This window comes from Cryobacterium sp. PAMC25264, assembly GCF_019443325.1.
Taxonomy (GTDB): domain Bacteria; phylum Actinomycetota; class Actinomycetes; order Actinomycetales; family Microbacteriaceae; genus Cryobacterium.
Window position 1 is genome coordinate 2,628,262 of the sequence record NZ_CP080383.1, and the last position, 57,440, is coordinate 2,685,701.

Sequence of the window (57,440 nt, forward strand, 5' to 3'; positions counted from 1 at the left end):
AGCGCGGCCAGCAGCGCTCCGATGGCCAGCTGACCGTCGGCGACGCGGAAGCCCCCGACCAGCAGCACCACGGCGACGGTGACGTTGCCGATCAGGATCAGCCCGGGGTCGAACACCCCGAACAGCTGGATGACCCGGGCGTTGACCAGCCGGTACGCCTCGACGAGCTTGCCGAAGACCCGTTCGTTGCGCGGTTCGGTGCGGAACGCCTTGACGGCGCGGATGCCGGTCATGGTCTCGACGAACTGCACGATCAGGCTCGCCGAGGCGGTGCGCGACCGGCGGAACAGGTGCTGCGAGCGCACCTGGAACCAGCGGGTGAGCGCGAGCAACGGCACCAGGGCGACGAGCAGCACGAGCCCGCTCACACCGTCGAGGGTGACCAGCGCGATGGCGGTGAACACCATGTAGAGCAAGCCCTGCACGAGCTGGTTGATGCCGGAGTCGAGCAGTTCGCGGATCGCATCCAGGTCGCTGGTCTGCCGGGAGATGATGCGCCCGGAAGTGTACGACTCGTGGAACTCGAGGCTCAGCCGCTGGGTCTGCAGGAAGACACGCTTGCGCAGGTCGATGAGCACGGCCTGGCTGATGCGCGCGGAAAGCACGGTGTACCAGGCGATCAGCAGGGCGCCGGTCACACCGGTGACCAGGTAGACCGCGCCGGTGGCCGCCAGCGGCATCCAGTCCTGGTTGAGCAGGGCTGGCAGGCCCTTGTCGATGCCATAGGCGATCAGGGCGGGGCCGGCGACCTGCGCGGCCGTGGAGACGACCACGACGAGCATCGCCACGACCACCGACCAGCGCACCGGGAACAGCAGCGAGCCGAGCAGTCGCAGCGACCGGCGGCGGATCTGGCCGCTTTCCGCTTTGGTGTAGTCGAGGCGTTCTTCGCCTTCGACGCCGGTGACGCTCACAGCGATTCTCCCGTTCGGTTGGACTCTCGTCGTTCTTCGTCTTCCAGGCTGGAGATGACGAACTTGTAGTGCGGGCTCGAGACCAGCAGTTCGGAGTGCCGGCCGACCGCGGTGACCCGACCGTTCTCCAGCAGCGCCACCCGGTCGGCGAGCATCACCGTGGACGGGCGGTGCGCCACGATCAGCGCGGTGGTCTTGACGAGCACCCGGCGCAGCGCGGCTTCGACGAGCGACTCGGTGTTCACGTCGAGCGCCGAGAGCGGGTCGTCGAGCACGAGCACGGCGGGCGCTGCGGCGACCGCCCGGGCCAGCGCCACGCGCTGCCGCTGACCGCCGGACAGGCTCATGCCCTCCTCGCCGACGAGCGTGTCGACGCCGTCGGGTAGGTCGTGCACAAAACCGGCCTGGGCGATGTCCAGCGCCTCGGCGAGCACAGCGTCGGCCTCTGGGCTCCGCTCGTCGAACTCCGGGCGGCCCAGCAGCACGTTGTCGCGCACGGATGCCGAGAACAGCGTCGCATCCTCGAACGCCATGGCGATGTGGCGACGCAGCTCCTCACGCCGCAGCGCCCGCACGTCGACCCCGTCGAGGGTCACCGAGCCATCCGTCACGTCGTACAGCCGGGTGGTGAGCGCCGTCAGGGTGGACTTGCCGGAGCCGGTGAGCCCGACCAGCGCCATGGTCTCACCGGGTTCGAGCACCAGGTCGACCCCGTCGAGCAGGTCGGGGAAGCGCTCAGGGGAGTCGGCGTAGCGGAAGTGCACGTTCTCGAACGCGAGCCGGCCGCGCGGAGCGGTGATGGTGACCGGGCGGGGCGGGTCGGTGATGGTGTTCGGGGTGTCGAGGATGTCGAAGAACCGGTCGGTGGCGGTGCGGGTGTCGAAGGTCATCGACAGCAGGAACCCGATCGACTCCACGGGGAAGCGCAGCACGGTGGCCGTGGCGAAGAAGGCCACCAACTCGCCGACGCTGAGCTGGCCCTGGCTGGTGAGCCAGACGCCGGAGACCAGGCAGAGCGCGAACGCCACGTCGGGTACGAGCAGCAGCCACAGCCAGATGCCGGCGATGGCGCGGGCCTTCTCGATCTCGGTGCCGCGCAGTTCTTCGGCCTGGTTGGCGAAGCTCTTGAGCGCGAAGCTGCCGCGGCCGAAGGCCTTGAGCACCCGGATGCCGTGCACCGACTCCTCCACGGCGGTCGCGAGGTCGCCGGACTGGTCCTGGCTGCGCCTGGCGATCACCGAGTACTTCTCCTCGAAGACGTACCCGTAGATCCAGATCGGGATCGAGCAGACGAGGAAGATCAGGCCGAGGATCCAGTTCATCGACACGAGGATCACGACGCCGGCGAGGATGGTGAGGAAGTTCACCACCAGCAGCACCAGGCCGAACGAGATCCAGCGGCGGATCATGTTGAGGTCGCTGATCGCGCGTGAGAGCAGCTGCCCGCTCGGCCAGCGGTCGTGGAAGGTCACGGGCAGGTCCTGCAGCCGAGCGTAGAGAGCGTTGCGCATCCGGGATTCGATGTGGGTGCCTGGCACCAGCACGAACCAGCGGCGCAGCGCGATCATGACGGCCTCGAGCACGCCGAGGGCCAGCACCGTGAGCACGGCGGGCCAGATCGGGGCGGTGTCGCCCTGGCTGAGGGCGCCGTCGACGAGCTGCTGCAGCACCTGCGGGATGGCCAGGGCCACCAGTGAGGCGAGCAGCGCGGACAGCATGCCCAGCCCGATTCGCGGCAGTGCGGACTTGGCGAACGGGTACAGCCGCAGCAGCGTGCGGAGGGTGTTGGGACGGGCGGCCGTGGGCGCGAGGTGGGGCGGATGCTGTTCTGCTGTGGAGGTGGTCATGAGTCGTTCCTGCTAAACCCGCGTGATTCTGGCGTCGAACGGGTGGATGAGGCGTGCTGAGTCGGTGCGGGAGCCGCGGCGAAGCCGACGGTGCCGTGCTGGCGCGGGGGGTGCCGCGTCCGAGAGGAGAAACGGGCGGTGATGCCCGCGATAGCTCAGTGCCCGCGGAAACGGGCAGCGGTGGTGTGGCCGGGCCCCTAGACGGAGGCGAGTCGGAGCGCCGGGACGAAGGCAGCGCCGGTCGCAATCGTTGCGAGCGTGGTGCGGGCTGTCTTGGTCATGTCGGCCTCCTGAGCGCGTCTGTTCATCGTCTTGTGCCCCCCTGTTCAGGCAGCCTTTCAGGATAGGGCCCCGGGCGCGACGGGCGCAAGAGCAAATTTCGGCCGGCGCCTGGTTCGGCTGCGGATGCGGGCGCGAGGCCGGGCGCGTCCGTGGCGGGCGGGGTCAGCGCACCCGTACGCTCAGGCAGGTGACGCAGCCCTCGAGCTTCTCGAATTCGGTGATGTCGACCGTCACGGTGCGGTACCCGAGCCCGGTGAGCAGTGCGGCAGTCTGTGGGGCCGCGGCCGACATCAGCAGGGTGTTCTCGTCGAGGATCACGACGGCGGTGCCCTCGGCCTCTGGCACGGGCAGGAACCTCTCGAACAGGCTCGGGTCGTCCACGAGGGGCGGGTAGCCGATGATGGTGCCGTCCGGCAGTGCGGTGATCGCGGTCTTGAGGTGCAGGGCCCGGGTCACGGGAACCGGCACGACGGTGTACCCGAGCGGTTTCACGATGGCGGCCAGCTGCGCGGCGCCGTCGGCGTTGGTGCGGAGACTCTGGCCCACGTACACGGTGCGGCCCACCTTGAGCACGTCGCCGCCATCGAGGGTGCCGGGCGACTCTAGCCGATGCACGGTGAGGCCGAGGTCGCGCACGGCAGCCTCGGCGGCGGCGGTCTCGCCGCGCCGGCTGGGCGCCCCGGGGCTCGCGACCACGGCGGTGCCGCCGAAGAGGATCACGGCGTCCTCGATGAACACCGAGTCGGGCTGGTCGGGCGCCGGTGCCACCTCGAGGGTGGCCCAACCCTCAGCCTGTAGGGCTGCGACATAGCCCTCCCACTGGGAGCGGGCCAGCTCGAGGTCGATGGGCACGCGGTCGATATGGGTGATCTGCCCCTCCGCGAGGATGTCGACGGGCCGGCGCACGAGGGCGCGCTTTCCGGTGCGGATGGTTGCCGTGCCGTCAGGGATTCCAGAGTCTCCGGAGGTTGTCATGCGCACAGCCTAAAACACCCCCGCGACGCGCGTCTCGCTTCGCCCGCCCGTGCCGGCATCACCGGGTTGCCGCGACGGCCCCCTCCACCGCCGGGAAAGGGACTTCCCGCGCACGTCGGCGAGCGCCGCATCCGTCACGTGGCAGGTGGGCACGCGAGTTGCCAGTTGACGCCCCCACACGCCCGCCCAAGCGGCCTCAGCTGGCAACTCACCGAGGCGCCCGCCGCTGACATGCCAGTTGAGGCCCTCTCCCGGCCGCTCAATGGGCGCGAAGTGGCAAGTCAGCGAGCGCTGTACAGGTGCCGCCAGTGCGCGGCCCGGACTAGCGGGGCGCGGGGAGGGTCTCGGGGGCGTCGTCCCAGTCCTGCACGGTGATGGACTCGGTGAAGTGCTGGGCACGCTCCTTGCCGCCCTCGTCGCCGGAGAACAGGCCGGGCGCCTCGATGACGGGGCGGGCGGGCTTGCGGCTGCGGGACGACGGGCGCACGGGTGGGGCCTCGGGCTCGTGGCGCACCTCGACACGGCTCATCGGGAGGGCGTCGGGGTTCTCGGCGTTGACCCAGTCGATCAGGTTCTCCCGCACGAAGCAGCGCAGATCGAACAAGGTGGGAGCATCCTGCGCCGTCACGAGCACACGCACCCGCACGTAGCCGCCCACGGCATCTGTCACCTGGAGCACGACGGCGCGTTCGTCCCAGAGGTCGGTCTGCGCGACGATGCGGTTGAGCTCCTCGCGCATCGCGGCGGGGTTGACGCGCCAGTCCAGGTCGAACTCGATGGCGCCGAGCAGTTCGCTGTTGTGTCGGGTCCAGTTCTGGAACGGGGTGGTGGTGAAGTAGGTGGACGGCAGCACCATGCGGCGGTCGTCCCAGATGTGCACGACGATGTAGGTGAGGGTGATCTCCTCGATCTTGCCCCACTCCCCCTCGACGATCACGACGTCATCCACGCGCAGCGCGTTGTTGAACGCGAGCTGCATGCCGGCGAAGATGTTCGCCAGGGTGGACTGGGCGGCGAGACCCGCCACCACGCTGAGCAGGCCGGCGGAGGCGAACAGGCTGGCGCCGACGGTGGCGGCGCCGGGGATGCTCAGCAGCACGGTGCCGATCGCGCAGATGATGATGATCACGATGCCGATTCGGCGCATCATCCGCAGCTGGGTGCGCACCCGGCGGGCGACCCGGTTGTCGCGCACGTCGATGCGGTACCGGTTGGCGGCCATCTCCTCGGCGAAGTACAGCAACGCGCAGAGCAGCCAGGTGGCGCTGCCGATGAACAGGGCCCGGAAGACGAATCCCACCGTGGTATCCCAGCCAGCGGGCACATCGAGGTAGCCCGCCACGGCGAGCCAGAGGAGGCCAATCAGCACGGTCATGCGGAACGGCACCCGGATGAGCTGCACGAGCACACGCGCCCACGCCTTGCGCTTACCGACCAGGCGGAACGCGAACGCGGCGACCGCGGTGATCCCGAGGGCGAGAACGATTGCCGCGAGCGCGGCAACGGGGAAGGCGGGCAGGGACAGCCCGAAAACATCGATCACAAGTGGCCTTTCCGTGTCAGGTCAGTGAGAGGTCTGCAACGGCGGTGTCACGTGGACCTCTCATCATGACAGCACTCGCTGAGAAGAGCCACAGAGTGGGGCACGGATGCGGCGGTGCCGCCCAGCCGGCGCGGTTACGCTACCCCAACCGCCCCGGCGGAGCGCCCCGGTCTCACGCCGGCGGCACGACACCACTCTCAAGGAGACCGAATGCCCCTCGTTCGCATCGATCTCGTCGAAGGACGAGACGCCACCCAGATCCAGGCCATCGGAGACGCCCTGCAGGACACCTTGGTTCAGGTATACGAGCTGCCCGAACGGGATCGGTTCCAGATCGTCACGGAGCACCCCACCGGACGGATGGTCGCCCTCGATGTGGGCCTCAGCTTCGAGCGCTCCGAACAGCTGGTCATCATCCAGATCTTCACCCAGGCCGGCCGCTCCGACGAGGCGAAGCAAGCCTTCTTCGCTGCCCTCACTGCCAACCTCGCGGCGGTCGGCGTAGCCCAAGCCGACGTCGTCATCGGGTTCGTAGAGAACAGCCCGGCCGACTGGTCGTTCGGGTTCGGTCGCGCGCAGTACCTCACCGGAGAGCTGAAGCGCCCCGGCAGCTGAAGCGCCCCGGCAGCTGAAGCGCCCCGGCAGCTGAAGCGCCCCGGCAGCTGAGTCCGCCCGGAACCGGCGAGTGCCGCCGGTTCCGAACACCGGCCTAGTGGAAGAAGTGACGCTCCCCGGTGAAGTACATCGACACTCCGGCGGCCGTCGCCGCGGCGATGACCTCCTCGTCGCGCACCGAACCACCGGGCTGCACGACGGCGGTGACGCCGGCCTCCAACAGCACCTCGAGGCCGTCGGCGAACGGGAAAAACGCGTCGGACGCGGCCACGGCGCCCTCCGCCCGCCCGCCGGCACGGCTCACGGCGAGGTGGCAGGAGTCGACCCGGTTGACCTGGCCCATCCCCACACCCACGGATGCGCCCGCGTGCGCGAGCAGGATCGCGTTGGACTTCACGGCCCGGCAGGCCTTCCAGGCGAACTCGAGGTCGGCGCGGGTGGCCGCATCCACCTCGGGGCCGGACACGAGACGCCACTCGGCGGTATCGAGGGTGTCGAAGGTGTCGGTCTCCTGCACCAGCAGGCCGCCGGAGATCTGGCGCAGCTCCAGCGACGAACGACGGTAGTCGGCCGGCAGCTCCAGCAGGCGGATGTTCTTCTTGGCACTGAGCAGCTCGAACGCGGCCGGCTCGAAGCCGGGTGCCACGAGCACCTCGGTGAAGATCTGGCTGACCGTCTCGGCCATGCCCAGCGTGACGACGCGGTTGGCGGCGATGACCCCGCCGAACGCCGATACGGGGTCGCAGTCGTGTGCGCGATGGTGTGCGGAGGCGATGGCGTCGGGCGCCTTGGGGTTCGCCACGGCGATGCCGCACGGGTTGGCGTGCTTGATGATGGCCACGGCCGGTTCGACGAAGTCGAAGGCGGCGCGCACGGCGGCATCCGCGTCGACGTAGTTGTTGTACGACATCTCCTTGCCGTGCAGCTGCGTGGCCTGGGCGATGCCCTGGCCGCCGTCGCCGAGGTAGAGGGCCGCGGCCTGGTGCGAGTTCTCGCCGTAGCGCAGCACGGTGCCGCGGGTGGCCTCGATCGCGAGGGTCTCGGGGAACAGCGCGTCGGCCTCGGGGTCCTCGGCGGCGACGATCGCGTCGAACGCGTCGAGGATCTCTTCGCCGAGCGCCTCCGTGTCGTCCTGCCACTGGTCATACACGTTCTCGGTGAACCAGGCGGACACGCTCAGGTCGTAGTTTGCGGTGTGCTCGAACGCGAGCGAGGCGAGCTTCTGGCGCAGGCGCAGGGTGCTGCCGCCGGCCGCGACGGCCGCGATGATCTCCGGGTAGTTCTCCGGGTCGACCACGATGGCCACGTTGGGGTGGTTCTTGGCGGATGCGCGCACGAGGGCCGGTCCACCGATGTCGATCTGCTCGATCACGTCGGCGGGCTCCGCGCCGGACTCGACGGTTTCCACGAACGGGTACAGGTTCACGACCACGAGTTGGAACGGCGCGATGGAGAGGTCGGCGAGCTGGTTCTCGTGCGCCTCGAGGCGGAGGTCGGCGAGGATGCCGGCGTGCACGCTCGGGTGCAGGGTCTTCACCCGGCCGTCGAGCGATTCCGGGAACCCGGTGACGGCGGCGACATCCGTGACGTCGTGGCCGGCTTCGCGGATGGTGGCGGCGGTGGATCCGGTGGAGACCATCTCGACGCCGGCGGCGGCGAGGGAATCGGCCAGTTCGACCAGGCCGGTCTTGTCTGAAACCGAGATCAGCGCGCGCTGCACGGGGATGACGTCCCGGTCGCGGTAGAGGCTCCGGGCGTTGGTGTGACCGCTCATATGGGGGAATGCTCCTTGAGATCGACGTGTCCGTTGGCGATGTCGAGCACGGCCTGCACGAGCAGGCGGCGTTCGACGAGTTTGATGCGGTCGTGCAGCGCGTCCTGGGTGTCGTCCGGGAGCACCGGCACCCGTTCCTGGCTCACGATCGGTCCGTCGTCCACTCCGTTGTCCACGACGATGATGCTGGCGCCCGTCTGCGTCACGCCGGCGGCGAGCGCGTCGCGCACCCCGTGAGCGCCGGGGAACTCGGGCAGGTAGGCAGGATGCGTGTTGATCAGGTGCGGCGACAGCGCCGACACCACCCGCGGCGGCAGCAGGCGCATGAAGCCGCTGAGCACCGTGAGGTCGGGCTGCCACTGCTGGATCTGCTCGAGCAGGGCGTCGCCCCAGGCATCCCGGTCGGGGTACGACGAGAACGGCACCGAGAAGGTGGAAATGCCGAATTCCTCACCGAGGTCGAGCCCGTCCGCGTCCCGGTCGGCGCCGATGGCGACCACCCGGGCGGGGAACTCGGCGTCGCCGGACGCCTCCAGAAGCGCGCGCAGGTTCGAGCCTCCGCCGGAGATCAATACGACCAGTGACAGCACCATCCGAGCCTACCGTTTCGTTGAGACTTCCTCGGTGCGCGTATCCGTGCTCCGGGCCCGACGGCCACCGACGAGCATACCGAGTGCGGCGGCGATGCCCACCTCCACCACGGTGAGGGCTCCGACGAGCAGCGGGTTCGGTCCCACATCGACGAGCCGACCCGGGCCCATCGCGCCGGCCGACCACCAGGCGAGCAGGCCGAGCAGGATGCCCGCGACCAGGCCCATCAGGCCGCCGGTGAGCAGCATCCGTGTGGTGCCGTGCGGGGAGTTTGCGCGTTTGTCCAGGCCTTGGCGCACGAGTACGGCCACGATGAAGCCGATCAACACGGGTACGAGCAGGCCGAGGAAGCCGAAGTCCAGGGTGCCCTGCGGCAGCACGCCGAACAGCGGCAGCCCGGGTACGGCCGCGACGGAGGTGCCGAGCGGGGTGATGCTGCTGCCGGTACCCAGCGCGATGCCGGGGCCGGCGAACCAGCTGGCGGCCCAGATCACGATGTTGGGGATGAAGGCGAGCTGGCCGATGGTGAGGCTGATGCCGCCCACCACGTCGGCCTGGAGGGTCTCGTAGAGGCCGATCACGGTGGCGAAGTTGGCCAGCACCGACACGAACACGGCCAGGCCCGCCACCACCAGGATGCCGGCGACGGCGGCCGTTCCGCCGCGGAGCGCGGCGGCCAACTGGCTGCGCACCTCGGCGGGGATGCGGTGCAGCTGGTCGGTGACCGGGCGGGCCAGCCAACCGGGCCACACGGTGCCGGCGGCCCGGCCCGGCGCCCACGCGCCGATCAGCACGCCCAGCGCGAAGACCAGGGTGGGCAGCAGGATGCCCTGCACGGGCGCCGGGGTCACCACGGCGGTGCCGGCGGAGAAGGTGAGCAGCGCGGCGAGCAGCGCATACGTGAGCACCGCCGTGCCGGCCGCGGTGAGGCGGTAGTCGGTGCTGGCGGCGCGGCGGCCGGTGCGCACGCCGAGCAGCACCGCGAGTACGGCGAAGCCGAGCAGCGCGATGGTGAGGCTGAACGGGGCCTCGGCCCCGGCAAGCCCTAAGGCGGTGGTGACCTCGACGGGCAGTTGTACCGCCAGGTCCACGCCGTTGCCGAGCAGCCAGACGTCCACGGCGGCTCGCCAGAACACGAACCAGTCGATGCCCAGGCCGTAGTGGGTGCCCCAGAGCACGGTGAGCGGCACCAGGGCGATGCCCACGCCGATGGCGACGACAATGAGCGCCTCGAGCGCGGCGAGCAGGGCAGTCGTTATACGGTTCATATCCGAGAGGGAGCCTACCCTGGGCCGGCCGCAGGTTCGTCGTACCCCGCCGCGCAGTCAGGAACCGCGAACGGTTGTGAGGCAAAAGTGACTTTATGAGGATGAAAATTGGGTCTCAGATCCTCTTAATCTTCCGAAGTCCTCATAAACCCGCGTCGCTCAGACGCCGCCGTCGACCGACCGGGTGAGGGGAACATCTTCGTCGGGCACCAGCACCGGAGTGGCCGCGTTGAGTGCCTCACCCCGGAAGAACGGTTTGGCGCCGGCGAAGAACGACCAGATGACCATGAGCACCACCCCGGCCAAGAGCGACCCGACCCCCACCACGAACACCCCGCCGATGCCGAACAGCACGGTGTAGCCGTAGTCGGGATCGAGCATGTCGATGACGGAGAACACGAACGCTCCGGTGAGCAGCAGCGACCCGACCAGCGGGAAGACGAAACGCATCCAGGCGTTGCGCCAGCTGGTGAACAGGTCGTGCCGGAAGTACCAGACGCAGGCGTACCCGGTGATGGCGTAGTAGAACGCGATCGCCAGGCCCAGCGAGAGGATGGTGTCGTTGAGGATGTTGGAGCTGACCAGGGTCATTCCCACGTAGAAGGCCACAGCCACGACGCCCATGACGAGGGTGGAGAACGACGGCGTCTGGAACCTCGGGTGCACCTGCGCGAACCGGCGCGGCAGCGCCTTGTACACGGCCATGGCGAGGGTGCCGCGGGCGGTGGGCAGGATGGTGGTCTGGGTGGAGGAGACGGCCGAGATCATCACGGCCGCCACGAGTAGCCAGGCCCAGGGGCCGAAGACAGCGTCCTTGAGGGCGAAGAACACGTCGTCGGCGTTGCCCTCGTTGCCGAGGCCCAGGCCCGTGGTGCCGAGTCCGGCGTAGGCCATCGCGGCGACCGTGACGCCCACGTAGGTGACCAGCAGGATGACCGTGGTGAGCACCGCGGCCCGGCCCGGGATGCGCTTGGGGTCGCGGGTCTCCTCGTTCAGGGCCAGGCAGGTGTCCCAGCCCCAGTAGATGAACAGGGCCAGCAGCACGCCCTCGACGAGCCCGTTGAACGAGGTAAGCGCGAACGGGTTGAACCAGTCCGCCTGCGGCACCGTGGACCCGGACGGGGCACTGCCGTCGAACACCGACCACAGCGTGAACACGGTGAACAGCACCAGCGCCAGGTACTGGAAACCCAGCAGGACGTTCTGTAGCCGCTCGCCGATCTCGATTCCCCGGTAGCTGACCCACACCATCAGGATGATGAAGACCACCCCGGTGAGGGTGACGACGAGTTCGTTCTCGGCCAGGTCGGGGGCCACGAGCAGCCAGAAGTAGATGCCACCGATCTGGGCCAGGTTGCCCAGCACCACGATGCCGGCCACCGCGACGCCCCAGCCGCCCATCCAACCCACCCAGGGGCCGAACGCCTTGGTCGCCCACGTGAAGGTCGTGCCGCAGTCCGGGATGTCCCGGTTCAGTTCCCGGTACGCGAACGCCACCAGCAGCATCGGGATGAACGCGATCACGAATACGACCGGAGCCTGGGCGCCCACGGCTAGCACCACGAAGCCGAGCGTCGCCGCCAGGGAGTACACCGGGGCCGTGGACGCCAACCCGATCACGGTGGAACCGAACAGGCCCAGGGTGCCGGTGGCCAGACCCTTGCCCTCGGAGCGGCCCGGTTCGGGTCGCACCGGAACCGTGGCGTCATTGCGGGACATGGTCCTCCGATCGCGGGCATCGACATCCGCCCCGTCGTGTACCGACCGGCGCTGTCGATTGCAGCATGATACTCGCCGCACCGCACACGAGAAAGGGCCCGCCGAATCGGCGGGCCCTTTCTGGAACGGCTTACAGCGCGGCGAGAACCTCGCGCAGCAGGGTCGCAGTCTCGCTCGGCGTCTTGCCGACCTTGACCCCGGCGGCCTCGAGGGCCTCCTTCTTGCCCTGTGCGGTTCCGGCTCCGTCGGAGACGATGGCGCCGGCGTGGCCCATGGTCTTGCCCTCGGGGGCGGTGAAGCCGGCCACGTAGCCCACGACGGGCTTGGTGACGTGCGCCTTGATGTACTCGGCGGCTTTCTCCTCGGCGTCGCCGCCGATCTCACCGATCATGACGATCGCGAGGGTCTCGGGGTCGGCCTCGAACGCGGCGAGCGCGTCGATGTGGGTGGTGCCGATGATGGGGTCGCCGCCGATGCCGATGGCGGTGGAGAAGCCCAGGTCGCGCAGTTCGTACATCATCTGGTAGGTCAGGGTGCCCGACTTGGAGACCAGGCCGACCGGCCCCTTGCCGGTGATGTTCGCCGGCGTGATGCCCACGAGCGCCTCACCGGGCGTGATGATGCCGGGGCAGTTCGGCCCGATGATGCGGGTCTTGTTGCCTTTCTCCTGGGCGTAGGCCCAGAATTCGGCGGAGTCCTGCACGGGCACACCCTCGGTGATGATGACGAGCAGGCCGATTTCGGCGTCGATCGCTTCGATGACGGCGTCCTTGGTGAAGGCCGGCGGCACGAACGCGATGGAGACATCCGCGCCGGTCTTCTCCATGGCCTCGGCAACCGTGCCGAAGACGGGCAGCTCGACGTCGCCGTGGGTCACGGTGGTGCCGGCCTTGCGGGCGTTGACGCCGCCGACGATCTGGGTGCCGGCCTTGAGCATCAGAGCGGTGTGCTTGGTGCCCTCGCCGCCGGTAATGCCCTGGACGATGACCTTGGAGTCCTTGTTGAGGAAGATAGACATTCTCTTGGGTTCCCTTACTTCGCGGCGTAGGCGAGTTCGGCGGCCTTGGCGGCGCCCTCGTCCATGGTGGCGGCCAGCGTGACCAGCGGGTGGTTGGCCTCGTTGAGGATGCGGCGGCCTTCCTCGACGTTGTTGCCGTCGAGGCGCACGACCAGGGGCTTGTTCGCGGCGTCGCCGAGGGTGGCGAGCGCTCCGACGATGCCGTGGGCCACGGCGTCGCACGCGGTGATTCCGCCGAAGACGTTGACGAAGACGCTCTTGACCTGCGGGTCGCCAAGGATGACGTCGAGGCCGGCGGCCATGACTGCAGCGGATGCTCCGCCGCCGATGTCGAGGAAGTTGGCCGGCTTGACGCCGCCGAAGTTCTCACCGGCGTAGGCGACCACATCGAGGGTCGACATGACCAGCCCGGCGCCGTTTCCGATGATGCCGACCTCGCCGTCGAGCTTGACGTAGTTGAGGTCGTTCTGCTTGGCCTTGGCCTCGAGCGGGTCGGCCGCGGCCTTGTCCTCCAGGGCGGCGTGGCCCGGGTGGCGGAAGTCGGCGTTCTCGTCGATGGTGACCTTGCCGTCGAGGGCGATAATGTCGCCCTCTTCGGTGAGAACCAGCGGGTTGACCTCGACGAGGGTGGCGTCCTCGCCGGCGAAGACGCTGTACAGCTGCACGAAGACGGGGGCCACCTTGTCGACAAGCTCGGCCGGGAACTTCGCCTGCACGGCGATCTCGCGAGCCTTCTCCAGGTCGATGCCGGCGTTCGGGTCGATGGCCACGTAGGCCAGGGCGTCGGGCTTCTCCACCGCGAGGACCTCGATCTCGACGCCGCCCTCGTAGCTGGCCAGCGAGAGGTAGGAGCGGTTGGACCGGTCCAGCAGCACGGAGAAGTAGAACTCCTGCTTGATGCGGGCTCCCCCGGCGACCATCACGCGGTGCACGGTGTGGCCCTTGATGTCCAGGCCCAGGATGGCGCGCCCGGCGGCTTCGGCCTCATCGGGGGTCTTGGCGACCTTGACGCCGCCGGCCTTGCCGCGGCCTCCGACCTTGACCTGCGCCTTGACGACGACGACACCGCCCAGCTTCTCGGCCGCGGCGCGCACCTCCTCGGGCGTGTCTGCGATGATCCCGGGCAGAACCGGGACTCCATACTGCTCAAACAGGTCTCTGGCCTGGTATTCGTAAAGATCCACGCTGCTCTTCCAATCCGCGTCATAGCGTTCCGTGCATGGGGTAGGTGTGGCCTGATGCCCCGGCGCGAAAACTAGCTCGACGTCGAGAGATACTGACCATCTCAAACTCTACCTTCTCAGATCGGGCACCATGCCCGCTGGCGCCGGCGCCGCGTCGCTGGAGCACCCCGCGCCGCTGGTCGCACCCCACACGCCACTAGAGCCCACACGCTGGTCGAGCCCGTCGAGACCCCTTCCGCTGGTCGAGCCCGTCGAGACCCCGCAACGTGCCCACAGTCTCAACCACACGCCGGTCGAGCCTGTCGAGGCCGGGTGACGATGCCTACGCCCCGACCCCGACTCACGAGATCTCGACAAGCTCGATCGGCGGGATGGTCGCGACCCACACACTGGTCGAGCCTGTCGAGCTGTGGGGGCGCTTCGGGCCCGGGTGGTCGGCGGAAGCGCACTTCCTTAGGAGACCCCGCACCCCGGCGGCCTCGTCGCACCCCGGCGTTCTCGCTCGCTGCACCTCGTACGGCTGGATGCGCCCCCCTATTGCGGGCGTGCCGGCCCAGAAGGGGCGTACCGAAGGTCCGGTACCGCTGGTCACGGCGCCCTCACAGTGCTTGGCTGGCCTTATGAGCGAATCAGACCCGGCGCGCCAGCCCACCGGTCCCGCACCCACCTCCCCCGCCGCCGAACCCGACCACGCCAGCGAGCCGCACTCCCCGGGCATGCTTCCCGGCTCAACTGGCTACGCGCCGGCGTACTCGGCGCCAACGACGGCATCGTCTCGGTCGCGGCCCTGGTCGTAGGCGTCGCCGCGGCCACCTCCGACTCCGCGGCAATCCTCATCGCCGGGGTGGCGAGCCTGCTCGCCGGGGCGATCTCCATGGCGCTCGGCGAATACGTGTCGGTGAGCAGCCAGCGTGACACCGAGCGGGCCCTGATCGACAAGGAACGAAGCGAGCTGGCCACCATGCCCGAGCAGGAGCTGGCCGAGCTCGCCGGCCTGTACCGGGCAAAGGGGCTCTCCGCCGAGACCGCCCGTCTTGTGGCCGACGAGCTGACCGCGCACGACGCGCTCGGCGCGCACCTCGAGGTGGAGCTGCACATCGGCGCCGACGAGCTCACCAACCCCTGGCATGCGGCCTTCGCGTCGGCGGTGGCGTTCACGGTAGGGGCGATCCTGCCGCTGTTGGCGGTGCTGCTGCCGCCGCCGGAGTGGCGCGTGCCGGCGACGTTCCTCTCGGTGGCCGTCGCGCTGATCATCACCGGCTGGCTGAGCGCGTTCCTCGGCGACAGCCCGCGGATGCGCGCGATCGCGCGAGTGCTCATCGGTGGGCTCCTCGCCCTCGGTGTGACCTATCTGATCGGCGGACTGCTCGGCACCGCGATCTAGCGGCAACGGCCCGGCGAGCGCGATCCGGACCTCTCGTCGAGGTCAGGGCGACCCGGTCTGGACGTAGTCTGGACCCATGTCTTCTCGCCCCGCCGGCCCTTCGCTCGTTCCCCTGGCCGCCGCAGCGGACGCGGCCCTGGTGCTGGTCTTCGTACTGATCGGCCGGGCCAGCCACGGCGAAGGGCTTTGGGGAGTGCTGCTCACCTGGTGGCCGTTCCTGGCCGGGCTCGCGGTGGGCTGGCTCGTCGCGCGCGCCTGGCGGCACCCGCTGCGCCTGGTCTGGACCGGTGTGATCGTGTGGCTGGTCACCGTGATCGTGGGCATGCTCCTGCGCGTAGCCAGCGGCCAGGGTGTGCAGCTCAGCTTCGTCATCGTCACGGTCGTCGTGCTCGGCGTGTTCCTGCTGGGCTGGCGCGCGATCGCGCTGCTCGTACAGCGTCGGCGCTCCGCGCGCATCGGCCGAGGCGCGCGGGCGACTCGACGCTCACGGCATCCGCGCATCGGCTGAGCCGGGCGCGCGACCGACGCACACGGCATCCGCTCATCGGCTGACATCGTTACGCGACCCGATCGGCGCCGCATCTACCGAGCCGGGCGGTGCCGCGCGCTACTCGCCGCATCCGCAGGGCCGCCAGAGCGTGCGCCGCGCCGCCTGGACCCGTGCCCTGTGCCCCACCGCCTGGCTGGGGCACAATGCCCGTGAACGGTCCGCGCCCACCCGGGCGCCCGCCCACGCCGAGGAGCCCGATGCGCACCCTGTCGATCGACCCCAAGACCCTGGCCGAAGAGGCCTACCTCTACCTCTACCCGCTGGTGCTGATGGATGTGACCCGGCAGCAGAGCATCAACACCGCGCCGGGACGGGTCTTCGGCAGAGGGCCGGCCAACACGTTCGTGCACACCCGCACCTTTCCCACCGCCGAGTTCCGGGACGTGGTGCGGCCCAACTTCGACACTCTGTACTCGATCGCCTGGCTCGACCTCGGGGCGGGGCCGGTCGTGGTGCACGTACCGGACACCGCGGACCGGTACTACATGCTGCCGCTGATCGACATGTGGACCGAGGTGTTCGCCAACCCGGGCGAGCGCACCACCGGAACCGCGGCGGCTGACCTGTTCGTGGCCCCGCCGGGCTGGTCGGGCGCGGTGCCCGCCGGGCAGATCCTGCTCCAGGCGCCCACCCCGTTTGTGTGGATCGTCGGCCGGTTCCAGACCAACGGCGTCGACGACTACCCCGCGGTCCGCGCCCTGCAAGACCAGCTCTCGCTCACCCTGCCGGATGCGTACGAGCCGTTCCCGCTGGATCCCACGGTGGACTCGACCACCCCGCCGCTGCGCACGGTAGCGCAGATGAGCGGCATGGAGTTCTTCCGTCGGGCGGCCTCCCTGCTGCGCGCCGTGCCGCTGCATTCCACCGATTTCTCCGTGCTCGCGCGGCTGGCCCACCTCGGGCTGGTGCCGGGCACCCCGTTCGACGGCGACCGGCTCACCGATGACACCGTCGCGGAACTCGAAGCCGGGGTGGCCGAGGCCCGGGCGACCCTGCTCGCCACACTCCCCCAGATGGGCCGGCGGGTGAACGGATGGCTGCTCAACGTGGAGACCATGGGCAATTACGGCAACGACTACCTCAAACGCGCCGTGGTGGCGCTGGTGGGGTTGGGCGCGAACCCGCCGGAGGATGCGGTGTACCCGATCCTGGTGGCGGATGCGGACGGTCGCCCGCTCAGCGGCGAGAACCGGTACCGGCTGCACTTCGAACAGGCCGAACTGCCGCCGGTGGAGGCGTTCTGGTCGTTGACCATGTACGACTCCGACGGTTTCCAGACCGCGAACGAAATCGACCGGTATGCGATCGGCGACCGGAACGACCTCGGGTTCAACGGCGACGGGTCGCTCGACCTGTACCTGCAGCACGACCGCCCGGCACCGGAGCTGGTGGCCAACTGGCTGCCCGCGCCGCTGGGCCCGCTGGGCGTCACGATGCGGTTGTACGGGCCGCGCCGGGAGGTGCTCGACGGCGGCTGGGTGCCGCCGGCGGTCACCCGCGAGCACGCCCCCTGACGAACGCAGGCCTTCTCGCGCGGGCGTTACTTGAGATTCTCGAATGGGTGACCCTCTCGTCGGTCGAGGGCTCCCCGTTACGTCACCATCTCGTCGGTCGAGTTTGTCGAGACCCCGCGAGACGACAGGACACTCCGACCAACGTTGCAGGAACGGCCCGCCCGGTTTCGACAAGCTCAACCACCGATCGGGAACGCACCGTAAGACGGCCCACCGGGTTTCGACAAGCTCAACCAACGATCGGGAACGCACCGAAAGACGGCCCACCCGGCTTCGACAGGCTCAACCACCGATCGGGAACGCACCGAAAGACGGCCCACCCGGTTTCGACACGCTCAACCGACGATCGGGGAACGCACCGCAGGACCGCCCGACCGGTTTCGAGAGGCTCGGCCGGTGACCGGGGTAGGTCAGCGGGCCCGGTCGTCGGCTTCGTCGTCGTCGTCGCCGTCGAGGGCTACGAGGCGGTTGTCGGCGTCGTCGCCCCACTCGTCTTCGTCGAGTTCGTTCTCGGCCGTGTCATCCTCGTCGGAGAGCACGTTGTCGGGGATATCCAGGTCGTCGACGGTGCGATTGTCGTCGAGGGCCTCGGGGTCGTGCGGCCAGAGGCCGTCTGAGTCATGGGGCATTGCGAGCCTCCTTCGAACACACGGGTGTACAGCGGGAAACGAAACGGATGCCGGCCACGCCGGACTGCGCGACGTGCCAGTGCGTGACACCGTACCTGCGCCGTCGGTCACCGGCAAGGGTGCGGGCATCCGATTCGGCGAATTCTCTGACCCGGGTGACGCCTCCACGGATGGGGCCAGTGCGGCGCGTCCAACCGGGCGACTTTAGAGGGAAAAAGTGAGTTGAGGAGGATGCGACGGCGCGGAGCGTCCTGTTAATCGGCCGATGTCCTGATAAACGGCCGTCGCTCAGACGGACGGGGCGGGCGGAGCCGAGTGCCGCGCCGCGCGAGCCAGCGCGGCACGGCTGACGAGCACGACCACCAGGGCCACCGCTCCGCCCAACGCGGTCTCGACGACCCGGTCGACGAGCAGCTCCGACACCGGGGCCGGGCTGGCCAGGTGCGACACCGAGAGGGCCAGCGGGGTGATGAAGAGCAGGGCGGCACCGTAGTGGCGTCCGATCAGGATTTCTGCCCCGAACTGGCCGATTCCGATGGTGAGGATGAGCACCCACACCGGCGGCCCGGGCAGCAGAATCAACGCGGTGAGCAGCACGCCGGCGACGGTGCCGAAGACGCGGTGGAACGCCCGCGCGGTGGAGTGCCGGGCGCCGGGTGGCGGCAGTACCGCCACCACGCTCACAACGGCCCAGTACGGATGCCCGATGCCCACGAGGATCGCCAGTCCACCGGCGACGAGCACGCCCACGAGCATCTGCCCGATCGAGCGCCAGACCAGCTTGTCGCGGTACGCCGCCGGGTTCATCCGGGGGTGCCGCGGCAGCTCCTTGAAGAGGGCCGCCGATCGGTCCGCCGCCGCCCGGCGCACGGCCCAGCCCGACATCGTCACGATCCACGCGAACGCGGCGCCGACCGCGCCGACGGCCAGGCTCGGCAGCACGTCGGCGGGGTCGGTGGGCACCTGCGCGCACACCGTGTAGGCGAAGACGAAGAACAGCGGGGTGCCCGGGAACAGGCCGGCCGTGCTGATCAGCAGCACTCCGAGCACGATCACGACCATCAGCCCGAGCGTGAGTAGGGCCAGCGGCGCCCCGAGTGCGGCCATCCCCACCCGAAGGCGATGCTGCCCAGCATCCCGGCGGCCGCGATGCTCACCGACCGGGCGCGCAGCTTGTACGGCTCGCCGCGGCCGAACAGTGCCGTCATGCCGCCGAATGTGGCGTACACCGCCCAGTCGATGCGGCCCAGGAGCACCAGCACGATCAGCGGAACCACCATCGCGAGCGTCGCCCGCACGGCGACCTCGATGTCGAGGGCGCGGAGCGACCGCGCCCACTGCCGAAGCGTTTCCGGCCGGGAGGACGCATCCGACGAATCGTTGTCGTTCGGTGACGTCACTCGATCTTCTCGATCGGCGCGATCTTGATCAGCAGTTTCTTCGCCCCGGCGCTGTCGAACTGCACGTGCGCGATGCGCTTGGTGCCCTCGCCGGTGACCTGGTTGACCTTGCCGTCGCCGAAGTCCACGTGACGGATGCGGTCGCCCGCGTTGAGCGTGAGGTCGCCGTTGTCGCGCACCTGCGCGGTGACCCGGTTGGGCCACTCGGTCTTCGGTTTGGGCGCCGGCGGCAACTGGCCGGGCGTGCCGGAGCGACTGCCGAAGCCGCCGCCGTCCCGCCGGGCGTTGAGCGCGCGCGGCTGGGTGCCGCCGCGGGAGTTGGCCATGCCGGGCGACTGCTTCCAGTCGATCAGCGCCGCCGGGATCTCCTGCAGGTACCGGCTGGGCATGGCCACGTTGACCTCGCCGAACTGCGCGCGGGTCATCGCCAGCGACAGGTACAGCCGCTGCCGGGCACGGGTGATCCCCACATAGAACAGGCGGCGTTCTTCGGCAGGTCCGCCGGGCTCGCCGGCCGACATCTGGTGCGGCAGCAGGCCCTCCTCCACGCCGGTGAGGAACACGGCCTCGTATTCGAGGCCCTTGGCGGTGTGCAGCGTCATCAGCGATACGGTGCCCGACGCGTCGTCGAGGTCATCCGCTGCGGCGACGAGCGACACCTGGGTGAGGAAGTCCACCAGGCCGGCGTCCGGGTTCTCCCGGTTGAAGTCCTTGGTCTGGGCGACGAGCTCCTCGATGTTCTCCGCCCGCACTTCGTCTTGCGCGTCGCGGCTGGCCCGCAGCACGGCGAGCAGGCCGCTGCCGTCGAGCAGGAACGTGAGCAGGTCGCTGACGTTCGCGGCGCCGGCCGGGTTCTGCGGGTCCATCATCAACGCGGCCGAGTCGAGCAGGGTGGCCAGCTGCAGGATGGCGCCCGTCACCTTGGGGCCGAGGCCCAGGCCGCCGGAGTCGCGCATGGCCTGGCGGAAGGAGATGCCATTGGTCTCGGCAAAGCTGGCCAGCTGGGTCTCGGTGGCCGGACCGATGCCACGCTTGGGGGTGTTCAGGATGCGGCGGAGTGCGAGTTCGTCTTGCGGGTTGGCGACCGCGATGAGATACGCCAGCGCATCTTTGATCTCAGCGCGCTCGTAGAACTTGGTGCCGCCGACAACCCGGTACGGCACAGCGGCCCGAACCAGGATCTCCTCCAGCGCACGGGTCTGCGCGTTGGTGCGGTAGAACACGGCCATGTCGCGGTAGGCCATACCGGCGCGGTGCAGCACCTCGATCTCGTCGGCCACGAACTGGGCCTCGTCGTGCCCGTTGTAAGCGGTGTAGCCCACGATTTTCTCGCCGTCGCCGCCGGCGCTCCAGAGCCGCTTCTCGCGGCGGTCGAAGTTGTTGCCGATCACGGCATTCGCAGCCGAAAGAATGTTCTGGGTTGAACGATAGTTCTGCTCGAGCAGGATCACCTTGGTGCCCGGGAAGTCCCGCTCGAACTCGGTGATGTTGCGGCTGGACGCCCCACGGAAGGCGTAGATGGACTGGTCGGAGTCGCCCACCACGGTGAGCGAGGCGCCGGGGATCGCACCCGAAGCATCCTGCAGGTTCTTGACGTGCAGGCCCTGGTCTTCCATGTCGTCGGCCAGCTCCGGCTCGACGGGGCGGGTGAGCTCGCGCACGAGCGCGTACTGGGCGTGGTTGGTGTCCTGGTATTCGTCGACCAGGATGTGCCGGAACCGGCGCCGGTACAGCGCCGCGACCTTGGGGAAGGCCCGGAACAGGAACACCGTCTCGCCGATCAGATCGTCGAAGTCGAGGGCGCTGGCCGCGCGCAGCCGTCTGGTGTACTGGCGGAAGATCTCGACGAACATGACCTCCTGCGGGTCGCTCATATTCGCGTTGCGGGCGTACGAGTCGACATCCGCCAGCTCGTTCTTGAGCTTGGAGATCTTGGAGGCGACGTTGCCGGGCGTGAAGCCGAGGGTGTCGGCGTCAAGCTGCTTGATGATGCGCTTGATGGTGACCTTCGAGTCGGCCGAGTCGTAGATGCTGAAGTTGGTCGACAGGCCCGCGCTCTCGGCCTCGCGGCGCAGGATGCGCACACAGGAGGAGTGGAAGGTGCTGATCCACATGCCGTCGGAGGCCTGACCCAAGAGTCCCCTCACGCGTTCGCGCATCTCGGCGGCGGCCTTGTTGGTGAACGTGATCGCGAGGATCTGGCTGGGCCAGGCCTCGCGGCTCTCGATCAGCCCGGCAACCCGCCGGGTGAGCACACTGGTCTTGCCCGAGCCGGCGCCCGCGACGATGAGCAGGGCGGGTCCTCGGTATTGCACGGCCTCGAGCTGCTGCGGGTTGAGGCCGTCGAACAGCGGGTTCTGCTGCTCGTCGCTACCGTGCGCCCCGTCCTGCGGGCCCGCCCGTCCGTCGAGGATGATCGGGGTCGCCGAGGGCCGCGTGGCCGGGGTGTTGGGCAGGTCTGAAGACAAAGTCATGGCCGCTCAATTCTAGGCGCAGCGGCCGACACCGGTGCCGGGGGCGGGTCAGTACTGCGAGAGCGGATGCGGCATCCGGGTGTGCAGGCCGTCCCGCACGAACACGGCCAGGTCGGGGTGGTCGGCGAAGACGCCGTCGATGCCGGTGTCCATGATCGTGCGGAACTCGGCCTGCCAGTTGCCCACGTCGGCCTTGCGGGTGCCCACCCGGTTGCCGGGGGCGAGGAAACGGTTTTCCGGACGCAGCGTCCAGGTGTAGATCTGCAGGCCGGCGGCGTGAGCGGAGTCGACGAGGTCGGAGGCGCCGTCCACGACACCGTGCTCATCCGTGTTGAGGATCAGGGACTTGGGCACGCTGATGCCGTCGACCTGGTGGCCGAGCTGGTAGAGCGCGAGGTCGCTGAGATAGTCGGCGTAGCTCGTAGCCCGGTCACCGAACCGGGCCACCAGGTCGGCGGGGGCTCCGGTCGCTTCGAGCAGGAACACTCGGCGGCCGAAAACACCCCTGGCCTGCACCTGGGCCAGCACGGTGCGTTCGAAACTCTCGATGGTGAGGCGACCCTCGCCGGTGTTCCAGCCGGCCTCGTTCACCTCGGCGGCGAAGAGTTCGTCCAGCGGCAGGCCGATGGACTCGAAGTAGCTGGCGTGCTTGAGTTCGGCGACGATGCCGAGCTCCCGGTCGAGCGGGGCCTCGGCCAGGTCGACGAGGCGGAACAGGTCGCGCAGCCGCAGGATCGGGAAGAGCCCGTCAAAACTGGCGCTCAGGCCACGCAGTGCGGGCAGCCGCTCGCGGGCGCGGAGTGTGGTGAGCTCTGCCCAGGTGAAGTCCTCGGTGAACCAGCCGGTCAGGGCGACACCGTCGATGACCTTTTCGGCGCGCCGGTCGGCGAATTCGGGGTGCGCCGCCACATCCGTCGTGCCGGAAATCTCGTTTTCGTGCCGCAACACCAGAACTCCGTCCCGGGTGGCGACGATGTCGGGTTCGACGGCGTCGGCGCCGAGGGCGAACGCGAGGCGGTAGGCGGCCTCGGTGTGCTCCGGCCGGTAGCCACTGGCTCCGCGATGGCCGATCACAAGGGGTTTCATGGTTCAAGGTTAGCTGCGCGTCGCTGTGGGCTGCGAGAATCTGGAGTTATGACCACTCGGATCGATCCGGCCGCCCGTGTGCGCTGGGGCGACCCCCGGTGGCGGTACGGAATCGGCCTGGTCACAATCGTGCTCGGCGCGGCCGCGACCAACCTCATCAGCACCTACAGCCTGTGGTTCCTGGCCATCGGGCCGGCCGTGCAGTTGCTCGGCTGGCTGATCCTGCCGGGGGCGTTGTGGCGCCGAGTGCTCGTTCTGCTGCCGTGCCTGGTTGCGGCCCTGGTGCTCGTGGCCGGGCCGGACTTCGCCGGGGCCTTCGCGGTTCTCCTGGGCGGATGGCTGTTCGCCCGGCACCGCCCGGTGCTGAGCTATCTGGCGCTGCTGCCGGTGATCGTGCTGAGCTTCGTGCTCAAGGCGGTGTTGCACGAGTACGGGCAGAACTGGATCGCCCTGCTCAGCGGCGCACTCACCACGGTGGCGTGCGCCTGGCTCGCCTGGACGCTGATGCTGTGGCGTCGCCGGATGCTCGACGCGTGGCGGGCCCGACGGCGGTTCGCGGCGGCGGGTGCGCCGGTGCTCGTGCCGGAGGTACGGACTGTGCCGGAGCCAACGCCGGGCGCGCTGCCCCTGCCCGACGCCGTGCAGGAGGCGATCCCGGCGCTCCGGGTTGAGGCGCCCCCTGTCAACCCTGAGTAGTCTCTCAGCAAACTTCGGGTTGTTCCAGTAGATTTGTTGCACACTCGCGCCGGGTCCCGGCGCACCCGCATCCAGCTGATTGTTAGGCAGAAAACCATGGCAACCTCCAACCCCGCATTCCGAAACGCCGCGTTCGGCGCTCCCGGCGCCGTTGCAACGACCAAGGTGCTTTCCGACAACGACCTGCAGGCGCTGTACAACTCGCCGTCGGCCGGTTCGCAGGACACCGACCGGATGACCTACGAAGACACCATCGGCAAGACCGTGCTGGCGTTCGCCATCCTGCTGGCCGCCGCGGCCACCGCGTGGGTGCTTACCCCGGTTGCCCCGTTCCTGCTGATCCTGGGCGCCATCGGCGGCCTCGTGCTCGGCCTGGTCAACGCCTTCAAGAAGGAGCCGTCGCCGCCCCTGATCCTTGCCTACGCCGTGATGGAGGGCCTGTTCGTCGGTGGTATCTCCCGCGTCTTCGAGCAGATCTACGCCGGCGTCGTCACCCAGGCCGTCCTGGCCACCCTCGTCGTGGTCGGTGTGACCCTCGCGTTGTTCTCCAGCGGCAAGATCCGCGCCTCGAAGAAGGCCACCAAGGTCTTCCTCATCGCGATGGTCGGCTACGCGGTGTTCTCGCTGGTCAACGTCGGCATGATGCTCTTCGGTGCCACCGACGGTGCGTTCGGCATGCGCAGCGGCAGCATCGAGATCGCCGGCTTCGAGATCAAGCTGGGCCTGGTCATCGGCATCCTGGCCGTGCTCATGGCCGCGTACTCCCTCGTGCTCGACTTCGACTTCATCCAGAAGGGTGTGAACAACCGCGCTCCGCGCAAGTACGGCTGGAGCGGCGCCTTCGGCATCATGGTGACCGTCGTGTGGCTCTACGTGGAGCTGCTGCGCATCTTCGCGATCGCCCGCGAGTAGCGCACCGGGCGCCCCGCGCCACCCGCCGCAGTCGCGGCATCCGCACCACCCGAGAGGGCCGGCCCACCACGGGCCGGCCCTCTTGTCGTCTCCCGCGCTGGTCAGGCGGATGCGTTGGGCTGGCCCGGACCTCGGCGGGGCCTACCCGGGCGCCGCTCCCGCGAAGCGGCGCCTGACCCGCGCACCAGCCCGGCCCGCACCGACATCCCGAGCTACGCGGGCACCGCGCCGCTCCGCTCGTGGCACGCCACCCGCGAACCGGCGCCCCACCCGCGCACCACCCGACCGCCGGCGCGAGGCCACCCCGGCACCGGGGTTAACGACGCAAGCACCCCCGCGCGGGCGGGGGTGCTTGCGGAACGACTACGGGAGCGGCGGAACGCCTACTCCCATTCGATGGTCCCCGGCGGCTTCGACGTGACGTCGAGTACTACGCGGTTGACCCCGTCGACCTCGTTGGTGATGCGGTTGGAGATCTTCGCCAGCAGGTCGTACGGCAGGCGGGTCCAGTCGGCGGTCATGGCGTCCTCGGAGGAGACCGGACGCAGCACGATGGGGTGCCCGTAGGTGCGACCGTCACCCTGCACGCCCACGGAGCGCACGTCGGCGAGCAGCACCACGGGGCACTGCCAGATCTCCCGGTCCAAGCCCGCGGCGGTCAGTTCGGCGCGCACGATCGCATCCGCCTGACGCAGCAGGTCCAGACGAGCCTGGGTGACCTCGCCGACGATACGGATGCCCAGGCCGGGTCCGGGGAACGGCTGGCGCTGCACGATTTCGGCGGGCAGTCCCAGCTCGGCGCCGATCGCGCGAACCTCGTCCTTGAACAGGGCGCGCAGCGGCTCGACGAGCTCGAACTGCAGGTCCTCGGGCAGGCCGCCCACGTTGTGGTGGCTCTTGATGTTGGCGGTGCCGCTGCCGCCGCCGGACTCGACCACGTCGGGGTAGAGGGTGCCCTGCACGAGGAAGCGGATCGGGTCGCCGTCGATCTCGGCGGACTCCTTGATGAGCTCGGCCTGGGCCTGCTCGAAGGTGCGGATGAACTCGCGGCCGATGATCTTGCGCTTGGTCTCCGGGTCGCTGACCCCGGCGAGGGCGTTGATGAACTGCTCACGCACATCCACCGTGACCAGGCGGATGCCGGTGGCCTTGACGTAGTCCTCTTCCACCTGGCGGCGCTCGTCCTCGCGCAGCAGGCCGTGGTCGACGAACACGCAGACGAGCTGGTCGCCGATGGCCTTGTGCACGAGGGCCGCCGCGACGGCGGAGTCCACTCCGCCGGAGAGGCCGCAGATGACCTTCCCGGTGCCCACCTGGGCCTGGATCAGGGCGACCTGCTCGGCAATGACGTTGCCGCTGTTCCAGTCGGCGGGGATTCCGGCAGCGCGGTGCAGGAAGTTCTCCAGCACGTGCTGGCCGTGCGCGGAGTGCTTGACCTCGGGGTGCCACTGCACCCCGTAGAGCCGGCGCTCGTCGTTGGCGAACGCGGCAACCGGGGTGGAGGCCGTGGAGGCCAGCACCGTGAAGCCATCCGGGGCCTTCGAGACGGAGTCACCGTGGCTCATCCAGGCGGTCTGTTCGACGGGCTGGTCGGCGAGGAGCACGTTCTTGCTGTCACTGATGACGACCGGGGTGGAGCCGTACTCGCGCAGACCGGTCTCCGAGACCTCGCCGCCGAGAGCGGTGGCCATCACCTGGAAGCCGTAGCAGATGCCCAGCACCGGGATTCCGAGGTCGAAGATGGCCGGGTCGAAGGCGGGGGCACCCTCGGCGTAGACGCTGGACGGCCCGCCGGAGAGCACGATGCCGATGGGGTTCTTGGCCGCCACATCGGCGGCGGTGATCGAGTGCGCCACGATCTCCGAGTACACGGATGCCTCGCGCACGCGCCGGGCGATCAGCTGCGCGTACTGCGCACCGAAGTCGACCACGAGCACGGGGCGGCTGATGCCGGAGGCCGCTGGCGCGGTGCCCTCCTCGGTGCCGAGCTGGTTCTCGAGGCCCTCGGCGCCCTCGGCGCCGTCGGCACCCACGACATCCATCGGGTTCACGGCGCTCATGCGTGTGCTCCGGCCTGCACGGCGGGAGTCGGGTGGGCGGCGAGGTAGGCCTTGACCCGCTGGCCGACCTTCACCTCCAGGAAGAAGGACAGGAACGGGATGATGCCTCCCAGGGCGATCAGCAGGAACATGGGGAACGGCCAGCGCATGAGGCTCCAGAGGCGGAAGTCGGCGAACAGGTAGAGGACGTAGAACCAGCCGTGCACGATCAGGATCGCCGTGCTCAGGTTGAAGGCGGTCACGGTGTCGCGCGCCACGAGGGCGAGGAAGCCGTTGGGACCGCCCACCTCCAGTTCGTACTGGAAGACGAACTTGAGGATGACCTCGATGCACAAGAGCAGCAGGAAGACACCGGTGATGATCGATGAGACCTGGTACAGCTTGAGCGCCCCCGGAATTCTGGGCAGGTCGGCAGGCTTGGGTGCAAGTGGCATGGACTAATTCTACGGGGCCTCGGCGTGGCTCCGGTCGGGGCCACCGTGCGGGGCGGATGCGTCGGGTCCGTCGCCCGCTGAGCCCCCGGCGTCGGTGCCGCCGCCGTTGGCGGCCAGCTCGGCTTCCTCGACTTCGCGCTCCCACGCATCCCGCACCAGGCGGTACCAGAGGAACACGGCGAACCCGGCGAACACGGCCCACTCGAGGGCATAGAAGATGTTGAGCCAGTTCAGCGGCACCTCGACGACCGGCACGGGCGAGTCGATCACGGCGAGCCCGTCGGCCGCTGCGCCGTCGACGATGTAGCCCTGGTAGACCGACTGGTCGTTCCAGTCGGCCCAGAGGTTGATCAGCGCGGCCGTGGAGACCGTGGTCATGGTGTGCGGGTCGACGCCTTCGGCGGGCACCTGCGGCGCCTCGTCGGGCACGAACCGGCCGGTGAGCGGCTGCAGCGAGGCAATGGTCATCTCGTTCGCGAGCCGGTCGCGCACCGTGGCGGCCTGGTCGGCGTCGGCGGTCCAGCCGCGGGCGACGGGGATGCTGATGCCGTCGTCGGTGACGAAGTGGCTGACCACCCAATAGCCGGTTTCGCCGCCGTTGTGCCGGCCGCTGATGATCTGGTCGTCCCCGGGCACGAAGGAGCCGCTGGTCTGGACCCGCTGGCCCTCCGCGATCTGCGGCGGCGGGCCATCCGGTTGCACAGTGTCGCGCAGCGGCTGCACGACCTCGGTGCTGCGCTCCGCGACCTGGCCGGAGGTGATGGCGCGGTCCAGCTGCCACTGGCCGAGCAGCGCGAATGCCGCGGCGATCGCCAGGGCCAACAGCAGCGCGGCGATCCAGCGCGGGCGCAGCATCATGCCGATCATGAGTAGTCCCCCGCCCCGTCGTCCTGACCGGATTTACCGGATGGGCCGGCCTTGTCGGGCTTCTTCTCGGTTGTCGGGTATGTCTCGGAAATGAAGTCCACCATCGGGTCGCCGGATTTCTGGTCGTGGGTGGCCGCCTCGACCAGCGCGATCTCCTCGGCGCGCATGGCGTCGCGCTCGGGGGTGCGGGTGGGCGGCTGGGAGGCGCCGGAGCGGCGGCCGAGGGCGGCGCCGATCTTCTCGGAGTTGGCGGTGAACAGCGGGCCGAGGATGGCCATGGAGAGCACGTAAAGCCCAGCGAACGGCTGCAGCCGTTGGTCGAGGCCGGCGCCCACCGAGAGGGTCGCCAGGATCAGGGTGAACTCCCCGCGGTTGACGAAGATCGCCGCGGTGTTGAGGCCTTCCCGCATGCCCATCTGATGCATCCGCGCCAGCAGCATGCCCGAACCGAGGCTGAGTACGAAGGTCATCAGGATGGCGATGGCCACCAGCACGATGACCGAACCGAACTCGGCCACGTTGAGGGCCAGCCCGAAGTTGAGGAAGAAGAACGCGCCGAACACGTCGCGGAGCGGCACGGCGACCCGCTCGATGCGGCCGCGGTAAGTGCTGGCGCCCAGCACCACGCCGATCAGGAACGCGCCGATCGCGTCGGTGACGCCGATGATCTCGCCGATGCCGGCGAAGAGCACGGCGAGGCCGAAGAACAGGATGGTGAACAGCTCGTCGTCCTTGGTGCGCATCAGCCGCGACACCACCCGGCCGCCCCACCGGGCGACGGAGAACATCACCACGAGGAACAGGAACGCGATGAACAGTTGCAGCACGATGGGCCAGATCTCGGTCTTGCCGCTGAGCACGACGGACACGATGGCCAGGTACACGGCGATGAAGATGTCGCCCACCACGGTCACCCCGAGGATCATCGGGGTTTCCTTGTTCGCCAGACGGCGCAGCTCGATGAGCAGTTTCGTGATGATGGCACTCGAGGAGGTGCCGGTCATGCCCGCGATCACGAGGGCCTCGCGGGTACCCCAGCCGGTCATCAGGCCGAACGCGAAGCCGGCGCCCATGTTGATCAGGATGTAGGAGCCGCCGGAGATCAACAGTTTTCCGGCGTCGCCGAAGAACGCCTCCTGGTCGAACTCCAGGCCCAGGCTGAACAAGAGCAGGATCAACCCGAAGACGGCGATGAGTTCGATGTCGGCGGAGTGGAAGTCGAGGGGAACCATCCGCTGTACGGGCTCGCCAAGAGACCCACGATCATGTAGATCGGAATCGACGGCAGGCCGATCAGCTTGCCCAGGCGGCCCAGGACGTAGGCAACCACGAGGAGGATGCCCAGGGTGAGTAGATCTTCACCGAGGTTCATCGGCTAGCCTCCGGGCGGCGAGTCGACGGGCTTCGCCTTGATCTCGCCGGTGCGGAAGAACGCGAACGCCTTCGCCACCTTTTCGGGCGAGCCGGCCACGACCAGGGTGTCGCCGGGAAAGACCTTGAAGTCGGCGGCGGGGGCCGGGTTGGCGGATTCGCCGCGCACCACGGCCACGACGGTGAGTCCGGCGATGCCGCGCTCGGCGGGGTTGCCCAGGGGCTGCCCGGCGATATGGTCCTCGTAGTCCACGGTGAACCAGTCGATGCTGAGGCCCGGGATCTGGTCGAGCGCGGTGAGCGACTCGGTGATCTGGGTGCCGCCGAGGAGTTCGGCGAGGGTGTGCGCCTCGTCCTCGCTGAGCCGGAGGGACACCTTGCTGGCGTCGGGTCCGCCCTCGTCGTCGGCGAAGGTGATCAGGTCACTGTGGCCGGAGCGGTGGGCGATCACACCGACCTTGCCGCCGTCATCGGTGATGAAGGTGTGCAGCACACCCACACCGGGGAGCTTGACCCGTCGAACGTCAACCATGGTGCGACTCCTGAGGCTTGTGGGCGGTGTAGCCATTCTACCGGAGGCTTTCGGCCGGTTGCCCGGGCCGCGGCCCGGGCGCATCCGCTCGACCGAGGCTCGGTGCGCCCCCTCTGGCTAGGCGCCGCGTTCGGTGCACCTCCTGCCGGCGACCGCGCCCGCTATAGCGGGCGCGAGCGCCGACACGAGGTGCAGTGACGGCCGGGAACGGCCGCGAAGCCACTATCCACAGGGTCGAGGCAGCCCGAAGAAATGCACAGATTTCGCCCGCCGACTCCGCTGGGCCCAATGACCGGTCAGCCTCGAGGCATGACCACCACCTCAGCAGGCAGCCTGGATGTCCTTGCCGCGTTGTCCACCCCCAGCGGGCTCATCCTGGCGAGTGACGCGGCACATGTCGGCTTCCACCACGAGCTTCGCCGAGAGTTCGAGCGTCGCACCGTCATCCGCCTCCGCCGCGGGGTGTACACGCTCGCAGCCGAGTGGGCTGCGCTGGGGGCGGATGCGCGTTATCTCCGTCGGATCCACGCACATGCCGCTACGGCGGAGGCTCCGGCCGTCTACTCGCACTTCTCGGCGGCAGCACTGTGGGGTTTGCCGATTGTCGGCGCCTGGCCCACGGAGATCCACCTGGCCACCACTTCAGCGGCCGGTGGGCGGTCCCGGCGCGGCGTGATCCGCCATCCACAGGAGTACGGTCTCGACGTGGCCGAGCGCGATGGCCTCCGGGTGACGTCCGTCGCGGCCACTGCGGTGGCGCTGGCCCGAGTTCTCAAGTTCGGCCAGGCAGTTGCGGTGATGGACAAGGCCATCCACGAACCACGCGACGGTCACTCCTTGGCGACCCGGGCAGACCTCGACCGCGCGTTCGACCAGCTCGGGCGGGTTACCGGCCGAGCGGCCGCCGGGCGGGCGCTGGAGTTCGCTTCGCCGCTCTCCGGGTCGACCGGAGAATCGATCAGCAGGGCCGGCATCTTCATGCTGGGTTTTCTCCTGCCCGAGTTGCAGGTGCCGCACTGGGATCGCGACGGCCTGATCGGATTCACTGACTTCTTCTGGCGCACCATCGGCAAGGTCGGCGAGTTCGACGGGCTCGGCAAGTACCTGCGAGAGGAATTCACCGGTGGGCGCTCCACCGCCGACGTCGTCATCGCCGAGAAGATCCGGGAAGACCGGCTTCGCGCCTTGGGGTTCGGTGTATTTCGGTGGGACTGGCAGGTTGCCACTTCCCTCACCGCTCTTGGAGACCTGCTCAGCCGCAACGGCATCCCCCGCGCTCGCTGAGAGGCGATCTCTCCCGGGCGGTTACCCGAGGCACTCCATGAGCAACCCGGAACCCACTGCGCCTCATACGGGTACCCACTGCACCTCATACGGGCGACAGCGCCCGCTGTAGCGGGCGCGGTCGCCGACAGGAGGTGCGGTGAATCACAGGGGCGGCGACGGGATGCTGGGCGGGGCAAGGGGTGGCGGGCCACGGGGCCCGAGGCGCAGCGCGCATCGCGCCGACAGGGTCAGGTCGTGACGATGTCGGGGGCCTCCAGGCGCACCCGGTCGGCGGACTCGTCGTCGGGCTGGGTTTGCGAGGCCCGCTCGGCGGCGACCCGCTTGAGGTAGATCGACACCTCCCGCTCCTCACGCTCGGTATCCCAGCCGAGCACTCCGGCGAGCAGCCGCGCGGCGACCGGCGCCGCCGACACCCCGCGGTCCCAGGCCTCGATGGAGATGCGGGTGCGGCGGGCGAGCACGTCCTCGAGGTGCAGGGCACCCATGTGGGTGGCGGCGTAGACCACCTCGGCCTGGATGTAGTCGTCCGCGCCCGGCAACGGCTCGGCCAGCTCCGGATGGTCCTTGATCAGGTCGAGGAGCTCATCGGTGAGGGTGCCGTAGCGGTTGAGCAGATGCTCCACCCGCACCGTGTGCAGGTTGAACGCGTGGGCGATCTTGGCGCGCTTGTTCCACGCGGCCCGGTACCCCTCGGCGCCGAGCAACGGGATCTCCTTGGTCGTCGACGGCGGCACCAGGTCGTCCAGCGCATCCACTGCCGCGTCGATGGCGTCCTTGGCCATCACCCGGTAGGTGGTCCACTTGCCGCCGGCGATCACGACCAGGCCGGGCACCGAGTGCCCCACCAGGTGTTCACGGGACAGCTTCGAGGTCTGGTCGCTCTCCCCGGCCAGCAGCGGCCGTAGGCCCGCGTAGACCCCCTCCACGTCTTCCCGGGTCAGCGGAACCTGCAGCACGGCGTTGACATGCTCGAGCAGGTAGTCGATGTCGGCGGCAGTGGCCGCAGGGTGCGCCTTGTCGAGGTGCCAGTCGGTGTCGGTGGTGCCGATCAGCCAGTGCCGGCCCCACGGGATCACGAAGAGCACACTCTTCTCGGTGCGCAGCAGCAGGCCCATCGCGGACTGGAACCTATCGCGCGGCACGACCAGGTGGATGCCCTTAGACGCGCGCACCTTGAACGTGCCGCGCTCCCCCACCATCCGTTGGGTGTCGTCGGTCCAGACGCCGGTGGCGTTGACCACCTGCTTGGCCCGCACGTCGAAGCGCTCCCCGGTCTGCAGGTCGTGCGCGTGCACGCCGACGACCCGCTCGCCCACCTTGATGAACCCTCCACGCGCACCCGGCTGGCCACGTGGGCGCCGTAAGCGGATGCCGTGCGGGCCAGCGAGGCGACGTAGAGCGCGTCGTCGACCTGGGCGTCGTAGTAGGTGATGCCGCCCACCAGGGCGTCGTGGCTGAGGCTGGGCACCATCCTGGCGACCTGGCCGCGGGTGAGGTGGCGGTGATGCGGCACGCCGGGGCGTCCGCCGAGGTAGGAGAGCACGTCGTAGAGCAACATGCCCGCTCCCACGTACGCGCGCTCGACCACCCGCTTCTTGAGCGGGTAGAGGAAGCGCACGGGCTTGACCAGGTGCGGGGCGATGCGCTTGAGCAGCAGGCCACGTTCGGTCAGCGCCTCCCGCACCAGGCGGAAGTCGAGCTGTTCGAGGTAGCGGATGCCGCCGTGCACCAGCTTCGACGACCGGCTGGAGGTGCCCGACGCCCAGTCCCTGGCCTCGAGCATGCCCACGCTCAGGCCGCGGGTCACCGCGTCCAGCGCGCAGCCGGTGCCGACGATGCCCCCGCCGACAACGAGGATGTCGAGCTCTTTGTTCTTGAGGCGTTCGATCGCGGCCGCGCGTTCCTCTGGTCCGAGCTTGGTGGACCTGGTCACCGAATTATCGTGCGTCATCTGCAAACTCCCATCGCCATCGGTGGTGCTTGCTTCGACGCTAGTTCACTCAGTACGGCGCGACAACTACCTCAACCCGCTGAAATTCTTTGATTCCGCTGTATCCGGTGGTGGCCATCGAGCGGCGGAGAGCCCCGACCAGGTTGGCGGTGCCATCGGAAACGGTGGACGGACCGTACAGGATCGCCTCGAGCGGGGCCACGGAGCCCACCTCGACGCGGCGGCCACGCGGCAGCTGGGAGTGGTGCGCCTCGGCACCCCAGTGGAAGCCGCCGCGGGCGCGTCGGTGGCGCGGGCGAGGGCGGTACCGAGCATCACGGCATCCGCACCGCAGGCGATGGCCTTGACGATGTCACCGGAGGTGCTGAGTCCGCCGTCGGCGATGACGTGCACGTAGCGGCCGCCGGACTCGTCCATGTAGTCGCGGCGGGCGCCGGCGACGTCGGCCACGGCGGTAGCCATGGGGGCGTGGATGCCGAGGCTGGTGCGGGTGGTGGAGGCCGCGCCGCCGCCGAAGCCGACGAGCACGCCGGCCGCTCCGGTGCGCATCAGGTGCAGGGCCGCGGTGTAGGTTGCGGCGCCGCCGACGATGACGGGCACGTCGAGGTCGTAGATGAACTTCTTGAGGTTCAGCGGCTCCTGGTTGCGGGAGACGTGCTCGGCCGAGACCGTGGTGCCGCGGATGACGAACAGGTCGACGCCGGCGGCGACGACGGTTTCGTAGAGTTCCTGGGTGCGCTGCGGCGACAGGGCTCCGGCCACGGTGACGCCGGCGGCGCGGATCTCGGCGAGGCGCTCGGTGACGAGGGCCGGCTTGATCGGCTCGGCGTAGATCTCCTGCATGCGCGCCGTGGCCTTATCGGCGGGCAGTTCGCGGATCTCGGCGAGCAGCGGCTCGGGGTTCTCGTAGCGGGTCCAGAGGCCCTCGAGGTCGAGCACGCCCAGTCCGCCGAGCTGGCCCATCATGATCGCGGTCGTCGGGGAGACCACGGAGTCCATCGGGGCGGCCAGGAACGGGATGTCGAACTGGTACGCGTCGATGGACCAGCCGACCGACACATCCTCGGGGTCACGGGTGCGCCGGGAGGGCACCACCGCGATGTCGTCGAAGGCGTACACACGCCGAGCGCGCTTGGACCGGCCGATTTCAATTTCCATACTCACCCGCCCAGTTTAGTCGCAGCCCCCACTCAGCCAGGCCATCGACCCTCCCCCACACCTCCCGCGAACCGTGAGAAAAGCCCCGAAAACTCGTGGGTTTCGGGGCTTAGCTCACGGTTCGCGGATGGTTAGCGGCGGTAGTTGGGCGCCTCCACCATGATCTGCACGTCGTGGGGGTGGCTCTCCTTGAGGCCGGCCGCCGTGATGCGCACGAACTTGCCCTTCTGCTTGAGCTCCTCGATGGTGCGCGCGCCCACGTAGAACATCGACTGGCGCAGCCCGCCGATGAGCTGGTACGCCACGTTCGACACCGGGCCGCGGTAGGGGACCTGGCCCTCGATGCCCTCGGGAATGAGCTTGTCGTCGCTGGGCACATCCGACTGGAAGTAGCGGTCCTTGGAGTAGGACGTCTTGGAGCCGCGGGTCTGCAGCGCGCCGAGCGAACCCATGCCGCGGTAGGTCTTGAACTGCTTGCCGTTGGTGAAGACCAGCTCGCCAGGGCTCTCGTCGCAGCCGGCGAGCAGGGAGCCGAGCATCACGGTGTCGGCGCCGGCGACGAGCGCCTTGGCGATGTCACCCGAGTACTGCAGTCCGCCATCGGCGATGACCGGAACGCCGGTCTCCCGAGCAGCCAGCGAGGCCTGGTAGACCGCGGTGATCTGGGGCACGCCCACGCCGGCGACGATGCGGGTGGTGCAGATCGAGCCGGGGCCCACGCCCACCTTGATGGCATCCGCGCCCGCGTCGATGAGCGCCTGAGCGCCCGACCGGGTGGCGACGTTGCCGCCGATCACGTCGACGTCGGCGAAGGCCGAGTCGCTCTTGAGCTTGCGGATGATCTCCAGCACTCCGGCGCTGTCGCCGTTGGCGGTGTCGACAACGAGCACGTCGACCCCGGCCTCGAGCAGGGCGGAGGCCCGGCGCCAGGCGTCACCGAAGAAGCCGATGGCCGCGCCCACGCGGAGGCGTCCGGCGTCGTCCTTCGTCGCGTTGGGGTATTCCTCGCTCTTGTCGAAGTCCTTGACCGTGATGAGGCCCGTGAGGCGGCCGGCGTCGTCGACGAGCGGCAGCTTCTCGATCTTGTGCGTGGCGAAGATGGCCACGGCGTCCATGGGCGCCATGCCGACCTTGCCCGTGATGAGCGGGGACGTGGTCATGACCTCGCGCACCTTGGTGGTGTGCTTCTTCACGTTGGAGACAAAACGCATGTCGCGGTTGGTGATGATGCCCACGAGAACGCCGTCGTTGTCGACGACAGGCAGGCCGCTGATGCGGAACTGGCCGCAGAGCGCATCCACCTCGGCGACGGTGGCATCGGGCGAAGTCGTTACCGGATTGGTAATCATGCCGGATTCGCTGCGCTTGACGAGGTCGACCTGCTCGGCCTGGTCGGCGATCGACAGGTTGCGGTGCAGGATGCCCAGGCCGCCTTCACGCGCCATGGCGATGGCCATCCGCGTCTCGGTGACGGTGTCCATCGCACTCGACAGCAGCGGTGTCGCCACGCTGATTCTGCGGGTTAGCCGGGACTTTGTCTCGGCCTCACTCGGAATTACGTCGGTGTGCCCCGGAAGGAGAAGGACGTCGTCGTAGGTGAGCCCGGTGAAACCGAACGGATCTGGCTGATCCATGAAACCCCTTTTGCATTCGCGAACAAGGAAGAAAGCCCGGGATCTTGAGGGATGCAACCGGTAATCAATGTTAAGCGACGTTGCGCCCCAGGCATTCCGCGAACAAGAATCAGACCCACTAAATTCTGCGCACGAAACATATGCGACATAATCGGCACGTACTGTCAGCAACGTCGCTGGCAGGTAAGCCCGCCGGCTCGAATTCGCACCGACGGTGCCCACTTGGAGGTGCAGTGAGCAATACACACGCTGTTCGTAGATTCGCACCGAGGAAGCTGGTGCTATTGCTCGGCCTGCTCCTTGCTGCCTTGACCTTTTCCACGCTTGGCGCGGGAGCGGCTCACGCGGACGAGATCAATACGGACCAATACGACTACGTCATCGCCGGCAACGTGCAATTCGACGGCGAACCGATCCCAGACGTGCTCATCTCCGTCAAGGGCTCCGGCTACGAGGCCGAGGTCGTCACCGACGCCGATGGCAAGTGGCGTATCGGTGTTCCCGAGAAGGAGACCTACACGGTCAGCCTCGACGAGGACACCCTGCCCAAGGGTGTCGTCGTGGCCAAGGGCGGGTCAACCATCGAGGCCGAGTTCGGGCTGACGAAGGTGAAGTCGGTGAACTTCTTCCTCGGGGAGGGAGAACGCACCACCGTCAGCTTCTTCGACCAGTTCGTCAACCGGTTCGTCAACGGCCTGAACTTCGGTCTGCTGTTGGCGCTGGCCGCCATCGGCATGTCGCTGATCTTCGGCACCACGGGGCTGAGCAACTTCGCCCACGCCGAGATGATCACCTTCGGCGCGCTGGCCACTCTCACCCTGTCCGTCACCCTTGGTGTGCCGATCTGGTTGGCGATCATCGTCGCGATCGCGCTCAGCGGTGCCCTCGGCTTCGGGTTGGATGCGGCGATCTGGAAACCCTTGCGGAAGAAGGGTGTCGGGTTGATCCCGCTGATGATCGTCAGCATCGGCCTGTCGCTCGCGCTGCGGTACACCTTCCAGCTGTTCTACGGTGGCGGCACCAGCCAGCTGCCCGGTTCCGGTATGGCCGACCTCAAGTTCGGGCCGATCTCGCTGTCGCCGATCGACCTGGCCAGCATGGGCATCAGCGTCGTCGTGCTCCTGGCCGTGTCCTACTTTCTGCTGCGCACCCGCATCGGCAAGGCCACCCGCGCCGTATCCGACAACCCCAGCCTCGCCTCGGCGAGCGGTATAGATGTGGATGGCGTCATCCGCATCGTCTGGATCGTCGGCGGTGCGCTGGCCGGCCTGTCCGGTGTGCTCTGGGCCTACTTCCGTCCGGGCGTCAGCTGGGACATGGGCTTCCAGATCCTGCTGCTGGTCTTCGCCGCCACCACCCTGGGTGGTCTGGGCACCGCCTTCGGCGCCCTGGTGGGCTCGATCATCGTGGGCCTGTTCGTCGAACTGTCCACGCTGTGGCTTCCGTCCGACCTCAAGTACGTCGGTGCACTTGTCGTTTTGATCCTGGTGCTGCTGCTTCGGCCGCAAGGCATCCTGGGTCGCAAAGAGAGAATTGGCTAGGGGCTGACGATGATCGACTGGGGAGCAATCTTTAGCAACGCGGCCGTCGAGCTGATCAGCCCGACCACCGCCGCCTACGCCCTCGCGGCGCTGGGCCTGGCCGTGCACTTCGGCTATACCGGCCTGCTCAACTTCGGCCAGGCGGGCTTCATGGCCCTCGGCGCCTACGGGTACGCGATCTCGACCTGACCTTCGGGTTCCCGGTCTGGGCATCCGTGCTCGTCGGCATCGGCGCATCCGTGATCTTCGCGCTGGTCCTGGGCATCCCGACGCTGCGGTTGCGGGCCGACTATCTGGCCATCGTGACCATCGCGGCCGCCGAAATCGTGCGTCTACTGTTCACGACGAACACCTTCGAGCCCGTCACGGGTTCGGCCAACGGACTCAGCGGCTACAAGGGCGGCTTCGCCGACCTCAACCCGATTCCCGACGGCACCTACGGGTTCGGTCCGTTCGAGTACAACGCCTACGACTGGTGGCTGCGCATCGTGGCCTGGACCGTCGTGATCCTGGCCTGCCTGTTCACCTGGCAGATCATGCGGAGCCCGTGGGGCCGGGTGATCAAGGGCATCCGTGAAGACGAGGATGCCGTGCGTGCGCTGGGCAAGAACGTCTACGCCTACAAGATGCAGTCGCTGATTCTCGGTGGCGTGTTCGGCACGATCGCCGGAATGATCTTCGTGCTCCCGCGGGCCGTGGTGCCGTCGAACTACCAGACATCGCTGACCTTCTTCGTCTACGCCATCCTGCTGCTCGGTGGCGCGGCGACGATTCTCGGCCCCGTGATCGGCTCGATGATCTTCTGGGTGCTCCTGTCGTTCTTCTCCGGCTTCATCGCCCGTGCGGTGGAAGCCGGTTGGCTGCCGTTCATGTCGAGCATCCAGGCCGGGCAGCTGCGCTTCATCCTCGTGGGTGTGGCGATCATGCTCATAGTCATCTACAGACCGCAGGGCATCTTCGGAAACAAGAAGGAGCTGGCTTTTGTCAAATAACAGCGTTCCCACCGCCAAGCCCGTCAAGACCGTCGACATGCACATCGGCGAGGCCGTTCCCGGGTGCAAGAAGAAGGACCCGATCCTCGTGGTCGACGGCGTCAGCCGCACCTTCGGCGGCCTCAAAGCCGTGGATGTCGAGTACCTGGAGATTCCGCGCGGGGCGATCACCGCCCTGATCGGCCCCAACGGCGCCGGCAAGACCACACTGTTCAACCTGCTCACCGGATTCGACAAGCCCGACACGGGCTCGTGGACCTTCGACGGCACCCCGATCGGCGGCAAGCCCGCGTTCAAGGTGGCCCGGATGGGCCAGGTGCGCACCTTCCAGCTCACCAAGGCGCTGGGCCTGCTCACCGTGATGGACAACATGCTGCTCGGCGCCAAGGCGCAGGTCGGCGAGAACCTGTTCCGCGCGGTGCTGCCGTTCCTCTGGCGTCAGCAGGAGTCCGACAACAAGGTGAAGGCCCTCGACCTGCTCGCCAGATTCAAGCTGGACACCAAGAAGGACGACTACGCGGCCAGCCTCTCCGGCGGGCAGCGCAAGCTTCTCGAGATGGCGCGAGCGCTCATGAGCGACCCGTCGTTGGTGATGCTCGACGAGCCCATGGCCGGTGTCAACCCGGCGCTGACCCAGTCGCTGCTCGACCACATCCTCAACCTGAAGGCGGAGGGCATGAGCGTGCTCTTCGTCGAGCACGACATGCACATGGTGCGTCACATCGCCGACTGGGTGATCGTGATGGCCGAGGGCAAGGTCGTGGCTGAGGGCGACCCGCACGAGGTCATGCGCAACCAGGCCGTCATCGACGCCTACCTGGGCCAGCACCACGATGAAGACCTCGGCAAGGATCCTGACGCCGAGAAGGAACATGTCGGAGCCATTAAGGAGCTGCTCGATGACGAACTCTAGCCCGCTGATCGACCAGACGCCGCCGCCGGTGCGTGCTGCCGTCGTCGAGGTGAAGAACGTGACCGCCGGGTATGTGCCCGGGGTCAACATCCTCAACGAGTGCTCGCTGACCGCCTACGACGGCGAACTGATCGGCATCATCGGCCCGAACGGCGCCGGCAAGTCCACGCTGCTCAAGTCGATCTTCGGCCTGGTCAAGGTGCGCGAGGGCGAGATCCGGCTGCGCGGTGACAACATCACCAACCTCAAGGCCAACAAGCTGGTCTCCAAGGGCGTCGGGTTCGTGCCGCAGACGAACAATGTGTTCCCCACGCTCACGATCCAGGAGAACCTGGAGATGGGCATGTACCAGAAGCCCAAGGGCCTGGCCGAACGCCTCGAGTTCGTCACCGAGATCTTCCCGGAGCTGCGCAAGCGCCTCGGCCAGCGGGCCGGGTCGCTCTCGGGCGGGGAGCGCCAGATGGTGGCGATGTCGCGAGCACTCATGATGGGCCCGCACGTGCTGCTGCTCGATGAGCCGAGCGCCGGGCTCTCCCCCGTGCGTCAGGACGAGGCGTTCCTGCGCGTGAAGGAGATCAACAAGGCCGGCGTGACCACCATCATGGTGGAGCAGAACGCCCGCCGTTGCCTGCAAATCTGCGACCGCGGCTACGTGCTCGACCAGGGCCGGGATGCCTACACCGGCACCGGCCGTGAGCTGCTGAACGACCCCAAGGTGATCGGCCTGTACCTGGGCACCCTGGGCCAGGACGACTAGCCTCACCCGCACCACTCGCTTCACGCACGTGCCCCGGCGCGGACGAGCTGCCCCGTTTCCACGGAGCAGCCCGGCCGCCCGGGGCACGCGGCGTTTAGCCGCGCGGCCCCTGCGCCCGGCTGGGAGCGCCGAGCTCACCGGGCGCGCTTCGGGGTGCTCCACCCGCCTCAGGCCTCCCAGCGCCCCTGAGCGCCCCCTGAGCGCCGCCGACGACCTGCTCCCGGATGCGCGTGCGGGCAGGGCGCAGCGAGCGGGGCACGACTTGAGGGGCACAGCGGCCGCGGGCACACCGGGCGCTGTGGGCACGCAGAAGGGCCCCGGCCGAAGCCGGGGCCCTTCTGGTGCTGTGCGGTACGTCTGCTGTGGGTGTACCGGTTAGCGGTGGTGACTAGTTGATGCGGGCGTAGGTGTTGTCTGCGCCGTACTGGTAGATACCGATGGTCGCGTCGGTCGGGTCGCCGTTCTCGTCGAACGTGATCGGGCCGGAGTAACCGTCATAGTCGATCTGGTCGCCCTTGGCGAGTGCCTCGGCGCCCGACTTGAAGTCGGTGACCTTGGTGCCCTCGCCGCTGCCGCCGGACACCTGCTGCAGGTACTTGGCGATGGACTCACCCGAGACGTCGTTGGCCGCGTAGGCAGCCAGGGCGATCAGGATGACGGCGTCGTACGACTCAGCGGCGTAGCTGTAGTCGGTGAGCGTCGGGTCGACCTTGAGCAGGCGGTCGGTGAAGTCACCGAGGGTCGCCACGTCGAGTCCGGGCAGCGTGCCCTTCGAGCCCTCGACCAGGCCGGGAGCGAAGTCAGCGGTGTAGTCGGCCAGGTTGCCGTCAACGAAGTAGAGCTTGTCGCCCGGGAATCCGCCGCCGACCAGCGACGGGGTGATGACCTTTGCCTGGTCGAACGTGATCAGTGCGATCGCGTCGGGGTTGGCTGCGGTGACTTCGGCGATCTGTGCCGCGAAGTTCGCGTCACCCTCGTTGAAAAGCGAGGTCGCGACAACTTCGCCACCGGCTGCCTCGAAAGCGGCGGTGGTGGAATCGGCGAGTCCCGTTCCGTACGAGTCGTTGAGCACGATCAGCCCGAGGGTGCTGTTGCCGTCTTCGGCGATCAGGTTACCCAGCACTTCACCCTGCAGCAGGTCGGAGGGAGCGGTGCGCCAGTAGAGGCCCTTGTCGTCGTAAGACGTGAAGTCCGCCGAGGTGTTGGCCGGGGAGAACTGCACGACGCCGGCACCGGTGATCTGGTCGATGACCGTCTTGGAGACGCCCGAGGACGCCGCACCGATGATCGCGCTGACCTTCTGCGAGAGCAGGTCGGTCACGGAGACGGTGGCGGTGTCGGTCGTGGTGTCGCCCGAGTCACGGAGGATGGCTTCGATGTCGATGCCCAGGCCTGCGTCGTTGACCTCGTTGATGGCGAGCTGCACACCGGCTTCTTCGGGCGGGCCGAGGAAGGCCAGTCCACCACTCTGCGGGAGGATCGTTCCGACCTTGAGGGTCAGATCGCGGTCGCCGGCCTCGACGGGGTTGACATCACTGCTGGTCGCTGCGGGCTCTTCGGATGCGGCCGGCGTGCTCTCCGACGTGCTGCATCCGGTGAGCAGAAGTGCGCTGACGCCGAAGATGGCGACGCCGGTGACTACGGCGCGGGCCGAGCGGGAGGCCGAGGCCTTCGCGAATACGCTCATGTTGCTCCTAGGGTAAGGGGAAATCGAGAGGTCGAGCACGGCAAACGATCGTTGCCGTGTTGCAAAGGTATTCATCGCAACGTCCTCAAACAAGGCGGTCGTGTTACAGGCGTGTAACGCGACCAAATCGTTACGAAACGCCCTTCTGATCAGGATGCCTTCAGCAGTCGTTCAGCGGGCGCGCACGGTTTACCCCCAAACGGGGGCCAGCGGGCGGGCGTAAGAAACCGTAACGCGTGGGGCGCTCCGGACGCCGCGTGGCCCGGTGGACTAAACCAGTTCGGTGAGCAACCGGCGCTGCGAGCGCCCGGCGACGATCATGTCGACCGTGAGCACGATCAGGGCCACCCAGACCAGGCCGAAGCCGAGCCAGCGTTCGGGCGGCATCGGTTCCTGCAGGACCACGACGCCCACGATCAGCTGTAGGACCGGCGCGAGGTACTGCACCAACCCGAGTGTGGACAGCGGTAGGCGGCGCGATGCGGCGGCGAAGAACAGCAGCGGCACGGCGGTGATCACCCCGGAGCCGATCAGTGCGACGGTGTGAAGCGGGGACACCGTGCCGAAGGTGAGCCCGGTGAGCAGTGACACCACCACGAGCTGCACGATCGCGATGGGCGCCAGCCACATCGTCTCCAGGGTCAGCCCGGTGAGGGCGTCGAGGTGCCCGCCGACCCGTTTCTTGATCAGCCCGTAGAGACCGAAGGAGAAGGCCAGGATCAGTGAGATCCACGGCACGGTGCCGTAGCCGACACTCAGCACGATCACGGCGATGAAGCTGATCACCACGGCGGCCCACTGGGCGGCGCGCAGCCGCTCGTGCAGCACGAGCACGCCGAGCAGCACGGTGATGATCGGGTTGATGAAGTAACCGAGCGCCGTCTCGACGACGTGTCCGCTGAGAGCGGCGAGGATGAAGGTCTGCCAGTTGATGAAGATCAGCACGCCGGCCAGCCCCATCGTCCAGACCACCCTCGGGGTGCGCAGGGCCGCCACGAGCGGACGCCAGGCCCGGGTCGCGAGGATCAGCACACCGCAGAAGACCAGTGAGAACAGCACCCGCCAGGCCACGATCTCGAACGCGCCGGTGGGGGCGAGAAGCAGGAAGTACAGCGGCAGGAAACCCCAGATGCCGTAGGAGCAGATCGCGTAGATCAGGCCGGTTCTGGCGGCGCTGCGCACAGCGGGCTTACGTGGTGTTGGGCCCTGCGTCATGTGCCGGTGGTCCTGTCTGGGGAGCGGTTTCGTTCCGCGAGCACGGACACGAAAAATCCCGGACGGCCGAGGCCATCCGGGATTCAACGATATGCGGTGTTACTAGCGAACGACGACCGCGAGAACGTCGCGGGCCGACAGAACGAGGAGGTCCTCGCCACCGAACTTGACTTCGGTTCCACCGTACTTGGAGTAGATCACCTTGTCGCCGACGGCGACGTCGAGCGGGATGCGGTTGCCGTTGTCGTCAATGCGGCCGGGGCCGACGGCGACAACTTCGCCTTCCTGGGGCTTCTCTTTGGCGGTGTCCGGGATCACAAGTCCGGAAGCGGTGGTCTGTTCTGCATCCACCTGCTTGATGACGATGCGATCTTCGAGCGGCTTGATGGAGACCGACACGGTTGACCTCTTTCTTAGCTAAGACGTAGTTAGCAGACTCACAGCGAGAGTGCTAAGTCGAGTTTAGGGCGCAACTGGCACTCACGCAACGTGAGTGCCAGAGTCATCGGGACTCACCCCGGTTTCGGTTGATAGGTTTGCGGGATGGATCGCGCCGAGCTCGTTGAGCTGCTCTCACCCGAAGGCCTGCGCCTGTTGGACTCCCTGCCGCCCTACGAAGCCGGCGCGGATGTCGTGCGCACGGTCAGCGCACTGCGAAAAAACGGGCACTCGCCCGCGCTCGTGAACGCGGTGCTGTACCAGTCCAGGCTGCGTGCCAAGGCCGCGGGCAAGTTCGGTGATTTCGCCAGCCGGATGCTGTTCACCGAGGCCGGCCTCGAGCAGGCCACCCGCCTGCGGGTCGCCGCCCTGCACGCCGGTCGCTTCGTGGAAGCCAAGCTCGCCCGGGTCGCCGACGTGGGCTGCGGCATCGGCGGTGACGCCATGGCCATGGCCGCGATGGAGCTCACCGTGACCGCCATCGACATCGACGAGGTCACCGCCACCGTCGCGAGCTTCAACCTCGCCCCCTTCCCCACCGCCTCGGTGCTCTGCGCCGATGCCGCCAGCGTCGACCCGGCCGCGTACGACGCGCTCTGGTTCGACCCCGCCCGGCGCACCGCCGGGCACGGCAACACCAGCCGGCTCACCCGCGCGGAGGACTACTCCCCCAACCTCGACGACGTGTACGCCCTGGCCGAGCGGATGCCCGTGGGCGTCAAGCTCGGCCCCGGCCACGACCGGGAGCAGATCCCGGAGACCGCCGAGGCGCAGTGGGTGTCAGTGGACGGCAAACTGGTGGAGATGGGCCTGTGGTTCGGCACGCTCGCCCGCCCGGGCATCCGCCGTGCGGCGCTGCTGCTGACCCGCGACGGCGTGGCCGAGCTGACCGCGCCCGCCGACAGCGAGGACGTGCCCGTCGGTGAGCTGGGCGAGTACCTCTACGAACCCGACGGTGCCATCATCCGTGCCCGGTTGATCGGCGACCTGGCCCGGTCGATGGATGCGCTCATGCTCAGCGAAGGCCTGGCCTATCTCACCAGCACCACGCTCACCGAGACCCCGTTCGCAACGGCGTTCCGAGTGGTGGAGGTGCTGCCCGCCGACGAGAAGAAGCTCCGGATCGCCCTGGCCGAGCGTCGCATCGGCACACTGGAGATCAAGAAGCGCGGAGTGGACGTGGACCCCGCGACGCTGCGCACCCGGTTGAAGCTCAAGGGCCCGGAGTCGGGCACCCTCGTGCTGACCCGCGCAGCGGGGCACAAGGTGGCGCTGCTCGTCGAACGCGTCTGAGCGGAGGCGACTCAGCCGAAGTACGGCGGCAGCACCTGGGTGATCACGACGAGCCAGACCACACCGAGCAGGATACCGACCAGGCCGGTGACCAGGCCGAGGATCCAGAGTCCGCCGCTGCGGCGTTCGACGAACCGGGCCACGAGCGCGAGCACGACCGCGGCGAGAGCCAGCGGCACCGCCCAGACCACGAAGATACCGGCCAGCACGCTGAGCGAGCCGCAGACCACGGCGGCCACGCTGAGGCCACGGCGGATCGGGTGGGTCTGGATCTCGGCCGTGGTGTAGACGTAGGGCACCCATTCGGTGGGCGCGGTGATCGTGGACTCATAGGCCAGTTCCCCGGCGACCGGGGGCCGGGTGAGACCGTCGGGCCGCCGGAGGGGCTGCCCGGTGGGCTGCCCAGCGGGGCGGGGCCGCAGAGGCACCCTGCGCGGCCTGCCGGGCCCGGGCTTCGGCGCGCGTCTGCGCCGGCCCGACGGGGCTCTGCGCTCCGGCGCTCTCCGGCTGCGGCTCTGCCCGGGTGTCGGGCTGCCCGGGCTGCGGCATGGGTGGGGCTCATTTCTCAAAACGGCCGGCGTAGTCAGCCGATGCGGCTACCGGCCGCGGGGTGATCCGAGTGTCAGTAGTAGTAGTTGTTGGGCATGCTCGCGAAGACCAGCGCCCACAGCAGAATACTCAATAGCGCCAGGGCGATTCCCACGAATCCGGTGATGATGCCGGTGAGCCAGAAGCCCCGGCCGCTGGGTTCACGGTTGCGGGCGATGAAACCGAGCACCACACCGGCTGCCGGCAAAATGATCGCCAGGATTCCCCCGAAGATCGGGAAGAACGCGACGGGCGAACCGAGGACACCGATCACGCCGGCGACCATCGACAGGATGCTCAGGATCGGCTGCTTGGTGGGCGTGTAGGACAGTGGCGGACCGTAGCCGGTGGCCGGGGCGCCCGGTGTGGGCGGGCCGTAGCCCGGCGGCGGCGGACCGTAACCGGGCTGCACGGCACCGGAGCCTGCGGGCGGGGTGCCGTAGCCGGGCTGCGGGGTGCCATAGCCGGGCTGCGGGGCACCGTAGGGCGGTGGGGTGGGCGGTCCTTGTGCGGGCGGCGGGCTGGCGAGCGGCGGGCTCGAGGCGGGCGGGCGCCCGGCTGCGGGTGTTTCCGCGGCGGACGGATCGGAGGCCGAGGGGGTCCCCACGGCGTTGTCCTGGGGGAAATCCGGGACCTGGGGCACGTCGGGCACCTGCGGAACGTCGGGTACCTGGGGAACCTCGGGGTGCGGAGTGTTCGGATCAGTCATGACTGGTTCCTTTCCTATGCTGCCGGAGCTGCCTGCAGGACCCGGATGTCGGCATCCGGGGTCTGCGCCGTTGCCGGATGGTCGACCGGCCCGGCCAGAGTGCCGAGCCGGTGCGGCCGGGGCTAGTAGGTGCTGTACGAGCCGCTGTTGATGCCCGCCATGGTCGCAAGGACGATCACGACGATGAAGATGATTCCGCCGATCAGTCCCACATAACCGAGGACCAGGCCGGCGATCGCGAGGCCGCGGCCCTTCTCGCCGGTCTTCTTGATCTGGCTGAGGGCAATGTGGCCGCAGATCACCGCGGCGAGGGAGACAAAGAACGCGCTGACCAGGGAAATGATCGCGAGAACGTTCCACTTGTCTGCGGCGTTCGGCTGGCCGTAGCCCTGCGGCGAGTAGGCCTGAGCGGCGGGTGCCGAGCCGTACGCGGGGGCAGCCGGAGCGGAGCCGTAGGCGGGCGTGGCCGGCGGGGTGTACGCGGGCGGCGGGGTGGGCTCGTTGTTTGCGGGAGTCTGGTTCGGGTCGGTCATTGTGAGGGCTCCTTCACATGGGTGCAGCGTAGGCAGGCAGACATACTGGGCGGGCGGTGCCATAGTGGCACCCACGCCATGGGGGTGTCAACGTGCGTGCTCCGCGGTGAACCCCCACGGTCAGAGTAGCGCTTTCACCGGTGAAACGCTGGATGAACTGCGCTTTCAGGCCTGGATGAGCGACACCGGGAGGGTCGAGTCCGCACCGAAGTCCAGGGTGGAGGGAGCGTGCCCGGCCATGATGAGCTGGGCGCCGAGGGCGGCGATCATGGCGCCGTTGTCGGTGCAGAGCGACAGCGGCGGGATGCGCAGGGCGATGCCCGCCGCACAGGTACGTTCCTGGGCCACCTGGCGCAGCCGGGCGTTGGCGATCACGCCGCCGCCGAGCAGCAGCCGGGGCACCCCGAGGTCGGCGCACGCCGCGACGGCTTTGGTGAGGAGCACGTCGACGACGGCCTCGCGGAAGCTCGCCGCGACGTCGTCGATGGGCACGGTCTCGCCGGCGTCCTGCTTCTGCTCCACCCACCGGGCCACCGAGGTCTTCAGGCCGGAGAAGGAGAAGTCGTAACGGTGCTGGGCCATGTCCTTCTGGTGGCTGAGTCCGCGCGGGAAACGGATGGCGGTGGGGTCGCCGGTCGCGGCCACCCGGTCGATCTGCGGGCCACCGGGGTAGGGCAGGCCGAGCACCCTGGCCACCTTGTCGAAGGCCTCGCCGGCGGCATCGTCGATGGTTTCGCCGAGCAGTTCCACGTCGGAGACGAGGTCGCGCACGAGCAGCAGTGAGGTGTGCCCGCCGGAGACCAGCAGGGCGATGGTGGGGTATTCGAGCGGCGCATCCGTCGTGACACCCTCGCCGCGGAGCAGGTCGGCGCCGACGTGGCCGACCAGGTGGTTGACGGCGTAGATGGGCACGTCGAGCGCCAGCGCCAGTGACTTGGCGGCACCCACGCCCACCATGAGCGCGCCGGCGAGGCCGGGGCCGCTGGTGACGGCGATGGCGTCGATCTCGTCGAGCCGGATCTCGGCCTCGACGAGCGCGGCGCGGATGGCGGGCACCATTTCCTCGAGGTGCGCACGGGCAGCCACCTCGGGTACGACGCCGCCGTAGCGGGCGTGTTCGTCCATGGAAGACGCGATGGTGTTGGAGAGCAGCGTGGTGCCGCGCACGATACCGATGCCCGTCTCGTCGCACGAGGTCTCGATGCCGAGCACGAGCGGGTCGGTGCGGTTGAGCGGGCGGGCCGGGGCGGCGGAGGCGGCGGGGACCGGTGCGGCGGGGGCGGTCGTGGGGGCAGGGCCGGCGTCGGGGGCCGGGGCGGCGGCAGCGTCAGCGGGGTCAGCGGCGGCGGCAACGTCAGCGGGGTCAGCGACGGCATCCGGTTCAGCACCGAGAGCTGAAGCCGGCGGGGCGCCGACCGGGGCGCCGGCGGGGGCTGCGGCATCCGTGGTGAACTGCATCTCGGCGGGGGGAATGGGCAGGCGCATGACGATCGCATCCACGTTGTCTGGTTGGTAGTAGCCGCGGCGCACGCCGAGGTCTTCGAAGCCGAGCGAGCGGTAGAGGTGCTGGGCGCCGGGGTTGTCTGCGCGCACCTCGAGGAAGGTCTCGCGGGCGCCGCGCTTGCGGGCCTCGCTGATCAGGCTGAGCATGAGTACCCGGCCCAGGCCCCGGCCGCGGGCTTCCTCGGCCACGGCGATGGTTTGGATATCACTCTCGGGCGACCGCTGGGCGGCCTGCAGGCCGGCGTAGGCGACGATGTGGTCGGGGGCGTCGGGCGGGAACGCGACCAGGTAGTAGCAGCCGGGGTCGGCGACGTCGCGGGCCATCATCTCGGTGGACCAGGCGTCATTGACGAAAATCGACGTCTCCAGGGCCATGATCGCGTCGACGTCGTCGGCGGCGGCGCGGCGCAGCTGCCAGGTCATCAGCTCACCCGCTTGGGGCCGTTTTTGGACACCGTGACGTCGGGCGAGCGCAGGTAGAGCGCGTCATCGGCAGCGAACGGGCGACCGGCGGCGAAGGTGAGTTCGGCCACCATCCCCAGGTCTCCGGCGGAGATGGTGCTGGCGTCCAGGCGGGGCATCCCGGCATGTTCGAAGTCGCCCTCGAGCAGCTCGGCGGGTTTGGCGAGCGCGGGCGGGCCGATGCGCACGGGCAGGGTCTCTGCATCCGCCCCGCTGTACGCGGACCAGTAGACCTCGCGGCGGCGGGCGTCGGTGACCACGAGCAGCGGGCCGGTGTGGCCGGTGCGGTAGTGGCCGTAGGCGATGGCATCGTGACTGATCACCGGCACGAGGGGGCGGCCGATGCCGAGGGCGAAGACCCGGGCGGCGGCGATACCGACGCGGAGGCCCGTGAACGGGCCGGGGCCCATGCCGCCGACCACGCCGGAGAGCGCCGTGACGGGGATGCCGGCCTCGGTGAGACACTCCTGGATGAGGCGGCCGACCACCTCGGCGTGGCGCATGGTGTCGGGGATGCCGCGTTCGGCGATCACACCCTGGGTCAGGTCGACGACGGCGACGCTGGTGCCGGCGGAGGTATCGATGGCGAGGAGCACCCGTCCAGCCTATGCGGCCCCGGCACATCCGCTCGCCGGGCCTGCACCGCCCGCAACTGTTGCCGCATCGGACTACTGGCCCCGGTGCGCAGGGGCCACTTGTCCGCACCGGGACCAGTTGGGCTCAGGGGCTCGTGGTGCGGAGGGCCTTCACGGTGAGTTGGGCGGCGGCGAGGATCAGCAGCACGGCGAAGAGGATGCTCGACAGCCGCGGCGGGATCAGCAGCGCGAGCGCCACCCCGGGCACCGCGGCCACCGTGGCGGTGACGCCCACCACCAGGCCGGCGCGCAGGTCAACGAGCTTGGCGCGCAGGTTGGCGATGGTGCCGACGATGCTCGTGGGCACCAGCACCAGAAGGGAGGTGCCCTTGGCGATGAGGTCGCTCACACCGAACACCGCCACGAGTGCCGGCACCGCGATGACGCCGCCGCCGATGCCGAACAGGCCGGATGCGACCCCCATCGCCAGACCCAGGGCCAGGTACCCGAGCACCACGAGCACACTGAGCTCCAGGGCCGCGCCGCGCTCGGGTTCGACGACCACCATACGTGCGGCGACGACCACGAGGAGCGCGATGAAGAGCCAGCGCAGCCAGAAGAGGGGGATGCGTTGCAGCAGGTTGCTGCCGATGATCGACCCGACCACGGCGCCGCCTGCGATGATCACGCCCGCGACCAGGTCGATGTGGCCGTTGGCCAGATACGTGATCGACCCCACGATGGAGGTGGGCACGATCGCCGCGAGCGAGGTGGTGGCGGCCTGGCGCTGGTTCATCTGCACGAGGGAGATGAGCAGGGGCACCATCACGATGCCGCCGCCCACGCCGAAGACGCCCGAGAGCAGTCCGCCGATCAGGCCGGTGAGGATGAGGGCAAGCCAGTACCAGGTGCCCCTGGGGCTTGCGGGGGCGGCCGGGATAGCCGGGGTAGTGCTCATTCGGCGGCCGGCCCGTCAGGGCTGGCGGCAGTGTCAGCGGCGGCGGGCTTCGAGCCGGCGGCGTCGCTTTCCGTGCCGGCCAGGTCGGCCAGGCCGAGGTCGGCCTCCCAGCGGGGTCCGACTCCGGTGACCGTCACCGTGCGCGGCTCGGCCCGGTCGAGGTCGGCGTCGAGGTCCGCGTCATCCGCGTCGGAATCAGAGCCCGCGGCCACGGCCACGGCCACGGAGGCGCCCAGCGGGCGCACGATCTCCACGTCGAGCCAGGACTCGGTGATGCCCTCGAGCAGCCCCCGGCCCCACTCCACCACCACGATCGAGCGGGCGAAGTCGATGTCGAGGTCGTCGAGTTCCATGGCGCTGTTCAGCCGGTAGGCATCCACGTGCACGAGCGGCGGGCCGCCGACCGTGCTGGGATGTGTGCGCGCGAGCACGAAGGTGGGGCTGGTGACCGGGCCGCGCACCTGCAACCCCTCGCCGAGGCCGCGGGTGAAGGTGGTCTTGCCGGCGCCGAGCGGTCCGGTGAGCACCATGAGGTCCCCGGCACGGAGCACTCCGGCCAGCTCCATGCCCAGCGCGTGCATGGCTTCGGGGTCGTCGATGATTCGGCGCATCGGCGGCTACTCCCCCGGGCTTGTGGAGTCGGAGGCATCGGTGCTGCGCGGCGTTCCGGGTGCCGGCGCACCGGTGGCCGGTGACGGGGTCGTCGAATCCGTCGCCGCACCGTCGGCGGTCGCGCCCACGTACCGCCGGGGCACCCGGGCACCGACCCGGGTGACGATGTCGTAGTTGATGGTGCCCGCCGCCGCGCCCCACTCGGCGGCGCTCGGCGCCCCGGTGCTGGGGTCGCCGAACAGCACCACGTCGTCGCCGACGGCGACCGGCACGGCGCCCACGTCCACCAGGAACTGGTCCATGGCGATGCGGCCCACCACGGGATGCTGCACCCCGCCGATCGAGACGAAGGCGGCGTTCATGGCCTGCCGGGGCACCCCGTCGGCATAGCCGAGCGGCACCAGGGCCAGCGTGGTGTCCGTGCTCGCGCGCCAGAGATAGTCGTAGGAGACGCCCGCGCCGGCGGCGATCTGACGCACCGCGGCGACCCGGCCGCGCAATGTCATCGCGGGGGTCAGCCCGAGTGCGGCGGAGTCGGCGTCGTCGAACGGGGATTGCCCGTAGATGCCGATGCCCAGCCGCACCATCGTGTGCCGGGCTGCGGGCAACCGCAGCGCTGCCGCGGTGGAGGCCAGGTGCGCCAGATCCACCGTGAGGCCGGCGGTCGCGGCCGCGGCCAGACCCCGGTCGAAGCTGAGCAGTGCGGCCTCGTCGTCGGCCGGCGAGGTGTTGGCGAGGTGGCTGAACACGCCGCGCACCCGCAGCCGGCCCACCCGCTCGAACGCCGCGGCGAGGCCGAACACCTCGGCCCAGTCCGCTTCGTCCACACCGTTGCGGTTGAGACCGGTCTCGATCTTGATCTGCACGGATGCGGTACGGCCCACACTCAGCGCCGCATCCGCCGCCTGGCGCACCTGCGCGGCCGAGGACAGGCCGAGGTCGATGTCGGCGGTGATGCCGGCGGCGAACTCGGGGTCGGGGCCGTGCAACCAGGCCAGCAGCGGGGCGTCGATGCCGGCGGCGCGGAGGGCCAGGGCTTCGTCGAGGTCGGCGACGCCGAGCCAGTCCGCTCCCCCGGCCAGGGCAGCGCGAGCCACCTGCGCGGCGCCGTGGCCGTAGCCGTTGGCCTTGACCACGGCCATGGTGTGCCGGGTGCCGATGAGGCTGCGCAGGTGGGCCACGTTGGCCTGCACGGCAGCGAGGTCGATGACGGCTTCGCGGAAGGCGCTGCTCATTTGTCGCCCTCCAGCACCACGAACGCGCAGGCGACGCCGGCGTCGTGGGTGAGACTGAGGTGCACGCCCGTGATGCCGCGCGAAGCCAGGGCCGCCGCGGCCACTCCGGTCAGCGCGAAGGACGGGTTTCCGTCGGGGTCGGAGACCACTTCCATCTCCTGCCAGCTCGCGCCCACGCTGCCGCCGAGCGCCTTGATCAGCGCTTCCTTGGCGGCGAACCGGGCCGCCAGCGAGTGCGGCGGCAGTGCTCGTTCGGCGGGCGCGAACAACCGGGGGATCAGCCCGGGCGTGCGGGCGACCTGCCGGTCGAAGCGTGCCAGGTCGACGATGTCGACCCCGATGCCCTTGATCAACGTGTCCTCATCCCGTGGGTGGCGGCGAAATGCCCAGGGTGCGCGCCGCACCGCTGTCGCGGTGGAGCGGTGCGGGCCCTGGGCATCCGGCTGGCTGTGACTTACTCGACCGTGACGGACTTGGCCAGGTTGCGCGGCTGGTCCACGTCCAGGCCCTTGGCGGTGGCCAGTTCGATGGCGAACATCTGCAGCGGCACGACGGCCAGCAGCGGTTCGAACAGCGGCGCGGCCAGCGGGATGTGGAACACCGAGTCCGCGAACGGCAGCACCGCGGCGTCGCCCTGCTCGGCGATCGCGATGATGCGGGCACCACGGGCGCGGATCTCCTGGATGTTGGAGACCACCTTGGGGTGCAGGTGCGCGGAGCCGCGGGGGCTCGGCACCACCACGAAGACCGGCTGGCCGGGCTCGATGAGCGCGATCGGGCCGTGCTTGAGCTCACCGGCGGCGAAGCCCTCGGCGTGGATGTAGGCGAGCTCCTTGAGTTTGAGCGCACCCTCGAGCGCGATCGGGAAGCCCACGTGACGGCCCAGGAACAGCACCGCGCGGGTGTCGGTCATCCAGGTGGCCAGCTGGTGCACGGCCTCGCCCTGCAGCAGGGTCGTGGCGAGCTTCTCCGGATGGCCTGCAGTTCGGCGACCTGCTCGGCGAGCTCCTCGAGCGAGAGGGTGCCCCGCACCCGGGCCAGGTGCAGCGCGAAGAGGTACAGCGCGGCGATCTGGGCGGTGAAGCCCTTCGTCGACGCCACAGCGACCTCGGGTCCGGCGTGCGTGTAGATCACGGCGTCGGATTCGCGCGGGATGGTGGCGCCCTGGGTGTTGCAGATCGAGATGGCCTTGGCGCCGGCCTCGCGGGCGTACTTCACGGCCATCAGGGTGTCCATGGTCTCGCCGGACTGGCTGATCGAGATCACCAGGGTGTGGTCGTCGAGCACCGGGTCGCGGTAGCGGAACTCGTGGCTGAGCTCCACGTCCACGGGCACTTTGGCCCACTTCTCGATGGCGTACTTGGCGGTCTGGCCGGCGTAGGCGGCGGTACCGCAGGCGACGATCACGATGCGGCGGATGCCGGCGAGCACGTCGTCGCCGAAGGCCTCGAGCTCGGGCACGACGGCCTGGCCGTCGTGGATGCGGCCGCGCAGGGTGTTGGTGACGGCATCCGGCTGCTCGGAGATCTCTTTGGCCATGAAGGAGGACCAGCCGCCCTTTTCACTGGCGGAGGCATCCCAGGCGATGTCGAACTCTTCGACCTCGACGGGCGCGCCGAAGAAGTCGGTGACGGTGACGAGGTCGGGGGTGATCGTGACGATCTGGTCCTGGCCGATCGCTACGGCGCGGCGGGTGTACTCCACGAACGCGGCCACGTCGGAGCCGAGGAAGTTCTCGCCCTCGCCCAAGCCGATGACCAGGGGCGAGTTGCGGCGGGCGCCGACGACGACGCCGGGCTGGTCTTCGTGCACGGCGAGCAGCGTGAACGCACCGTCCAGGCGCGACACGACGGTGCGGAACGCTTCGGCGAGGTCGCCGACACGCTGGTATTCCCGTCCGAGCAGCACGGCGGCCACCTCGGTGTCGGTTTCGCTGAGGAACGTGTAGCCCTCGGCAAGGAGTTCGGCCTTGAGCGGCGCGAAGTTCTCGATGATGCCGTTGTGGATGAGGGCGAGCTTGCCGTTGTCACCGAGGTGCGGGTGCGCGTTGCCGTCGGTGGGTCCACCGTGCGTGGCCCAACGGGTGTGACCGATGCCGGTGACTCCGTTGGGAATCGGATGCGCCTCGAGCTCGGCTGCGAGCACCGCGAGCTTGCCGGCACGCTTGGCCGTGTTGAGCTTGCCGGTCGCGTCGATCACCGCGATTCCCGCCGAGTCATAGCCCCGGTACTCAAGTCGACGCAGCCCGCCCATGAGCACTTCGACGCTCTTGTTGTCTCCGACATATCCCACGATTCCGCACATGGGCCTGATTTTAGTCGCACTATGCTTGCGTAGATGTCCGAGCCGCTGGTGAGCCCAGGTAATACCGGTCACAGCACCCCCTTTGTGGAGCTCGATCGTGCTGTGTGGGCCTCCCTCGCGCCCTCGACCCGGCTGCCGTTGCGTGAAACCGAGGTTGTGCAGTTGCGTGGCCTGGGCGAGCCGCTCGACATCAATGAGGTGTCGGATGTCTACCTGCCGCTCAGCCGGCTGCTCAACCTCTACGCCGCCGGCGCTCGCAAACTGCACCGCGACACCAGCGACTTCCTCGGCGAACGTGCCGGGGCCACCCCGTTCGTGATCGGCGTGGCCGGGTCGGTGGCGGTGGGCAAGTCCACCATCGCGCGCCTGCTGCGTGAGCTGCTCGCCCGCTGGGAAGACACCCCCCGGGTGGAACTGGTCACCACCGACGGGTTCCTCTTCCCCAACGCCGAGCTGGCCCGCCGCGGGCTGATGGAACGCAAGGGTTTCCCCGAGTCGTACGACCGGCGCGCGCTGCTGCGCTTCGTCAGCGCGATCAAGAGCGGCGCCGCCGAGGTGCGCGCCCCGTTCTACTCGCACCTCAACTACGACATCGTGCCCGACGCGCAGGTGGTCGTGCGGCAGCCCGACATCCTGATCGTGGAGGGTCTGAACGTGCTGCAGCCGCCGGCGCCGGGCCACGGGCTCGCGGTGAGCGACCTGTTCGACTTCACCATCTACGTGGATGCGCGCACCTCCGACATCTCGCGCTGGTACGAGGAGCGTTTCCTCGGGCTGCAGCGCGGGGCGTTCACCAACCCCAAGTCGTTCTTCCACCGGTTCGCCTCCCTCAGCGAGGACGAGGCCCGAGCGCGGGCGCGCACCATCTGGGGCACGATCAACGAGCCCAACCTGCTGCAGAACATCCGTCCCACGCGCTCCCGCGCCACGCTGGTGCTGCGCAAGGACTCCGACCACACGGTCGACAAGGTGCTGCTCCGCAAGGTCTGAGTCGCACGTGTGGCGGCACCTCCTCGGGTCGCGGCGTCGCGACTTGCCACATAGCGCCCCTCTGAGTGTGCTGAAGAGGCACCAAGTGGCGACTCGCGCGATCGTTGTCTTGCGACTTGCCAGATTGCGCCCCTTCGCGGGCGCTGAAGGGGCACCAAGTGGCAACTCGCGGCGTTGGCCTGGCCGGGTACGGTCGAGGGATGGACTTTGAGCTGCACACCCAACGGCTGCTGCTGCGGCGTTGGCTGCCCAGCGACCGCGCGCCGTTCGCCCTGCTCAACGCGGATGCCGAGGTGATGCGATACTTCCCCGCCCGGCTGGACCGCGCGCAGAGTGACGGTCTCGCTGCACGCGCCGACGCGCTGTTCGATGTGTACGGCTACGGGCTGTGGGCGCTCGAGCGACTGGACACCGGCGAGTTCATCGGCTTCACCGGTCTCGCTCCGATGCCGGAGGGCGTCCCCGGTGCCGGCGGCGTCGAAGTGGGCTGGCGGTTGGCCCCATCGGCATGGGGTCACGGCTTCGCGACCGAGGCGGCGACGGCGGCCCTGCGGTTCGGGTTCGAGACCATGGAGCTGACCGAGGTGAACTCGATCACGGCGGTGGTCAACATCCGCTCGCGGAAGGTGATGGAGCGGCTCGGGATGCGGCCCGCCGGCGAGTTCGACCACCCGCGGCTCGCCCCGGGCTCGGCCCTCCGGAGACACGTGCGGTACCGTCTGCCCGCCGTCTAAAAGCCCGCCGGAACCGCCCGCGCCGACACGTCCGGCGGTCGGGACGGCACAAACCGACAGTCGTCACGAACCGCCTGAATTTTCGCAGCAGGCGCCCAGACCGTCGGTTCTAGGCTTGTTCGGTGGTGTCAGCCGCCCCGTGGCGGCGACACGTCGACGACCGACGAAAGGTACAACATTGCCCTCTGACCAGTACATCTTCGAAGACCCGTCCAAGAAGTACGCCGACATCGACACCACCGCGCAGTCCCAGGAGGGCGCCGGGCTGGACGCCAATCTGAACAACACCGCTGACCGCGGGGAGACCTCCTACCGCGGCTCGGAGCGCCTCACCGGACGCAAGGCGCTCGTCACCGGAGGCGACTCCGGCATCGGCGCCGCCGTGGCCATCGCGTTCGCCCGCGAAGGGGCGGATGTGGCCATCTCCTACCTCCCCGAGGAGGAAGAGGACGCCCAGAAGATCGTCGCACTCATCGAGGAGGCCGGCCGCACCGCCGTCGCCCTGCCCGGCGACCTGACCGACGCGGCCTTCTGCCGCGAAATCATCGGCAGTGCGGTCGATGGACTCGGCGGCCTGGACATCCTGGTGAACAACGCCGGTAAGCAGCAGCATGTGGAGGACCTGCTCGAGCTCAGCGACGAGCAGTTCGACGAGACCTTCAAGACCAACGTGTACGCGATGTTCTGGCTCACCAAGGCGGCCCTGCCGCACCTCAAGCCGGGCTCGACCATCATCAACACCACCTCGATCCAGGCCTACTCCCCCTCGGAGAACCTGGTCGACTACGCCTCCACGAAGGCCACGATCAACGCGTTCACCAAGGCGCTCGGTCAGCAGTTGGCGCCGAAGGGCATCCGGGTCAACGCCGTGGCGCCCGGACCGATCTGGACGCCGCTGCAGACCGCGGGCGGCCAGCCCACCGAGGAGCTGCCCGAGTTCGGCGAGCGGACCCCGCTGGGGCGTCCCGGCCAGCCGGCCGAGCTGGCCCCGGCCTACGTCTTTCTGGCGTCGGGCGAATCCAGCTACGTCATCGGCGAGACCCTGAACGTGAACGGCGGCATGCCCACGCCGTAACGGCACCACGACGGATGCGGGCGGTCAGGTTCTCCTGGCCGCCCGTTTTTGTGCTCCCAGGGCTCGACCAACGCGACCCCTACGGTGATCGAGCTTGTCGAGATCCCGCGAGCCAAACGCATACGCGACGACCCTCACCAGGTCTCGACAACCTCGACCAACAAGACCGGAACGAACGCAAACCCGGTCACCAGGTCTCGACAAGCTCGACCAACGACACCGCCGAGACCAACGACACCGCCGAGACCAACGCGACCCTCACGGTGATCGAGCTTGTCGAGATCCCGCGACCCGAACGCGTACCCGACAACACTCACGAGGTCTTGACCAGCTCGACCAACGAGACCGCCGAGACCAACGCGATGGCCGAGACCAACGCGATGGCCGAGACGGGCGCGACCCATCCGGCGATCGAGCTTGTCGAGATCCCTCGAGCCGAACGCGCGAGAGGGGTGTGCTCAGGCGACAGGCAGGGCCAGGCGGTTCTTCACGACGTCGGCCAGCGCATGTGCCAGGCGGTCAGCGGTGGGCTGGTCAGCGGCTTCCACCATGACCCGCACCATCGGTTCGGTGCCGGAGGGACGCAGCAGCACCCGGCCGGTGTCGCCGAGTTCGATTTCGGCGTCGCGCACGGCCTGGGCGATGACCTCGTCGCCG

The 57,440-nt window shown here is 68.8% G+C and carries 48 protein-coding genes and 6 pseudogenes (2 of these 54 only partly in view); 15 read left to right on the forward strand and 39 right to left on the reverse strand.

The genetic code is table 11. The annotated features are described in order from the left end of the window. The 4 genes from KY500_RS12195 to KY500_RS12210 all read right to left on the reverse strand — a co-directional run. Nucleotides 1–914 carry the 5' portion of an ABC transporter ATP-binding protein gene (locus KY500_RS12195; RefSeq protein ID WP_219900805.1) on the reverse strand. It extends 892 nt beyond the left edge of the window, so the window shows 914 of its 1,806 coding nt (coding positions 1–914); its start codon is at nt 912–914; its stop codon lies beyond the left edge, outside the window. Continuing rightward, nucleotides 911–2,761 (reverse strand): ABC transporter ATP-binding protein, encoded by a 1,851-nt coding sequence (locus KY500_RS12200; RefSeq protein WP_219900806.1) that lies wholly within the window; start codon nt 2,759–2,761, stop codon nt 911–913. Before KY500_RS12200 ends, KY500_RS12195 begins: the two co-directional genes overlap by 4 nt. Nucleotides 2,762–3,205: 444 nt before the next feature. Beyond that, entirely contained in the window at nt 3,206–4,018 is an 813-nt protein-coding gene (gene ddaH, locus KY500_RS12205; protein ID WP_219900807.1) for a dimethylargininase, read from the reverse strand. A 322-nt stretch (nt 4,019–4,340) separates the two neighbouring features. Then, the gene (locus tag KY500_RS12210) at nt 4,341–5,561 is read right to left on the reverse strand and encodes a mechanosensitive ion channel family protein (RefSeq protein ID WP_255579250.1); all 1,221 of its coding nucleotides are present in this window, start codon (nt 5,559–5,561) and stop codon (nt 4,341–4,343) included. Between the two features lie 210 nt (nt 5,562–5,771). Here KY500_RS12210 and KY500_RS12215 point away from each other — a divergent pair, with 210 nt between their 5' ends. Beyond that, the gene (locus tag KY500_RS12215) at nt 5,772–6,176 is read left to right on the forward strand and encodes a tautomerase family protein (RefSeq protein WP_219900808.1); all 405 of its coding nucleotides are present in this window, start codon (nt 5,772–5,774) and stop codon (nt 6,174–6,176) included. A gap of 94 nt (nt 6,177–6,270) precedes the next feature. On the opposite strand, the gene purH is transcribed toward KY500_RS12215, so the two are convergent. The 6 genes from purH to sucC form a co-directional block, all read right to left on the reverse strand. Continuing rightward, entirely contained in the window at nt 6,271–7,950 is a 1,680-nt protein-coding gene (gene purH / locus KY500_RS12220) for a bifunctional phosphoribosylaminoimidazolecarboxamide formyltransferase/IMP cyclohydrolase (protein WP_219900809.1), read from the reverse strand. Next, nucleotides 7,947–8,540 carry a phosphoribosylglycinamide formyltransferase gene (gene purN, locus KY500_RS12225; protein WP_219900810.1) on the reverse strand — a complete coding sequence of 198 codons (594 nt, stop codon included), beginning with the start codon at nt 8,538–8,540 and terminating at the stop codon, nt 7,947–7,949. The genes purH and purN overlap by 4 nt, the downstream gene beginning before the upstream one ends. A 9-nt stretch (nt 8,541–8,549) precedes the next feature. Continuing rightward, complete coding sequence (locus KY500_RS12230) at nt 8,550–9,809, reverse strand: DUF6350 family protein (protein WP_219900811.1); 1,260 nt, start codon at nt 9,807–9,809, stop codon at nt 8,550–8,552. Between the two features lie 159 nt (nt 9,810–9,968). Beyond that, nucleotides 9,969–11,528: an APC family permease gene (locus KY500_RS12235; protein WP_219900812.1), complete on the reverse strand. Its 1,560-nt coding sequence runs from the start codon at nt 11,526–11,528 to the stop codon at nt 9,969–9,971. 130 nt (nt 11,529–11,658) lie between these two features. Further along, complete coding sequence (gene sucD, locus KY500_RS12240) at nt 11,659–12,546, reverse strand: succinate--CoA ligase subunit alpha (RefSeq protein WP_066597484.1); 888 nt, start codon at nt 12,544–12,546, stop codon at nt 11,659–11,661. A gap of 14 nt (nt 12,547–12,560) precedes the next feature. Next, on the reverse strand, nt 12,561–13,730 hold the full coding sequence (sucC, locus tag KY500_RS12245; protein ID WP_219900813.1) for an ADP-forming succinate--CoA ligase subunit beta: 1,170 nt from the start codon (nt 13,728–13,730) through the stop codon (nt 12,561–12,563). Between the two features lie 620 nt (nt 13,731–14,350). Between sucC and KY500_RS12250 the strand changes: the two are divergent. The 3 genes and pseudogenes from KY500_RS12250 (at nt 14,351) to KY500_RS12260 (ending at nt 17,178) form a co-directional block, all read left to right on the forward strand. Next, nucleotides 14,351–15,114, forward strand: a pseudogene (locus KY500_RS12250) (VIT family protein). A gap of 76 nt (nt 15,115–15,190) precedes the next feature. Next, nucleotides 15,191–15,622 carry a DUF3054 domain-containing protein gene (locus tag KY500_RS12255; protein WP_219900814.1) on the forward strand — a complete coding sequence of 144 codons (432 nt, stop codon included), beginning with the start codon at nt 15,191–15,193 and terminating at the stop codon, nt 15,620–15,622. Nucleotides 15,623–15,861: 239 nt separating this feature from the next. Beyond that, a complete protein-coding gene (locus KY500_RS12260; RefSeq protein ID WP_219900815.1) occupies nt 15,862–17,178 on the forward strand; it encodes a DUF1254 domain-containing protein in 1,317 nt (438 codons plus the stop codon). A gap of 410 nt (nt 17,179–17,588) precedes the next feature. Here KY500_RS12260 and KY500_RS12265 read toward each other — a convergent pair whose 3' ends face one another. The 5 genes from KY500_RS12265 to KY500_RS12280 all read right to left on the reverse strand — a co-directional run bounded on the left by KY500_RS12265 (nt 17,589) and on the right by KY500_RS12280 (nt 22,767). Further along, on the reverse strand, nt 17,589–17,807 hold the full coding sequence (locus KY500_RS12265) for a hypothetical protein (RefSeq protein WP_219900816.1): 219 nt from the start codon (nt 17,805–17,807) through the stop codon (nt 17,589–17,591). Between the two features lie 288 nt (nt 17,808–18,095). Then, nucleotides 18,096–18,914: an FUSC family protein gene (locus tag KY500_RS12270; RefSeq protein ID WP_255579252.1), complete on the reverse strand. Its 819-nt coding sequence runs from the start codon at nt 18,912–18,914 to the stop codon at nt 18,096–18,098. Next, the gene (locus KY500_RS19340; RefSeq protein WP_255579253.1) at nt 18,869–19,207 is read right to left on the reverse strand and encodes a hypothetical protein; all 339 of its coding nucleotides are present in this window, start codon (nt 19,205–19,207) and stop codon (nt 18,869–18,871) included. Before KY500_RS19340 ends, KY500_RS12270 begins: the two co-directional genes overlap by 46 nt. Continuing rightward, nucleotides 19,204–21,681, reverse strand: coding sequence for an ATP-dependent helicase (locus tag KY500_RS12275; RefSeq protein ID WP_219900817.1), 2,478 nt, complete (start codon nt 21,679–21,681; stop codon nt 19,204–19,206). The genes KY500_RS19340 and KY500_RS12275 overlap by 4 nt, the downstream gene beginning before the upstream one ends. Before the next feature lie 48 nt (nt 21,682–21,729). After that, nucleotides 21,730–22,767: a glycerophosphodiester phosphodiesterase family protein gene (locus KY500_RS12280; protein WP_219900818.1), complete on the reverse strand. Its 1,038-nt coding sequence runs from the start codon at nt 22,765–22,767 to the stop codon at nt 21,730–21,732. A gap of 48 nt (nt 22,768–22,815) precedes the next feature. On the opposite strand from KY500_RS12280, the gene KY500_RS12285 reads away from it, so the two are divergent. Then, nucleotides 22,816–23,463: a hypothetical protein gene (locus tag KY500_RS12285; RefSeq protein WP_219900819.1), complete on the forward strand. Its 648-nt coding sequence runs from the start codon at nt 22,816–22,818 to the stop codon at nt 23,461–23,463. Between the two features lie 96 nt (nt 23,464–23,559). Further along, the gene (locus tag KY500_RS12290; RefSeq protein ID WP_219900820.1) at nt 23,560–24,375 is read left to right on the forward strand and encodes a Bax inhibitor-1/YccA family protein; all 816 of its coding nucleotides are present in this window, start codon (nt 23,560–23,562) and stop codon (nt 24,373–24,375) included. A gap of 383 nt (nt 24,376–24,758) precedes the next feature. On the opposite strand, the gene guaA is transcribed toward KY500_RS12290, so the two are convergent. Genes guaA through KY500_RS12315 form a run of 6 tightly spaced genes read right to left on the reverse strand, consistent with a single transcriptional unit; the run spans nt 24,759 to nt 29,639 of the window. After that, a complete protein-coding gene (guaA, locus tag KY500_RS12295; RefSeq protein WP_255579254.1) occupies nt 24,759–26,435 on the reverse strand; it encodes a glutamine-hydrolyzing GMP synthase in 1,677 nt (558 codons plus the stop codon). Continuing rightward, complete coding sequence (locus KY500_RS12300) at nt 26,432–26,869, reverse strand: DUF3817 domain-containing protein (RefSeq protein WP_219900821.1); 438 nt, start codon at nt 26,867–26,869, stop codon at nt 26,432–26,434. Before KY500_RS12300 ends, guaA begins: the two co-directional genes overlap by 4 nt. A gap of 9 nt (nt 26,870–26,878) precedes the next feature. Next, on the reverse strand, nt 26,879–27,736 hold the full coding sequence (locus tag KY500_RS12305; protein ID WP_219900822.1) for an SURF1 family protein: 858 nt from the start codon (nt 27,734–27,736) through the stop codon (nt 26,879–26,881). Beyond that, on the reverse strand, nt 27,733–28,968 hold the full coding sequence (locus KY500_RS12310) for a cation:proton antiporter (RefSeq protein WP_255579255.1): 1,236 nt from the start codon (nt 28,966–28,968) through the stop codon (nt 27,733–27,735). The genes KY500_RS12305 and KY500_RS12310 overlap by 4 nt, the downstream gene beginning before the upstream one ends. After that, nucleotides 28,911–29,108: a hypothetical protein gene (locus KY500_RS19345; RefSeq protein ID WP_255579257.1), complete on the reverse strand. Its 198-nt coding sequence runs from the start codon at nt 29,106–29,108 to the stop codon at nt 28,911–28,913. Before KY500_RS19345 ends, KY500_RS12310 begins: the two co-directional genes overlap by 58 nt. 3 nt (nt 29,109–29,111) lie before the next feature. Then, nucleotides 29,112–29,639, reverse strand: coding sequence for a cation:proton antiporter regulatory subunit (locus tag KY500_RS12315; protein WP_066597514.1), 528 nt, complete (start codon nt 29,637–29,639; stop codon nt 29,112–29,114). Between the two features lie 309 nt (nt 29,640–29,948). Between KY500_RS12315 and KY500_RS12320 the strand changes: the two genes are divergently transcribed. Next, the gene (locus KY500_RS12320) at nt 29,949–30,923 is read left to right on the forward strand and encodes a hypothetical protein (RefSeq protein WP_219900823.1); all 975 of its coding nucleotides are present in this window, start codon (nt 29,949–29,951) and stop codon (nt 30,921–30,923) included. 230 nt (nt 30,924–31,153) lie between these two features. On the opposite strand, the pseudogene KY500_RS12325 reads toward KY500_RS12320, so the two are convergent. From KY500_RS12325 to guaB, 3 genes and pseudogenes are all read right to left on the reverse strand, one after another. Then, nucleotides 31,154–32,877 (reverse strand): annotated as a pseudogene (locus tag KY500_RS12325) (glycerol-3-phosphate dehydrogenase/oxidase). Between the two features lie 49 nt (nt 32,878–32,926). Next, nucleotides 32,927–34,035, reverse strand: a pseudogene (locus KY500_RS12330) (GuaB3 family IMP dehydrogenase-related protein). 131 nt (nt 34,036–34,166) lie between these two features. After that, nucleotides 34,167–35,669, reverse strand: a complete 1,503-nt coding sequence (guaB, locus tag KY500_RS12335; RefSeq protein ID WP_219900824.1) for an IMP dehydrogenase — start codon at nt 35,667–35,669, stop codon at nt 34,167–34,169. Nucleotides 35,670–35,902: 233 nt separating this feature from the next. On the opposite strand from guaB, the gene KY500_RS12340 reads away from it, so the two are divergent. The 4 genes and pseudogenes from KY500_RS12340 (at nt 35,903) to KY500_RS12355 (ending at nt 39,872) form a co-directional block, all read left to right on the forward strand. Beyond that, entirely contained in the window at nt 35,903–37,210 is a 1,308-nt protein-coding gene (locus KY500_RS12340; protein WP_370626805.1) for a branched-chain amino acid ABC transporter permease, read from the forward strand. A gap of 12 nt (nt 37,211–37,222) precedes the next feature. Further along, a pseudogene (locus KY500_RS12345) lies at nt 37,223–38,202 on the forward strand (branched-chain amino acid ABC transporter permease). A gap of 37 nt (nt 38,203–38,239) precedes the next feature. Further along, a complete protein-coding gene (locus tag KY500_RS12350; protein ID WP_219903426.1) occupies nt 38,240–39,115 on the forward strand; it encodes an ABC transporter ATP-binding protein in 876 nt (291 codons plus the stop codon). Further along, on the forward strand, nt 39,102–39,872 hold the full coding sequence (locus KY500_RS12355; RefSeq protein WP_219900826.1) for an ABC transporter ATP-binding protein: 771 nt from the start codon (nt 39,102–39,104) through the stop codon (nt 39,870–39,872). The genes KY500_RS12350 and KY500_RS12355 overlap by 14 nt, the downstream gene beginning before the upstream one ends. Before the next feature lie 388 nt (nt 39,873–40,260). On the opposite strand, the gene KY500_RS12360 is transcribed toward KY500_RS12355, so the two are convergent. The 3 genes from KY500_RS12360 to groES all read right to left on the reverse strand — a co-directional run bounded on the left by KY500_RS12360 (nt 40,261) and on the right by groES (nt 43,173). Beyond that, entirely contained in the window at nt 40,261–41,559 is a 1,299-nt protein-coding gene (locus tag KY500_RS12360) for an ABC transporter substrate-binding protein (RefSeq protein WP_219900827.1), read from the reverse strand. Nucleotides 41,560–41,829: 270 nt separating this feature from the next. Then, nucleotides 41,830–42,774 (reverse strand): EamA family transporter RarD, encoded by a 945-nt coding sequence (gene rarD / locus KY500_RS12365; protein ID WP_219900828.1) that lies wholly within the window; start codon nt 42,772–42,774, stop codon nt 41,830–41,832. Nucleotides 42,775–42,876: 102 nt separating this feature from the next. Further along, a complete protein-coding gene (gene groES / locus KY500_RS12370; protein WP_066597535.1) occupies nt 42,877–43,173 on the reverse strand; it encodes a co-chaperone GroES in 297 nt (98 codons plus the stop codon). A gap of 144 nt (nt 43,174–43,317) precedes the next feature. On the opposite strand from groES, the gene KY500_RS12375 reads away from it, so the two are divergent. Beyond that, nucleotides 43,318–44,505, forward strand: coding sequence for an SAM-dependent methyltransferase (locus KY500_RS12375; RefSeq protein WP_219900829.1), 1,188 nt, complete (start codon nt 43,318–43,320; stop codon nt 44,503–44,505). An 11-nt stretch (nt 44,506–44,516) separates the two neighbouring features. On the opposite strand, the gene KY500_RS12380 is transcribed toward KY500_RS12375, so the two are convergent. From KY500_RS12380 to glmS, 11 genes and pseudogenes are all read right to left on the reverse strand, one after another. After that, nucleotides 44,517–44,933: a hypothetical protein gene (locus KY500_RS12380; protein ID WP_219900830.1), complete on the reverse strand. Its 417-nt coding sequence runs from the start codon at nt 44,931–44,933 to the stop codon at nt 44,517–44,519. A gap of 194 nt (nt 44,934–45,127) precedes the next feature. Then, on the reverse strand, nt 45,128–45,802 hold the full coding sequence (locus tag KY500_RS12385) for a DUF4190 domain-containing protein (RefSeq protein WP_219900831.1): 675 nt from the start codon (nt 45,800–45,802) through the stop codon (nt 45,128–45,130). Between the two features lie 122 nt (nt 45,803–45,924). After that, entirely contained in the window at nt 45,925–46,335 is a 411-nt protein-coding gene (locus tag KY500_RS12390; RefSeq protein ID WP_255579259.1) for a DUF4190 domain-containing protein, read from the reverse strand. Between the two features lie 165 nt (nt 46,336–46,500). Next, nucleotides 46,501–47,547, reverse strand: coding sequence for a tRNA (adenosine(37)-N6)-threonylcarbamoyltransferase complex transferase subunit TsaD (gene tsaD, locus KY500_RS19350; RefSeq protein ID WP_255579942.1), 1,047 nt, complete (start codon nt 47,545–47,547; stop codon nt 46,501–46,503). A gap of 282 nt (nt 47,548–47,829) precedes the next feature. After that, nucleotides 47,830–48,261 (reverse strand): annotated as a pseudogene (gene rimI, locus KY500_RS19355) (ribosomal protein S18-alanine N-acetyltransferase); the annotation flags it as partial. Next, complete coding sequence (tsaB, locus tag KY500_RS12400) at nt 48,261–48,896, reverse strand: tRNA (adenosine(37)-N6)-threonylcarbamoyltransferase complex dimerization subunit type 1 TsaB (protein WP_219900834.1); 636 nt, start codon at nt 48,894–48,896, stop codon at nt 48,261–48,263. The gene tsaB and the pseudogene rimI, both read right to left, overlap by 1 nt. 124 nt (nt 48,897–49,020) lie before the next feature. Then, a complete protein-coding gene (locus KY500_RS12405) occupies nt 49,021–49,833 on the reverse strand; it encodes a sulfite exporter TauE/SafE family protein (protein ID WP_219900835.1) in 813 nt (270 codons plus the stop codon). Beyond that, complete coding sequence (gene tsaE, locus KY500_RS19360; protein WP_255579262.1) at nt 49,830–50,444, reverse strand: tRNA (adenosine(37)-N6)-threonylcarbamoyltransferase complex ATPase subunit type 1 TsaE; 615 nt, start codon at nt 50,442–50,444, stop codon at nt 49,830–49,832. Before tsaE ends, KY500_RS12405 begins: the two co-directional genes overlap by 4 nt. A gap of 6 nt (nt 50,445–50,450) precedes the next feature. Then, a complete protein-coding gene (gene alr / locus KY500_RS12410) occupies nt 50,451–51,680 on the reverse strand; it encodes an alanine racemase (protein ID WP_255579264.1) in 1,230 nt (409 codons plus the stop codon). Further along, complete coding sequence (locus KY500_RS12415; protein ID WP_219900836.1) at nt 51,677–52,033, reverse strand: holo-ACP synthase; 357 nt, start codon at nt 52,031–52,033, stop codon at nt 51,677–51,679. Before KY500_RS12415 ends, alr begins: the two co-directional genes overlap by 4 nt. 101 nt (nt 52,034–52,134) lie before the next feature. Next, nucleotides 52,135–53,984 (reverse strand): annotated as a pseudogene (gene glmS / locus KY500_RS12420) (glutamine--fructose-6-phosphate transaminase (isomerizing)). 33 nt (nt 53,985–54,017) lie between these two features. Between glmS and coaA the strand changes: the two are divergent. From coaA to KY500_RS12435, 3 genes are all read left to right on the forward strand, one after another. Further along, nucleotides 54,018–54,974, forward strand: coding sequence for a type I pantothenate kinase (gene coaA / locus KY500_RS12425; protein WP_066597553.1), 957 nt, complete (start codon nt 54,018–54,020; stop codon nt 54,972–54,974). A 200-nt stretch (nt 54,975–55,174) separates the two neighbouring features. After that, nucleotides 55,175–55,708, forward strand: coding sequence for a GNAT family N-acetyltransferase (locus tag KY500_RS12430; protein WP_219900837.1), 534 nt, complete (start codon nt 55,175–55,177; stop codon nt 55,706–55,708). A gap of 178 nt (nt 55,709–55,886) precedes the next feature. Beyond that, on the forward strand, nt 55,887–56,783 hold the full coding sequence (locus KY500_RS12435; protein ID WP_219900838.1) for an SDR family oxidoreductase: 897 nt from the start codon (nt 55,887–55,889) through the stop codon (nt 56,781–56,783). Nucleotides 56,784–57,241: 458 nt separating this feature from the next. Here KY500_RS12435 and glmM read toward each other — a convergent pair whose 3' ends face one another. Then, nucleotides 57,242–57,440 carry the final stretch of a phosphoglucosamine mutase gene (glmM, locus tag KY500_RS12440; RefSeq protein WP_219900839.1) on the reverse strand. It continues 1,178 nt past the right edge of the window, so only the last 199 of its 1,377 coding nucleotides appear in the window; its start codon lies off the right edge, out of view — the gene reads right to left on this strand; its stop codon occupies nt 57,242–57,244.

Bases quoted from the DNA above. Each gene is read 5' to 3' on its own strand.
- KY500_RS12300 (WP_219900821.1), bottom strand. From the start codon at position 26,869: ATGCCACTTGCACCCAAGCCTGCCGACCTGCCCAGAATTCCGGGGGCG.
- KY500_RS12305 (WP_219900822.1), bottom strand. From the start codon at position 27,736: ATGATCGGCATGATGCTGCGCCCGCGCTGGATCGCCGCGCTGCTGTTG.
- KY500_RS12275 (WP_219900817.1), bottom strand. From the start codon at position 21,681: ATGACTTTGTCTTCAGACCTGCCCAACACCCCGGCCACGCGGCCCTCG.
- KY500_RS12280 (WP_219900818.1), bottom strand. From the start codon at position 22,767: ATGAAACCCCTTGTGATCGGCCATCGCGGAGCCAGTGGCTACCGGCCG.
- KY500_RS12320 (WP_219900823.1), top strand. From the start codon at position 29,949: ATGACCACCACCTCAGCAGGCAGCCTGGATGTCCTTGCCGCGTTGTCC.
- KY500_RS12350 (WP_219903426.1), top strand. From the start codon at position 38,240: ATGCACATCGGCGAGGCCGTTCCCGGGTGCAAGAAGAAGGACCCGATC.
- KY500_RS12315 (WP_066597514.1), bottom strand. From the start codon at position 29,639: ATGGTTGACGTTCGACGGGTCAAGCTCCCCGGTGTGGGTGTGCTGCAC.
- KY500_RS12235 (WP_219900812.1), bottom strand. From the start codon at position 11,528: ATGTCCCGCAATGACGCCACGGTTCCGGTGCGACCCGAACCGGGCCGC.
- coaA (WP_066597553.1), top strand. From the start codon at position 54,018: ATGTCCGAGCCGCTGGTGAGCCCAGGTAATACCGGTCACAGCACCCCC.
- KY500_RS12390 (WP_255579259.1), bottom strand. From the start codon at position 46,335: ATGACCGACCCGAACCAGACTCCCGCAAACAACGAGCCCACCCCGCCG.
- KY500_RS12285 (WP_219900819.1), top strand. From the start codon at position 22,816: ATGACCACTCGGATCGATCCGGCCGCCCGTGTGCGCTGGGGCGACCCC.
- KY500_RS12230 (WP_219900811.1), bottom strand. From the start codon at position 9,809: ATGAACCGTATAACGACTGCCCTGCTCGCCGCGCTCGAGGCGCTCATT.
- KY500_RS12430 (WP_219900837.1), top strand. From the start codon at position 55,175: ATGGACTTTGAGCTGCACACCCAACGGCTGCTGCTGCGGCGTTGGCTG.
- KY500_RS12270 (WP_255579252.1), bottom strand. From the start codon at position 18,914: ATGGCCGCACTCGGGGCGCCGCTGGCCCTACTCACGCTCGGGCTGATG.
- KY500_RS12290 (WP_219900820.1), top strand. From the start codon at position 23,560: ATGGCAACCTCCAACCCCGCATTCCGAAACGCCGCGTTCGGCGCTCCC.
- KY500_RS12405 (WP_219900835.1), bottom strand. From the start codon at position 49,833: ATGAGCACTACCCCGGCTATCCCGGCCGCCCCCGCAAGCCCCAGGGGC.
- guaA (WP_255579254.1), bottom strand. From the start codon at position 26,435: ATGAGCGCCGTGAACCCGATGGATGTCGTGGGTGCCGACGGCGCCGAG.
- purH (WP_219900809.1), bottom strand. From the start codon at position 7,950: ATGAGCGGTCACACCAACGCCCGGAGCCTCTACCGCGACCGGGACGTC.
- KY500_RS12310 (WP_255579255.1), bottom strand. From the start codon at position 28,968: ATGGTTCCCCTCGACTTCCACTCCGCCGACATCGAACTCATCGCCGTC.
- KY500_RS19345 (WP_255579257.1), bottom strand. From the start codon at position 29,108: ATGAACCTCGGTGAAGATCTACTCACCCTGGGCATCCTCCTCGTGGTT.
- KY500_RS12215 (WP_219900808.1), top strand. From the start codon at position 5,772: ATGCCCCTCGTTCGCATCGATCTCGTCGAAGGACGAGACGCCACCCAG.
- rarD (WP_219900828.1), bottom strand. From the start codon at position 42,774: ATGACGCAGGGCCCAACACCACGTAAGCCCGCTGTGCGCAGCGCCGCC.
- KY500_RS12385 (WP_219900831.1), bottom strand. From the start codon at position 45,802: ATGACTGATCCGAACACTCCGCACCCCGAGGTTCCCCAGGTACCCGAC.
- alr (WP_255579264.1), bottom strand. From the start codon at position 51,680: ATGAGCAGCGCCTTCCGCGAAGCCGTCATCGACCTCGCTGCCGTGCAG.
- guaB (WP_219900824.1), bottom strand. From the start codon at position 35,669: ATGGATCAGCCAGATCCGTTCGGTTTCACCGGGCTCACCTACGACGAC.
- KY500_RS12355 (WP_219900826.1), top strand. From the start codon at position 39,102: ATGACGAACTCTAGCCCGCTGATCGACCAGACGCCGCCGCCGGTGCGT.
- KY500_RS12375 (WP_219900829.1), top strand. From the start codon at position 43,318: ATGGATCGCGCCGAGCTCGTTGAGCTGCTCTCACCCGAAGGCCTGCGC.
- ddaH (WP_219900807.1), bottom strand. From the start codon at position 4,018: ATGACAACCTCCGGAGACTCTGGAATCCCTGACGGCACGGCAACCATC.
- KY500_RS12255 (WP_219900814.1), top strand. From the start codon at position 15,191: ATGTCTTCTCGCCCCGCCGGCCCTTCGCTCGTTCCCCTGGCCGCCGCA.
- sucD (WP_066597484.1), bottom strand. From the start codon at position 12,546: ATGTCTATCTTCCTCAACAAGGACTCCAAGGTCATCGTCCAGGGCATT.
- KY500_RS12260 (WP_219900815.1), top strand. From the start codon at position 15,862: ATGCGCACCCTGTCGATCGACCCCAAGACCCTGGCCGAAGAGGCCTAC.
- KY500_RS12265 (WP_219900816.1), bottom strand. From the start codon at position 17,807: ATGCCCCATGACTCAGACGGCCTCTGGCCGCACGACCCCGAGGCCCTC.
- KY500_RS12360 (WP_219900827.1), bottom strand. From the start codon at position 41,559: ATGAGCGTATTCGCGAAGGCCTCGGCCTCCCGCTCGGCCCGCGCCGTA.
- KY500_RS12200 (WP_219900806.1), bottom strand. From the start codon at position 2,761: ATGACCACCTCCACAGCAGAACAGCATCCGCCCCACCTCGCGCCCACG.
- tsaE (WP_255579262.1), bottom strand. From the start codon at position 50,444: ATGCGCCGAATCATCGACGACCCCGAAGCCATGCACGCGCTGGGCATG.